The sequence below is a fragment of the Streptomyces melanogenes genome, assembly GCF_014649795.1.
In the GTDB taxonomy this organism is placed as follows: domain Bacteria; phylum Actinomycetota; class Actinomycetes; order Streptomycetales; family Streptomycetaceae; genus Streptomyces; species Streptomyces noboritoensis.
In genome coordinates, this window is sequence record NZ_BMTS01000040.1 from 1 (window position 1) to 44,556 (window position 44,556).

Genomic DNA, 44,556 nt, shown 5'->3' on the forward strand with positions numbered 1-44,556 from the left:
GAAGGGCTGGCGCCTCCTGCGGAAGCTCCGCTGCAGCACCAACCGCATCACCGCGATCGTCCAGGCAGTTCTGGTCCTTCATCACGCGTCAGCGTGAGGTTGGATAAGGCTCACTGCGAGGTGGCAGCCGTCGTGACCGAACCGGCGGGTTCTCCCTCACCGTGAGCGGCCGCCGTGCCCAGAGGCAACAGCGCAACCGCCGTGGACAGGATGAGTACCCTGCGTAACTTCATCCGCACCTCCAAAGGATGTCGGGAGCCTAACTGTGCCCCGGCCGAGGTGCGGCAGACACCCCAAGCGCGCAAAACAGCCGAAACCCTGCCGCGAGCAACCGTCGGCACGAACCGCGCCGACGGCTATCGAACCAACACCCCCCACACCGGCAACACCCAGCTGTCCAGCATCTCGACAAGATCCACGTCTGTCCGACAACCACTCGCGGAGCTGACCATGTTGCGCGTGGCACGCCAGGGATATGAGCCAACTGGAGTGGACTCACGCGTGAGTGCCCGACTTGGCCCGCCAGCCGACCTGTCTAAAAGGTGAAGGTCGGGTGGCCGGAGGGGGCCTCGGCCACCCGACCACTGGACTCGCCTCCCTCAAGGGCGCGCGGGACCGAGGTCGCACCAGGCGTCCCGGTTCCCCACTGGTAGAGCTTGGCCAAGCTACTACGAGAGCCTCGGGAGTGCTCTGTGGAGGAATGGCTCGGGAGTTCGCAGGTCACGGGAGTCTGGAGAGGGTACAGGTCGGCATAACCGGAATCCGGCGTATGCCGGCAAGGGGGGCGGTGTGGCCTGCTCGGGCCGGCCATCGGCGCGTGCGGCCCCGGTGTCCGGCGGACCGCACGCTGCTGCGCCCGCCCGTGCGCGCGTAGCCGGGGGAGGGGGGCCGGAGCGGAACGTCGAGGTGGTCGGCATAAGGTGTGACTCCTCCTGCGCGCGCGTGTCGGCAGGAGTTGTTCCTTGAGGGGGGAACCTTTTTATGCGTATCTCGCTGCGTGCCGCCCTGGTGTCGACGGCCGCCGCCCTGGGGCTTGCCGCGACCTCGGTGGTCCCGGCCCAGGCCGCGTCCGGCTTCGACCGCTGCCCCCAGGGCCGGTTCTGCGTCTTCGACGGCGCCGAAGGCCAGGGCGCGATGGTCTCCTACACGACGCCGCAGTCCAACCTCGGCTCCTGGCGGTCCAGGGCGTCCTCGGTGATCAACCGCACCGGCTACGGGGAGGCCTGCCTCTACAGCCGGACCAACTATGAAGTCCTCGACTCCGTCCATGATGTCCTGCTGAGCTACTCCGGGAACGTGGGAGTCAACCTGTCCTCCTACACGGACAACAACAGCCACCTGGACAACAACCTCGGCTCGGTGCGCTGGGCTCACACCCTGCGGGAGTGCGAAGGCCGCGCCGAACCCGTGGACTGGTCCTACACCGAGGTCCCGGACAACGGCCCGGCCCAGGCGTTCGGTGACCTGAACCGTGACGGTCGCCCGGACCTGCTCCACCGCAGTTACGTGGGCCGTCTGTGGTTCCTTCCCGGCGGCTCCACCGGGAAGCTGATCGGTGGTGGCTGGAAGTCCATGACGGCTCTGACCCGCCACGGCGACCTCAACGGCGACGGCACCGAGGATCTGCTGGCCCGGGACACCACTGGCAAGCTCTGGATGTACCCGGGCAACGGCCGCGGTTCGTTCGGGGAGCGCCGGCTCATCGGGGGCGGCTGGAACAGCATGAGCCGCCTCCAGTCCGCTGGCGACCTCACCGGGGACGGCAAGGGCGACCTGCTCGCCCGGGACACCAGCGGCAGGCTGTGGCTGTATCCCGGCAACGGCCGCGGCTCACTGGGGGACCGGCGGCTTGTTGGCGGGGGCTGGAACGCGATGGACGCCTTCGCAGCGCCGGGCGACCTGAACGGTGACGGCAGGAACGACCTCGTCGTCAGCGACACCTCCGGCAGGCTGTGGCTCTACCCGGGCAACGGCCGCGGCAACTTCAACAACCGCACGATGATCGGCACGGGCGGCTGGCGCAGCTTCACCACACTGATCGGCATCGGTGACCTGGACCGCGACGGCCACCCCGACCTCCTGGCCACCAAGAACGGCGACTACACCGACGTACGGGTCTACCACGGCCTCAAGGGCGGACGCCTCACCCCGGGCACGCTTGTCGGGTACGTGGAAGATTCTGACGCACTGTTCTGATCCACGGACTGCGCACAAACGCCTCGGGCCCTGGCCGTGATCACGGTTAGGGCCCGAGGGCCATGAGGGCCGGGGCTCCGTACCCGGCGGGGGCGGAGCGGTACTAGCCCGCAGTCGGGTCGGTGTGCAGGTTCCAATTCGGGTCGGCCACCTGGTGACCTCGCGTGGAGTCGGTAGGGCACGTACCCCAGTTCGTCTCGGAGCGGATCGCCACCGTGATCTGCCGTCCGTCGTGTGCCACTCCGGGCGCCTCCCGACGGTACCGAGGCAATGATCACCTTGTCACCCGGCATCATGCGCCGGCCCTTGGTCGCGCGTGGCTCTTGTCCGGCCGTTGTCGGCCTCTCACAGGCGCGCCCCCGCCGATGCCTGTGGTGGCGCGGCATCGTGGCCTGGTGAGCGCGCCGCGGCCGTTGCCCGTTCCGGCCGCCCCCTCGACCGCGACTTCCCCGAACTCACAGAGCCCATGACCGAAGCCGTGCACCGGGCACCATGCTCGACGGCGAGTTCTGCGTTCCCCGCCAGTAGCGCCTGCGGTGGCGTCACGGCATGAACAAGTTGAGCACGCCCTGCGGTGATGGCGGCATACGGTCGGGAGATGGACAAAGTCAGCGGCGTTGTCAGCATCGAGTACTCGCACTTCTACATCAGTGAGCACCTCGGGAGTGAGTGGGCGGGTGTTGACCAGTTACCCGACTTCTGCACCGACGAGCCTGTGATCATCACCCCGGGGCAGCTCACTGTTGTCAGCTGCGTTCAGTCCCACGACGCCTGGGTGACGCTCATGCTGGCCGAGACCGAGCCCGTCCAGCAGGCGCAGGACTGGCAGTTGCTCGGCATTTGGCCCTATCGGCCGCTGGACAGCGGCCAGATGAGCCTCTGGGGGCCCACCACCGGCCCGGCAGTACCGGCTGCGGGCTGGCTGACCGGAGGCCAGGGGCACGCCCCAGCCCTGCAACTCAATCCGGCCTCGATCTACGCCGTGCACGTGTACGCCAAAGGCCGCCAGGACTCCTGGGCCCGGCAGGATGCCGCGATGCGCCGCAAGGAATGGGTCCACGAGGGACTTGAGAGCTACGTAGCCGCGTTTATCCCCGCCGGACCCGCACCCGGAGGGACTCAGCGATAGACACAGCCCGCGGGATGCCGGAAGGTAACGCGCCTGCGGAGCCCTGTGCCTCGTGGCGGGCCCAGTGGGCGGGCCGCCGGTGCGCCTTCACCTTGCACGCCCTCCGCCAGTCGCCGGTCGACCGCCCCGTGGTCCCCGGCGTCGGCTACCACCCACGGCACGCGCAGCGATCCTGGCGCGACGTCGTCGAACTGCTCTCCGAGTGCCTCCCCGTGACGAAGGATCTGGTCAGTCCGATCTCGGCTGCCCGCGTCCTGCCCACGGGTGTCCGTTTCCGCAACGCTGCGTCATGTCTGGAAATAGTTGCCCTGTTGAAGTGAGGAGTGAGCTTTCTCACGAGATGGTGGGGTGCGGCCGAGTCTTCTGTTCAGTTTTTCATGGTTGAAGCTGTTTGGGTGCGGCTCTTCCTGAGTGACTGGGTGGGGGCTGGCTGAGCTGGGCTTTCGTCCTGGTGGTCTGGTGGCGGGGCCGGGGTGCTTCTACCGTTTCGGGCAGGAGACGAGGGGGTGGTCCGGTTGGCCTCGTTGATCGAGGAACTGGAGCAACGCGAGGCCGCGGCGCGGGAGCGGGTGTCCGAACTGCGGGCTCAGATAGCTGACTTGACTGAGCAGCTGGAGACGGCCGAGGAGCGTCTGGTGCAGTTGGAGGGGCCCGCGTCACGGCGCGCGAGGTTCTTGACGAGGTGGCCGACTACGAGCAGGCCGCGGAAGTCCGTGCCGGGAGACGCACGACGTGGCGCAACGGCCACCGAGACCGCCCTGACCGATGCGGCGGTACGAGCGACCGGATGACGCGGCAGAGAGGCCGGCTCCTCTGGGAAGAGGCCGGTTCTCCCTCACACCAGAGGCGGCAGGCCCATCAGCGCCGCTCCGCTCGCGGCCAGCGCCGCCGTGACGGCGGCGGGCCAGTTGTGGGTCTGGGCGAACGTCAGCAGCCCTGCGACGAGCCCTGCCACGATCGCGGCCAACAGGATGAGCGCCCAGCGCAGTGACAACCGCTCGGGTGCGGCCGGGTCCGGCGGGGCTGAGGGCGGGGGCAGGGGCGGAGGTGAAGTCGGTTCGGGCATGGAGCCCTCCTGTGGTCGCGTGAGAGACGAGATGGGTTCCGGCGGCCCCTGACCGGCCGCCGCGCGCTGCTTCCGGTGCGGTGACGAATACCTTTTCACCCTGGTCGATGCATCAGCTGTCTTTGGAGCAACCAGTAATGTGTGAATAAGCTAGGCCTCTGACCTGTACCAGAGAAGCTTCTTGATGTGCCATAAGAGAGGTGGAGGGGTGTAAAAGGGCGGAGACTACGCCTCGTACGCCCCTCAGTGCGCCGGTACGGCCCCCACTGCTCCCTCTGGCTCGACTCAGAGAGCTGACCAGATCGGTGCTGTGATTTAGCGTTGCTGGCATGACTGGTCCCACAGAAGACCTGCCCGAAGGCTCCGAGGACGCGTCGCGGGGGTCCACCGCCAAGGTGGTCAAACTTTTGGGCTGCCAGATCGTCGAAGGCGGTAAACCCCGCGATAAGCACCTGACCGTCGACACCGTCGTCCAGGAGTTCGGCACCACCCGGCCCATGGCCCGCGAGGCCCTGCAGGCGCTGCATCAGAAGGGCCTGGTCAATCTGCAGCCGCGGATCGGCGCCACCGTGCAGCCGCTGGGACGTTGGGACCTGCTCGATCGTGACGTAATCGAGTGGCGCCTGGAGGTGGCGCCCGACAGCCAGATGCGGTCGCTCACCGAGTTGCGGGAGGTGCTCGAACCCCGGGCGGCTCGGCTGGCCGCGCTGAGCCGGTCTGCAGGTACCTGCCACGACCTCACCAGCCGCGCCCGCACCCTCTTCGCTCTCAGCGAGCACCCCGACTTCGGGCGGACGGTGGAGGGCGTACCGATCCGGCGGCGTTTCCGGGACGTGGACGCCGCGTTCCACCGGACCCTGCTGGCAGGCTCGCGCAACGAACTCTTCGTACACCTCTCCGACCCGGTCGTCATGGCGATGAACCACAGGATCGATAGGGACTGGGCGGGAGCGCACGAGGAAACCGTCGTCATGCCCCGGCCGGCCGTCGTCGGCGCCGGGACCGTCCAGAAATACCCCACCCGGCCCGAGCCGATCGCCATGTGGCTGCACATGGCCCTGGCATACGCCGTCGACCAGGGACTGCCGACGGCCGCGGAGGCCTTCGCGGAGGCACTCCTCGCCGAGATCCGCAGCGGACAGCTGCTTCATCCCGGTATCCGCACACGGCTGCGGGCGGCGCTGGAGGAGTTCAACACGAACGGCCTGCCCAGCGCCTACCGAGACGGGTTCCGGAACGCCATGGCCCCGTTCTTTCAGGCCCGGCGGGCTCCCGTCGTCGTCATGGGGGTCTGCGGGTCCGGCAAGTCCACCGTCGGCCGGTACCTGGCGGAATCGCTCCGGGCGCCTTTCGAGGAGGGGGACGACTTCCACCCCGCGCGCAACGTGGAGTCCCTCAGACGCGGCGAACGGCTCGACGACCGCAGCCGCAGCCCGTGGCTGTCCGCCATCGGGGACCGCCTGCGGCAGACGGATCCGGAGGAGGGACTGGTGGTCGCCTGCTCCTCCCTGAAACGCATCTACCGCGCACTGCTGCGCATGGCGCAGCCCGACACCTTCTTCGTGCATCTGGTACTCGACGAGGACACGGCGACGGCCCGCGTCACGGCCAGAGAGGAGCACTACATGCCCGCCTCCTTGGTGGCGTCACAGTTCGAGGACCTAGAACCGCTGGAGAAGGACGAGGCGGGCATGCCGATCGACGCGACCCTGCAGGTCGAACGCATCGTCGCCGAGATCCAGACCAGACTGGCCGGCCGGGCCCGCACACGCTGACCCGGGCCCCGGCCCCACCACCCACACCCGGCGGCCCACCGGCAGGCCACGCCAAGCCCCGAGCGGGACGGGCACCCGTCCATCACTACATCCCGTCCACCACCACGACCGCATCCGGCGCGAACCGCACCGCACACCGCATCCGCACCGCCCCGCCGAAAACCGAACGCACCGGAAAGAGCCGCAGAGAGCCGCAGAGAGCCGCACACAAAGGGGGACCCCTCATGCGTATCAAGTCCGCCGAAGTCAACGTGACCAGTCCCGGACGGAACTTCGTCACCCTGCGCATCACCACCGAGGACGGTGTCACCGGTCTCGGCGACGCCACGCTCAACGGCCGCGAACTGGCCGTACGCGCCTACCTCGACGAGCACGTCGTACCACTCCTCCTGGGGGAGGACGCCGCCCGCGTCGAGGACACCTGGCAGTACCTCTACCGCGGTGCGTACTGGCGGCGCGGCCCCGTGACCATGGCGGCGATCGCGGCCGTCGACACCGCGCTGTGGGACATCAAGGCCCAGTACGCCGGAATGCCCCTGTACCAGCTCCTCGGCGGCGCGTGTCGTACCGGCGCCCTGGCCTACGGACACGCCTCCGGCCGCGACGTACCGGAACTGCTCGACTCGGTACGCGCCCACCTGGCCCTGGGCTACCGCGCCATCCGCATCCAGACCGGGGTCCCCGGCCTGGACTCGGTGTACGGCGTCGCCGCGTCGAGCGCGGGCGGTGGAGAGCGCTACGACTACGAGCCGGCGCGCCGTGTCGTCGGTGGCGGGCGGCTGCGGCCCATCGTGGAGACCTGGGACACCCGCGCTTACATGCGGCACCTGCCCGCCGTCTTCGAGGCCGTACGGTCGGAGTTCGGCCCGGAGCTGCCGCTCCTCCACGACGGCCACCACCGGATGACACCCATTCAGGCCGCCCGGCTGGGCCGTGACCTGGAGCCGTACGACCTGTTCTGGCTGGAGGACGCCACCCCGGCAGAGGACCAGAAGGCCCTGCGCCTGATTCGGCACCACACGACGACCCCACTGGCCATCGGCGAGGTCTTCAACTCCGTCCACGACTACACCACGCTGCTCAGCGAACGGCTCATCGACTACGTGCGTTCCGCGGCCACCCACACCGGCGGGGTCACCGCGATGAAGAAGCTACTCGACCTCGCGGCCGTCTACGGTATCCGCTCCGGCATGCACGGTCCCACCGACATCTCCCCGGTCGGCATGGCCGCCGCGCTCCATCTGGACCTCGCCGTGCACAATTTCGGCATCCAGGAGTACATGCGGCACTCCCCGCAGACCCTGGATGTCTTCCGCACCTCCTACCGGTTCGAGGACGGACTGCTGCATCCGTCCGACACCCCCGGCCTCGGCGTCGACCTCGACACAGAGGCGGCCGCCCACTTCCCGTACCAACCGGCGTACCTCCCGGTGAACAGGCTGAGTGACGGGACCGTCCACGACTGGTGATCCGGGCGCCGGGACGCGACCGGCCCCCGCGCATCGCTCCGCCGTGCTGCTCGCGTAGCCCGTGAGTGCCGCCGTACCAGTCCGGCCTGCGGGCACCTCCGACACTGTCCCCACCGTGCGCCGGTATCGCCATCAGGACAGCCGACGGCATGGCAGGGGCGGGTCGGGGCAGTACAGGCGAGGCGTCGAACTGTCCCTCCCCTCGTAGTGTGGAGATGTGCCGGCGGCGCCTCGCCGGGCCGGTAACCAGCGGCCAGTTCCGCCAGGACAGGGTCTATAGCACGCTCGCGCGGGCCCATCGTCCGCTTCCGTCCGTCCCTTCACTTCAGTAACGGACCGTGTTTGGATTAGAACGGTCCGTGTTCTATGGTTTGAGTGACAGGTAGCAGACGACGAACTGGCATACAGCTCAAGGCATCTGACTGACTATCGGGTTGCATGCACCGGATTGATGCCATGCCGATGGGAAGGTCGCTGCCCACCTGCTAGCCAGATGGAGAGGAAGCACCGTGGCCGATCAAGATCCGCAGTTCGCGAAGCGGCGGCTCAGTCGTAGGCTCCGCGCGATCCGCGAGGCCGCCGGGAAGACCCAGAAGGATGTGGTGGACGCACTCGTCTGGTCCATCTCCAAGGTCATCCGTATGGAGGCCGGGGATGTCGGGATCTCGGTCACCGACCTCCGGGCTCTCCTGCAGTTGTACGAGGTCACCGATCAGGAGCAGGTCAACGAGCTGACCGGGATGGTTCTGGCGTCACGGAAGCAGCCCTGGTGGGGGCGCTATAGCAGGACGATGACATCGGGTTTCTCCTCCTATCTCGGCTACGAGACCTCCGCCTCCATCATGCGGAACTTCGAGTCGAACCTGATCCCGGGGCTGCTGCAGACGCGGGACTATGCTCTAGCGCTTATCGACAACTCCGACGGACTGCAGGACCAGTGGGTCAACCTGCGGATGGAACGTCAAAAGCGTGCTCACGGCAACGACAAGACCCAGCTGTTCTTCATCCTGGACGAGACTGCGATGCGCAGGGTCGTAGGCAGCGAGGCTCTCATGAGGCCGCAGCTGGAGCGTCTGCTGGAGCTCAACGCGCTGCCCCATGTGCACATCATGGTGGTGCCCTTTGCCCGTGGCACCTACCCGAGCTTTCGATCCTCCTACATGATCTTCGAGTTCTCCGACGCAAACGATGACATCGTCGCCTACCTGGAGAACCCGGATGGCAACTTCATCCTTAGCGAGAAGGCCCCCATGGCTGACCGGAGGAAACCCTCCGACTACCTGCAGGACTTCTGGATCGTTGAGGGGGAATATGCGGAAGAGATCTCCCCGGAATTCGTCAGGAAGGTGACCGCTGCATACGGGTGACCTGCAAAAGGCGATAGGGAGCCGTCTCGTCCCAGCCGGCAAGCATCGTCGAGGGCTCCCTATCGCAAACCACTCCGACCGTCGCATACAACTCAGACAGGAGGGCTCATCGTGCAGTTTAGCGCCCAGGGAGCGCGCGGTCCCACGTCTCTGCCTACCCGCGCCCGAACGGATCCGTCCCTGACGCAGTCACCCGCAGCCAGGGTCACACTCAGGACTGGGGTGACGGTCGCACTGGCCGTAGGGCTGGTCATCGGCGCTGCCGCCGGCAGCGCGGCCGCCACCGACGGCGCCGAGGCCCAGACGACCAGCACGCTGCCGTGGTACATCACCGTTGTCTCAAGCCTGGTGGCCGCAGGCATCAGCGCGGGGGTCACCCTGCGCGCCACTCACAGAACGCTCACCCAGGGCCAACGCGACCGACGGCAGGACCGTGCCGCCGCCGAAGCCAGGCAGGCAGCCCTGCGCGCCGAGAACGAGCTCCGCGACAAAAAGATCGCCAACCGAACCGCGTGGACGCCGCACTACCGGCGGATCGACGATCTCCTGGTGTCCGTTGGCAGGATCGAATACGAGATACGCAGGCGCAGGCTCCACGCCGATGATCCCGAGACGGCAGAACTCCTCCATGCCAGGAAGGCTGCCGAGCAGTACGCCGCCTACGCGCCGGGCCGACTGCAGGCCGCACTGTCCAGCCTGGCCGACAGCCTCGACAGCGTGCACACCCACCTCCTCCCCGCGGCGGCTGTGCTCGACAGCGCAGAAGGAGCAGGCCCGCCAGCCCGGTGGCAGGCGCTGTTCGCCTGCGCCGCAGAACAAGCCCGCGCCGCGGACAACCTCACACGCACCCTCACGGACACGCAAGCGGCACTGCGGCACGAATGGGGAATGGACTGAAGAGTACGTGGAGCAGACCACCCGTCTGCCCCAGCCTCGCAAGCGCTACACGCAACACGCAGGCCTCAGCCTTACCACACACCTGTCCCGCCCGCCGGGACCCGTACAGGGCAAGGAGCGATCACTTTCGGTCAAAAGACAGACACGCCCACCCCAACGGGTAGCTATAGGGCGATAAATCATAGTTCTCTCCTCTCCTCGGCCGGTTCCCGGCATCTGGCTGACCCGCACCTCGCCGCAGATACTGAAATGACTTCATCCTTCCGCTCATTGAGATCGCCCTCCGGGTTACGGAAGACGGTCTTCCTTGGCCGGCAAGTCTGGCCGGCAAGTCTGACAGGAGGTGCCGGGTGGAGGCTCCTGGCCGGGACGGACCGACGTGGCGGAAAAGTACATACACCAACCAAGGGGCTGGCAACTGCGTTGAAGTCAAACGGTCCGCAACGGAGATCCTCATTCGCGACTCGAATATGATAAGTATCGGACCCGCACATCTTTGCCTTTCAGCCTGGATCAGCTTCATCCACGGCCTCAAGGAAGACTGGTACTACAGCCTCAGATCTTGTGACTGGTGATCGGTGTTGGGAGCGTGGTCGTGAACCGTGCTGTAGCTCGATGACCTGCGGGTTTCGGGTAACTTCGGTGTGGGGGTGGCCAACCGTGGGCAGCCAGCGGGTGGTTGGTCCTGCCTCTTCAGGGTGCCGCGGTAGCGGAGTCTGCGGTTTCCGCGGGTGGCGAGCCAGGCGATGCCGCGCTCGACCATGGGGCGCCAGCGGCGGTATTCGTCCTGCCAGAGGCGGTCGATGGCGGCCTGGTAGCGGGCTGCGGCCTGTGCTTCATGACCGTGCGGGACGCGGACCTGGCGTCCGCGTCTGGCGTGGGTGCACCAGTGCCGCAGCGGGCAGGCCGGGCAGACGGTGGTGAACGTGGCGACCCGGCTGCCGTCGCTCTGGATGCCGCTCAACTGTGCGGTGTGACCGTTGGGGCAGGTCGCCGTGGAGGCTGCGGTGTCGATGAGGAAGTCATCCAGGGTGAATCCACCGGGTATCGCGGATGGGTGTGGCTGCTCTCCAGTGAGCCTTTCTGATCTGGGTCGTTGCTGATCGGGTTGGTTTGCCGGATCGTCGTGTCCAGGGTTGGGGCCTTGGGGGTGGCGATGGTTTCGTGGCTGGAGGAGCTGGATCGACGCGAGGCTCGTGCACGTCAGCAGATCTCGGAGCTCCGCGGGCAGATCGGGGAGTTGATGGAGCGGCTGGCCGAGCAGGAGTCCGTGGTGTCCCGGCTGGAGATCACGCGGGAGACGATGACGGAGATCCTTTCCGGGCACGGTGCGGTGACCGGGCCGGACGGCACGGCGGGGCCGGAGGCATCGGACGGGGCAGCCGCCGCGGTGGAGGCGGAGGCGTTCGAGGTCGGTTCGCCGGTGGGGGTGCGGCTGGTGCCGCCGTGGTCGGCTGAGCTCGGGGTGGAGGCACTGCCGCAGGCATACGCGGACATCGTGGAAGTGCTCGCCGATGCGGTGCATCCGCTGCGGGCCCATCAGCTGTGTTCCGTGCTGGGGCTGTCGACGGACAAGTCCAAGGTGGAGGGCTTTCGTTCGAAGCTGAAGCGGCTCAGGGAGCGGGGCTGGATCGCGGAGGTCTCGCCGGGGCTGTTCGCGTCGCGGGACGCCGAGCCACCGGTGGGGCGTGCGCCGGGGCGCGGCCGCGACTCCGCGGCCGCGTCGCGCGCCGATGAGCAGGAGGGCTCCCGCTCCTAGCGTCGAGGGTGACGAAACCATCCGACACTCAGGATCGAGAGCCCGAATGGAAGACCACGATGGGAGTCCAAGCGCGTCCGGATTACCTCCGAAGAAGTCGAAGCCCTGAACGCCATCTACGCGAAGTTCGTGGACGACACCAACAGCGACCTCGGCTTCGGCTGGCACGTCCTCCAGGAATCCCACCAGGAGGGCGACACCGCATGAGCAAGGAGCCCACCACGACGTTCCACGAGGCGGACCCGCTCGATCGGCTGCGCCCCGCCGACTACAACCCGCGCCGCCTCAGCAAGACGGCCTTCGCCCGCCTCCAGGCAGGGTCTGTACAGCCTGCGGTGTAACTGGGTTTGGTGTGGCTAGAGTTGGCCTGCGGTGAGGCGGCCGTCGAAGGCCAGGTCGAAGGCGTTCATGGTGCCCTTCGTGCGCCGTGAGGCGCTGTTGATTCGAGCGGGGGTGAAAGACCACTGCCGCCGGGCCGTCGCAGCGGTCCGGTAGGAGCTGAGGACAGCCCGCCCCAGGAGACGCCGGGGCCGGGTGGGAGCAGTCCTGACAAAGCCGGGGTGCGCCAGAACCACCAGATGGTGTGGGTCCGGTGAGCGGGTCGGAGAGGAGTACGCGAGGAACCGATGTCGTAACGCCCCTCAACGCTTTACCGGCTCGAACCTGGTGGATCTGGGCCGGGAGCGGCGCGCACCCGCCATGGTGGCGGGGAACTCTCCGGGAGTCGTGAAGCCGGTGACCGGGAGGCTGCGGGGAAGGTCTGCGGCGTACTCGCAGCGAGGCCGCTGGGGCAGAGTCGGGCTCCTCCTTCGACGAGCGAATCACAGTGAACACGGGAACCGCCTCCGGTCTGCCCGGCACCGTGCGTCCAGCACGGCGGGCCGGGCTGGGTCCGTCGTCGGCCGACCGGCCGGAACGCGGGGCGGAGCCGCCGTAGTACTCCGAGCCGGGGAGAGCCCGGTGCATGGGGAAGGGCGGCAGCGGGATCGAGGAGATGAAGATGCTGCAAGACCGAAAGACGCACCGGTGAACGCCGGTGCACCGCTGGAGCTGCCCGCCGGGCCGCGCCAGCGGGTATCGGAGATGCAGGCCAAGCTTCACCGTTGGGCGGCGGCCGACCCTGGCCGCCGGTTCGATGACCTGTTCAACTTCGTGCACGACCCGGCGACGCTGATCGTGGCGTTCGACCGGGTCGCGGGTAACCACGGTGCGAACACCCCTGGCGTGGACGGCCTGACGGCCGCCGAGGTAGAGGAACGCATCGGAGTGCCCGGGTTCCTGAAGGATCTGCGGACAGCGCTCAAGACAGGGACTTTCCGTCCGCTGCCGGTGCGCGAGCGTATGATCCCCAAGCCCGGCGGGTCGGGGAAACTCAGGAAACTGGGCATTCCCACGATCGCGGACCGGGTCGTCCAGGCTGCATTGAAACTGGCCCTGGAGCCCGTTTTCGAGGCCGACTTCCTGTCCGTCTCCTATGGGTTCCGGCCGATGCGGCGCGCTCACGATGCGATCGCCGAGATCCACCACTTCGGCACCGCCGGGTACCGGTGGGTGCTGGATGCGGACATCGAGGCGTGCTTTGACTCCATCGATCACACGGCCCTGCTGGACCGGGTCCGGTTGCGAGTCAAGGACAAGCGCGTGCTGCTGCTGGTCAAAGCGTTCTTGAAGGCCGGAATCCTTGCGGAGGACGGCGCGTTGAAGGAATCCGACACCGGCACGCCGCAAGGCGGCATTCTGTCTCCACTGCTGGCCAACATCGCCTTGCATGTGCTCGATGAGCATGTCATGGCGCCATGGCGGCCGGGTGGGGTGATGTCGAGGACCGGACGGCGGAACTACCGCCGCTTCAAGGGCCTGCCGACTTGGCGCATCGTCCGCTACGCGGACGATTTCGTCGTGCTCGTGCACGGCTGCGAGGCCGACGTAGTTGCCCTGCGCGAAGAACTCGCCGGTGTACTGGCCCGGTTGGGCTTGCGGCTCTCGCAGGCCAAGACACGGGTGGTGCATATGCGGGAAGGGTTCGACTTCCTGGGGTTCCACATCCGGTGGCGCCGCAAGCGAGGTACGGACCAGTGGTACGTCTACACCTTTATCGCCGAACGTCCCATCAAAGCGATCAAGGCGAAGATTCGTGCCCTGACACACAGGGTGTCGCAGGCAGACCCCGCGGCTGTGCTGACTCGGATCAACCAGATGATGCGCGGCTGGGTGAACTACTTCCGCCATGCGGTATGCAGCCACACCCTCAATCATCTGCGGCATTTCGCCAATTGGCGAGTGATCCGGTGGCTGAGGAAGCTGCACCGCTGGCATTGGGGAGAGTTCCGTCGGCATTTCACCACTGCTTCCGGGCGGTGGCTGCCAATGTCGATGAACGGGATCGAACTGTTCAACCCGGCATCTGTGACGGTCACCCGTTACCGATACCGGGGAACGAAGATCCCAACCCCATGGGGATGCCCCGACCACGCCTGACGGCAGAGACCGTGGAGAGCCCGGTGCGTCGAGAGGCGCACGCCGGGTTCGGCGAGCGGCCCGGGGAAACGGACCGGCAGCAATGCCGACACCGCGCTCCGGGCCGACTCAACCATCGCTGTGACCAGCGTTTGCGTCCCTGCCCGGTCGGGTCGAGGGACATGATGGCCATGTACACGCATTTGAGAGCGGCCTGCTCCGTCGGGAAGTGCCCGCGGGCGCGGACGGCCTTGCGGATGCGTGCGTTGACGCTCTCGATGCTGTTGGTTGTACACACAATCCAGCGTATTTCCGCATCGAATTGGAGGAAGGGCGTGAACTCGGCCCAACTGGACTCCCAGAGCCGGACGATCGCCGGGTACTTCTTCCCCCAGACCTCGGCGAACTCCAGGAACCGAGTGGTGGCCGCGTCCTCGGTCGGCGCGGTGTAGACCGGCTTCAACGCCTTCGCGATCTTGTCCCAGTCCTGGCGGGCCGCGTAACGGGACGACGCCCTCAGGAGATGAACGACGCACGTTTGCACAACGGTACGAGGCCAGACCTCACCGACCGCGTCCGGCAGCCCCTTCAGCCCGTCACAGACCAGCATCAGGACATCGTCAACGCCCCTGTTCTTGAGCTCCGACAGGACGCGGAGCCAGTGTTTCGCGCCCTCTCCGCCGTCTCCGGCCCACAGTCCGAGGATGTCGCGGTGCCCTTCAGCGGTGACCGCCAACGCCACATAGATGGGCCTGTTCGCTACTTGGCCATCGCGAATCTTGACATTGATGGCGTCAATGAAGACGACCGGATAGACGCGATCCAGCGGCCGGTTGGACCATTCCGCCATGCCGCCCGTCACGCTGTCCGTGATCGTGCTGATGGTCGTCTTGGACACGTTCGCGCCATAGACCTCGGCCAGGTGCGACGAGATCTCGCCGTGCGTGAGGCCCTTCGCCGAGAGCGAGAGCACCATCTCGTCGACGCCAGTCAGTCGTCGCTGCCGCTTCTTGACGATGGCCGGCTCGAAGGAGCCGTCCCGGTCACGGGGCACGTCGATCTCGACCGGTCCGACGTCGGTCAACACCGTCTTGGACCGCTTCCCGTTGCGGGAGTTGCCGCCGTCCTTGCCCGCCGGGTCGTGCTTGTCATAGCCGAGATGGTCGGTGATCTCGCCCTCCAGGGCGGACTCCAGAACCGTCTTGGTCAGCTGCTGTAGCAGCCCGCCCTCGCCGGTCAGCTGCAGCCCCTTGCTCCGGGCCTGCTCGACGAGCTGGTCGATGAGCTTCCGCTCGACCGCCGCGCTCTCCAGCAACGGTTCCGCCTCGTCACCGGCGGCAACGAACTCGGTCACGGTGTCAGTCACTTGATGTCTCTTCCATGATCATCAATTACACCGGTGAGCGTACAGACCCCGCTCTGACCAGCTGATCAGCACCTCCCGCACGCCGGGGGAACCTCAGAGCGCTCTTGTCGTCCCGTCCGGTCCGTACGCCCCGCCCGGGACGCGAGACGGCCCGTACCGACGCGTCGTGCACGCAGATCCGGCAGCACGGCGGGCCGGTGCGGGCCAGGAGTCGAAGCGTCGAGACGGCAGACCGTACGACCGACTCCGGTGGACGGCCCGGTCGGCGCATCGTCCGATCGTCGCGCTTTCTTGGGCCAACCGGACCAAGCGAACGCGCCCGGAGCGCCTCGCCGTCGCAGTGGTGGTGAAGATATGAAGAAGGCGCGGTCCTCCGGGTGCCCCGCCCCAAGTCCTCATCCAGGCGGTGCATCCCGCCGAGCCGGGCCCGGGCACCAGAAAGGGTTCTCCATGTCCAGACCTCTTCGAGGCGGAACCAGGAAACGGACCGCGGCCCTGGCCGGCGTCGCGGCGCTGGGCTTCATGCTGGCGCCCGCGCAGAGCGCATGGGCCAACCCGCCCCAGCCCTGGCCGCAGACCGACTTCTTCGTCCGCCAGGACCAGGCCGCCGTGATCCCGCCGAGCGGCGGGACCCTCATCGTGCAGACCGGTGCCTACAACATCAACGCCGGAAGCACCGACTACACCCTGCAGATCACCGCGCCCGAGGGGATGGACATCACCTCCGTCGACCCGGGCCCGGACGCGGACTACCCCGCCTTCCACTACACCTCGTGCTCCTTCACCCAGACCACGGCCACCTGCGTCCTCAAGCTGCACGCACCGGTCACCCGCCCGGTGAACATCGGCCTGAGGCCCAACGGCATGGCCCCCAACCCGCCCGTGACCACGGACGGCGTTCGCGACTACCCGGGCGGCTGCGCCCAGGTCTTCTCGGTCTGGGGTGACCTGCGTGCGGACAACAACCAGGTCGAACTCAAAGTCGGCGTCCGCGTCTGAGCCGTGAGGGCGGCGACGGGCTGACGCCCTGGTCGCCTGGCTGCCCCCGCAGCCCCGCCGTGCACCGGTGCACACTCGGCCCCCGCCCGGGAGCCGACCGCGCGGCCGCGGTGTATTCCTTCGCATATGGCCCCCTCTCGCCCCGGCAGGCGCTTCGTCTACCACGTGCTCACGCTCGTGGTGATTCTGTGCGCCACCGCTCTCGGGCTGGTGCTCTACTTCGACGAGCGCGACACGCGGCAGCAGGAGCACTCCGTCGGCGACACCGCGGCGGCCGACGGAGTGCTCGTCGAGACGAGTGTGCAGAAGGTCGACCCGGTGGCACGGGAGCTGACCCTGCGGGTGCTGGTCCTGCCCGGCGCAGGGCTGCGCCGGCACGGGGACCCGTACACGCCCGCCGCCGACCTGGTGGTGGAGACGTCGTCGCTCATCCGGGGAAGCCTGGAGTACCGGGCCGGCCGGCAGATTTCGTACCAGGACCTGAAGGTCAGCCTGGACGGTGCTTCCGTGTCCGACTACCCGTTCGACAGCTACCGCACGGAAATCGGCTTCGCCGCCACGGCCGGCGGCCGGGAGGTCCCCGTCGCCGTCTCGATGCGCGACGTCGACGCCTTCTTCAAACCGGCTGTCGTGGGCAAGGCGGAGGGAGGCGGCTACGCCGTCTTCGACGTACGCGTCAGCCGCTCCCGGGCCACGTTCATCATGGCCTGGTTCATGATGCTCGTCATGTGGGGGCTCGCCCTGGCGGTGCTCGGGGCCAGCTGGGTGATCATCGATCAGCGGCGGGGTCTGGTGTGGCCCGCGATGGGGTGGATGGCCGCCACCCTGTTCGCCCTGGCCGGTTTCCGCAACGCCGCCCCGGGCGGGCCGCCCATCGGCTGCCTCCTCGACTACGCGGCGTTCCTGTGGGCCGAGGCGATCATCTCGGCCTCCCTGGTCGCGGTCGCCGTGACCGGAATCCTCGCGGAGCGGGGGACGACGACGCAGGAGGCGCCCGAGGTCCACCCCGACCACCACACCGACGGCCACGGCGCCGGTGCGGACGGCCCGGCCGAGCACTGAGCGGGGGCCGCGAACCAGGAACGGGGAGCGCAGACCGAGCCACGCGTGCCCGCGATCCCCGCCCACCTCTGCGGACTGGAGCGCCGCGGCTCGCCCCAGTAGCGGCCCGCCTGACCTGTCGGCCGTGAGCGCCTGGCGGAACGCCCCGGGCGCCAGTCCGGACCCGGGTGAAGAACTTGCTGAAGTTGGTCGCCTCGGAGAAGCCCAGCCGCCGCCCGATCGCTGCCACGGGTCACGCGGTGTGCGCGAGCATCCGCTTCGCCTCCAGGGCGATCCGGGCGTCGATGTGCCCCTGCCTACGCCCTCGGCGGCGGCGGTCTCGGTCTGCCGTTGTTGGCACGGCAGGTCGACGATGTCGCGCTGACGGCTGGTAGGGCAACCGGCCAGGACACCCCGGCGAGGACAACCGCGTAGCACACCGTTGCCGCCGCGCCCGGGACGGCATCCGTCGCCGGCTCGCAGGATCACTGCCGATCAGGTAAAAGCACGACAGGAATCCTTCTGCCGGTCAGGTGAACGCGGGACGGGCCGTGCGTGTCGGCCGGACCCGCGACGGGAATCCCGAGCTTCTTGTCGTATGAGCTTCCACCGTCGCATGCTGCGTCTCGGTCCGGTCGCGGTCTGCACGGCCGCACTCGTTCTGCCGCTGGTCGGTACGGGACCGGCCGCCGCCGCGCACCCGCACCCGCCCGGTCCCGGCGCCGAGGAGGTCCTGCGCGAGCGCGCCGTCCGGCTGGACCTGTCCGAGTACCAGTGGCTGTGCCACCGACCCGCCGTCACGGAGCCTTCGTTCCACCCCGCGCGCCAGCATTTCTTCGACCTGTTCCGCGATGTGCGCCCCGGCGTCGTCGAAGACGGACGGGAATACGACGGAGCCTCGCTGACTCGGACCGGCCATCTGCGCACCAGACCCGAACAGAAGGTGACGCTGTCGGCAACGGGCCTGTGCGCTGAGCACCCGGACGCGAGGAAGGTCGGTATCGACGCGGAGTTCGACCTCGGCGAGCGCGCATACCGCGTCACGGTCCTGCGCGACCGGCCCGGCTGGCTGAGGGTGACCGAGGAGGACCCGGCGCGGCGCCCCGCGCCCACGGGCGACGACGCCGACTTCGAACAGCCCGTCCCCGCCGCCGCGGAGTCCGTGCGGCAGACAGTGCGCCGGCTCGGCGCCGTGTCCTCCAAGGGCCCGGTCGTGATCGACATGATCGTCGGTTACACCCCGGCCGTGGCCCAGCGCGTCGGCGGTGAACAGGCCATGGTGTCGCGCATCGGGCTCGCCGAGTCGTACATCAACCGGGCGTTCGCGGACAGCGACGTGCAGGCGAGTGTGGACGTGATCGGTTGGTACAACACCGGCTACTACGGCGACCAGACCGCCACGACCATGCTGTCGCGGCTGGAGGACCGCTACGACACCCAGCTGGGCGCGCGGGCCGCAGAGCTGCGCGAGCAGTAAGGAGTGGGCCTGCTCTCCGTCATCAACGACGTGACCAACGGCTCTTCCGGGCACGCGAACCTCCCGATGCCGATCAGCTCGCGCAGCGACGACCAGGCCTTCTCGGTGGTCGATGTGCAGTCGATCGTCAACTGGTACAACTTCGGCCACGAGGTGGGCCACAACCTGGGCCTCTTCCACGACCGTGCCACGTTGACCCAGCAGCTGAACGGCCAGGACTACCGCCCCTACCTGACGACTCCGTACAGCACCGGCTACATCACTCCCAACCGCCGCTTCCACACCCTTATGGCGTACTCCAGTGCCTGCGGGCAACCCTGCGCGGCGGTGAACCAGTACTCCAACACCGAGAACACCTGGGCCGGTCAGCCGCTAGGCGACCAGGACAACAACAACGCCGCGGTCGCCCGGCTGACCACACCCATCGTCGCCGGATACCGGGCACTGAGGACCGACCGCCAGCGCTACGCCCTCACGCTCGGGGCTTCCCCCGGCGGGACGGTGCGCCCCTCCACGTACGGTCCCTACCGCCCGGGAACCGTCGTCAGCCTCAACGCCCGTCCCGACTGCGGCTACCGGCTGGTGGGGTGGGAGGCCGATGGTGTCCGGTACGACCTCACCGTCACTCAGACCACGGTCACCATAAACAGCGCCCACACGGTCAGAGCCCTCTTCGCGCGCCTGTGACGTCTGCGAAGGATCTGTGTGCCGGGGCGCCCGGCCGCCCCGGCACAGCCTCCGCCAGCGCGCTCCGGCACGCTCAGATGAGGTTGTAGATGTTGTAGCCCCAGCCGATCTTGGTCCGGTTGTCGAACGGGTCCGAACAGTTGCCGTTGCCGGAGTAGCGGTACAGGTCGCCGTTGTCGGCCCGGGCCACGAGGTCGCTGCGGCCGTCGCCGTCGAGATCGCCGACGGAGAGGATGCGGTTGTAGGCGTTCCAGCCGCCGCCGATCCTGGTGCGCTGGGCGAAGGGCGCCTTCTGGTCACCGGTGCCCTTGTAAAGCCACAGGACGCCTGCCCTGTCACGGGCGACGATGTCGGACCTGCCGTCGCCGGTCAGGTCGCCCTGCCCGGCGATCTGGGTGTACTGGTCCCAGCCGCCGCCGACCTTGGAGCGGGCGGTGAGGGTTCCGTCCGCGTAACCGAGGTAGCGCCACATCACACCGGCCCTGTCGACGGCGACCAGGTCGGCCTCTTCGGCGCCGCCGATGTCGCCGGGGGAGAGGACCTTGCCGTAGTGCTGCCAGCCCCGGCCGATGGACTGGGTGTAGGAGTCATCGCCCTGAGTCCACGTGTAGGTCAGCAGGCCGCTCTTCTCGAACGTCCATGTGCCGTCGAACTCCCCGTCCTTGTCGTTGTCGACGTCCGCGACGGCGGCCGCGTGGCGGAAGTCGACTCCGACGTCGTAGCGGGGTGCGAAGCCGCCCATGCCGTCCGGGTGGTACAGGTAGAGGTTCCCGCTCTTCTTGTCCACCGCCGTCATGCTGAAGGTGGGTGTTTCGACCTCGTAGCGCGTGGCTGCCCGGTTGAAGGTGTGGTGCTGGGCCTCGGCCTGAGCGCGTCGCCCGGCGGCGTCGCTCAGTGGATTCCCTGTCGCGAACGCATTGTTGGCGGTCATGGTCAGCGCGGCGGCGATCGTGGTGGCGACGAGCGTGCTCGTGATGGCGTGTCCTCGCTGGGCAAGGCTCATGGAAGTGCCCTTCTTTTTGTTTGAATTGCGACAGATTTCGCCTGGGAAGCGTCGCGGATCTGTCTCTCGGCGACAACTTTCCCCACCCGCGGTGGGACTTACTCCAGTCCACCTCTTCGCGAGTGTATGCATGTTCGCGTGTGCGAATGCGTGGGAGACTCTGCTCGTCCGCGCCAAACCCGGGTGGGCGATGTGGCAGCGGCGGTCCAGGAGGCCGACGGCGCGGCTGCGCGGGCACGCTCGCCCGCGGGCGAGGGAGAGGGGCGCCCGGGCATCCTTCATGACCTGCGCTGGATCGGATACGTTCTGCCATGGCCCTTGGGTCAGCAGCGGGCACTTCCCTGCGATGCTGACCGGAGGCACCCGGACCCATGTCCCGGCGACGCGACGGTGTTGCCGAACGGAGTCCTCCCGGCCGTCTCCCGGGGGGGGTGCCCCTATCTCTTTGGTCAAGGGAAATGGGGCTGCGTTGGGTCGGGGAGCCGGGCAGCATGGCGGTGTGGCTGATCTGTTGTGGGACGACGTGAGCTGTTTCTTCGATCCGGATCTGATGGGGTCGTTGCCGGATGTGCGTGTCCCGGATGCTTCGGTGGAGGACTGGCAGTCCGTTCTCGATCTTGTCGTTGAGCGGGGCTGGGAGTGCCGGTACTCCGAAGGTGCGACGGTGCTTCCGGTGCCTCGGGCGGAGGTGGTGCTGGCCCGCTCTGCGGATGCGGAGTGCGCGGACCTGCGGGTTTGGCCGACTGCTGATGTGCTGGCGATCTTCCGTTTCCATGCCGATGACGAGATCGACTTCGACGTCAATCTGCGGGAGTTGCAGGGTCAGGAGCGACTGGATGTGTTCTGTGGCTTCCTCGGTGAGATCGGGCGGCGCTTGGGCAAGCCGGTGCTGATGGATCCGGAGGGCGACTCTGGCCATCCGGTACTTGGGTTCGATGTCGAGGCTGATCAGGTAGTCCTCCTCGCGGAGCCGCTGGTCAGGTGACCGCGGTTGTCACCCGGGGTTGGTAGAAGGTGCCGTCGCGGAGCATCGCGAAGAGGACGTCGGCTCGACGTCTGGCGAGGCAGAGCAGTGCCTGGGTGTGGTGCTTGCCCTGGCTGATCTTCTTGTCGTAGTAGGCCTGCGATGCAGGGTCGCCGAGGGCGGCGAACGCGGAGAGGAAGAAGGCCCGCTTCAGCTGCTTGTTTCCTCTGCGGGAGGGCTGTTCACCGCGGATGGAGGTGCCCGAGCTGCGGGTTGCCGGAGCTAGACCGGCGTAGGCGGCGAGGTGGGCGGCGGAGGGGAAACGGGTGCCATCACCGACGTCGATGAGGAGGCGGGCCGCGGTCCTGACGCCGACGCCTGGCATCGACATCAGGACCTGCGAAAGAGGGTGGGCTCCCAGCAGTTGCCCGATCCGTTTCTCCAGCAGCCGGCGCTGTTCCAGCACTGCGGCGAGCGATCGGGCGAGGCTGGGAACGATCAATGCGGCCGCATCCGTGCCGGGAACGACGACAGTCTGCTCATCGAGCGCGGTGAAGATCTCCTCCTCAGACGGGCCGCCATCCTGGGAGCCTTCGGGGCTATCAAGGTGGTGACCCGTAGCCGTCCGGCCGCGTGGATCTCTGCCGGGGATCCGAATCGTTGGAGCAGGGTCAGGATGGCCGGGTGTTGCATGCGCGGGCCGAGCACCCGCTCCAGGTGCGGGTGGACCTGCGTGAACAGCCCCCGAAGCCGGTTGGAGAGGCGGTTCGCCTCGCCGACGAGGTCGTCGTCGAACCCGACGATCATCTCCAGTTCGGCAATGGTCTCGTCGTCGAGGTCGACCGAGCGCAGAGTGTGCGGCATCGCGCGGGCGGCATCCGCGATGACGAATGCGTCGCGGGCGTCGGTCTTGGCCTCGCCGGGGTAGAGGTCGGCGATCCGGCGCATGGTCAGTGCGGGGAGATAGGCGACCGGGCAGCCCATGTTCTGGGCGACCGCTAGGGGCAGGGCGCCGATGGAGGCCGGCTGGTCCACGACCACCAGGACGGTGCCGTGCTTGGCCTGCAGTTTGGCGAAGACCTTGCGGAGCTTGGGCTCGCTGTTGGGCAGCCTGCGGTCGAAGGCTTTCTTCCCGGCCGGTGTCACGGCGGTGGCGTGGTGTTCGCTCTTGCCGACGTCCAGGCCGAGGAAGACGTCGATGTCGCTGATGTCGATCACGTGGTGGTTCCTTCGGTGCTGTTTCACCCGGCCTCGCCACGGCACTGATCGCCACATCCACATTACGAAGAGCCTCCCGACCTGCGAAGAAGCCGGTGGTCATGCCCCTGATCAGCGGTCTGTCAGTGCCTTCGGAGCTGGTGACACCACCCCCCGGGCCATGCACTCGACAGGGGAAGGTAGTCATGCCAACTCCGAAGGCCGGTCGTCCCGTTGCGGGACTACGAAGAAGGTAATGGGGGGCGGATCTCCCGCCCGCCCTCGGCCATCGGGCCGGGTCCGAAGGGGCGGCGCGGAGGGGAACCGCGCCGCCCCGCACACCCGGTGGCGCCGGTGCCGCTGGTAGCGGGACCGTTCGGCCCCCGGTGTCGCGAACGGTCGCGCGGCTGCCGCCGGGCGGGCACGGTGACGGTCGGTCAGGAGCAGCCGGAGGAGGCGGCTTCCACGGCTGTTTTACCGACCACGAGTGGCCGCCGACCGGGCACGCCGCGCGGGGCGGTGCCACCGACGCCGCCCCGCGTACGTACCAGCATGTCCGAACGAGACAGTCCTGGCGGTCCGACGCGCCGGTGACCGGAACGGAGCGCACATGACGTGATGAGACCGTTCCAGATAACGCACGTGGGTGTGGGGATGTGGGGAGTTGGCGCGCCGAGCGTTCGGGGCGCGGCGCGCTGCGCCATCATGAGCGCGGTGCCGTGGGGCCGTCGACTGCGGTGCGTACGTACATCCGAACGGTCGCATACGTGAGGGAGACGGCGTGGGAGGGATCCCGAGGTCGCGGGGACGTCTGGACGCCGATGCCTTCCCCGGCGGCGTGGCGAACACCCGTGAGGCCGCCGTGGCCGGGCTGCTACCGGTGCAGGCAGGCTTCCGTCCGGACGATCTGCGGCACGTACGGATCGCGGCACGCCGTGCGGGCCACCCGTTCTTCCAGCACGTCCTGGTCGACGAGACGTATGGCCGCACCCTGTTCGCCGGGCGGGGGCTGCTGTTCGTGGCCCACCGGATGGTGCCGCGCCCGTCGTGGCGGGTGTACCTGGCCTTCTTCTCCCCGCTCGCCGAGGAGAACGCGTGGTTCACGCTCCTGCCTCACCCGCAGGGACACGCCAGCGCGGGGGCTGCCCGCAAGCGGGCAGAGGAACTGGTGGCGCGGATGCACACGGGCACGTGGCAGCAGGCGTTGGGCCGGGTCGCGGCCCGTGAGGAGAGGATGTCGGCCGACGGGGCCTGATCAGGCAGGACCCGCCCCCGATTCCTGCGGCACCTCCTGCTGGCAGCCGCCTGTTGCGGCGCCGGAACGGGCGCGGTCACGTTCCGGCGGGCGGGCGGGCGTCCAGGCCGTGCGCGGGAACACGTGCCGGCCACCCGCGGGGGCATGCGCCACTGGGATGTCCCGGTCGGCTCGTGCCGTTGCCGCGCCGTGCCTGTCGCACGGTGAGGCAGGACGAACGGATCCCGCGCGCCGTGCGGCCAGGTTCAAGGTGAGGTCGAGGTCGAGGTCGAGGGTGAGGGTGAGGGTGAGGCGCACGGGTACTCCGGCCGAACTCGCCCGTCTGGCCACGACCGACCGCCTTCACATCGCCCGGACAACCATCTACTCGCTGGCCGACATGGACCGGGCCCGCACCGCCGCCACCACGGGCCACGTCCGGGGGAAGATCGCCATCACCATGGACGGGACGGCGGGGTCCCCCAGTCTGCCGTAGGGCCATGGGCCCTCGCCAGTCGTTCCCGGTTCAGGCGAGTTCAGGCCAGGGGATCGCTCAGGCTGTCCATCGTCAGATACCTTCCGCTGGAACCGTCGTACGCGCCGCGGGCCAGCGCCAGCACCGCCCCGGCCGCCACGGGCACGGGTACCGTGCGGCCGTCCCGGATCTGCCGTGTGAACCAGGCGGCGTGCAGCCTGTGCCAGCGGTCGCCACCCGGTTGCCGCAGAACCGCCTCGGTGAGGCCGGTCCGCAGGATTCCGGGGTGGAAGGCGAAGACTTTCACGGGTTCGCGCGCAAGCTCGCGTGCCAGGTCCCGGCAGAGGCTGATGCCCGCGGCCTTGGCGGCGGCGTAGGCGGAGGCGTGCGGCCAGCCCTCCACTCCGGCCGCGCTGCTGATGTGGACCAGACGCCCGCCGCCCGAGGCGATCAAAACCGGGACGGCGGCGGCCAGGGTGGTCACCGTGGTGCGGACATTGTTGCCGAACCCGTCCCACCACTGGTCCGTCGGCGTGCTCCACAACGGGCCGGCGCAGCCCCCTACACCGGCGTTGTCCACGACGACGTCCACTCCGCCCCAGAAGGCGACGATGCGGTCGAGCGCACCGCGTACGGTTGCCTCGTCGCCCGCGTCCCCCGGCAGCTCCAGCACCTGACCGCCCAGGTCGCGCAGCCGGGCGGAGACCCTGGACAGCGTCTCGGGGTTTCTGCCGTTGAGGGCCACACGCATGCCTGCGTGGACGAAGCATTCGGCCATGGCCCTACCGAACCCCCCGCCCGCACCGGTGATCAGGGCCCGGCTCGGTGGGGGAAGCGTGCGTGCGGGGTCAGCCATGAGGTGTCCCGGAGGCCTCGGGGTGGAGATAGCGCCGGACGAAGGAGGACGTGGCCGCCGGCACGTCGAGCAACGTGCCCGGGATGCCGAACGCGTCGGTCAGCAACGGGAGTCGGGGGGCAAGCGAGCCGTAGTCGGCCTCCAGCCGGGAAGCGAGCCCGGCGAGTTCCTCTTGGGGCAGCAGCCCGTCCATGAGCGTGCCGGCCGCGTCCTGCCAGAGGTCGCGCACCGCGCACACCTGCGCCATCCGGCTCAGCAGATGACGTGCTTCGGCGTCGGTGCTCTCCTGTTCGGCCGTCAGGAAGCCCTCCAGCACCAGACGGTGGCCGTGACGCTCGGCGAACCGCGCGGCGGTGGCGGCGCAGGAGTTCCAGACGTCCAGGAACTGGCGGTGTTCGCGGCGAGCGGCTGCCAGCTGCCGGCGGCAGCGCGCATGGGCGTGGTGTTCCCGTGCGCGGGCCAGTGCGAGCCAGCCGGTGGTGTCACCCCCGAGGGGGAGCGCCGGGAGTGCGCGAGGCGGCGCGGCGGGCGGGTCGTAGCCCCGTCCGAGGACCATCTCCTTGACTGCCGCCGTGGTGATGACGGTGTTCTCGCCCTCGGCCGTCATACAGCCGCGGTTGGTGGCGAGATACTGCGGAATACGGTTGACACTGAACATCCCGTGCGCGCCGCAGAGCCGCTGCGCCGTGAGGAGCACCTCGTGGCAGGTGGTGGTGACCACGGATTTGGTGAAGGTGAACCGTTGGCTGTCGGCCACCGACGGCACGATGACCCCTTCCGCGGCGAGCTGTGCGGCCAGCCGCATGCCGGCGTCCGCGAGGAGGGAGGCCGCGTAGGTGTCGGTCACCGCGTCCACCAGGGCCGCGTGGTGCACCCGGTGGGCGATCACGGGTACCCGGGCGGCGCCGCCACCGGAGGAGTGTCGATGGCGGGCAAACCGTACGGCGATGGTGACAGCGGCACGGGCCATGGCGGCGCTCGTGGCGCTGAGCCCGACCCTTCCGGTGCCGACCCGTGCGACGGCACGGGCGAAGGCGGCGCGGCGGTCGATGGGCGGCCCCGCACCCGGTGTGAGGGCCCGTCGCTGGTGGCCGTCACCGTCGAGGAGGGCTCCCCTGGGGACCCGGGCTCCCCGGAACTCGGTCAGTGCGTTGTCCGTGGGCAGACCGGGTTTCTCGGGCAGCGTGGTGATACGTACTCCGGGGGCGGGTGCGCCGTACCGGCCCAGCGGACACAGGAACGGGTAGACGCCTCTGTCCTCGGCACCGACCACGAGCCGTGCGAGTACCACCGCGATCTTCGGCAGCGGGCGGAGCGCGTTGTTGGGCATGAACTTCACGGCGCCGTCGTCCGGCGTGGTGAGGACGAACTCGTCGTGCTCGGCCTCGTACCGGGCCTGGGTCCGCAGCCGCGCCAGGTCGCTGCCGTACACGGCCTCGGTGGCGAGGAAGGCGCCCGTCGCGCGGCCCGACTCCAGCTCGGCCAGTGCGTGGGAGGCCTCCGGGGAGTCGCCGAGCCGGTCCAGGGTGCCCAGGCAGAGGTTGAGGTGTGCGGCGAGCAGCGCGGCCAGACACGGATCCACCGCCGCCGCCCACTCAGTGAGGGCGAAGTACCGCTGCGGTTGCCGCACACACGCCCGGTCCACACCGAAGGTGCGGCTGACATGGGCGAGCCAGGCATACGCGAGGTGTGCCGGGTCGCCGTCCCGCTGAGCGGGGGTGTGGGTGAACAGCGTGTCGCAGAAGGCGGCTTCGAGCGGTCCGTGCAGGCTGAGGCGGTCACCGTGCACCGCGGTGTGCAGAGCGGCGCGGGTCGCGGGCGGCGCGCTCATCGTGGGCTCGCCGGTGCGGGCCGGAAGGCGAGGGCCACGTTGTGGCCGCCGAATCCGAAGGAGTTGCTCAGGGCGAGTTCCACGCGCCGGTGTCGGGGTGCGCCGCTGACGATGTCCACGTCGATGCCGGGAGAGGGGGCGGCGAAGTTGGCGCAGGGCGGGATCGTCCCGCTCTCCACGGTAAGGGCGGTGAAGATCGCCTCCACCGCCCCCGCCGCGCCCAGCAGATGTCCGGTGACGCCTTTGGTCGAGGTCACCGCGGGGCGTGGGCCGAGGACCGCGCCGATGGTCCTGCTCTCCAGCGCGTCGTTGAGGACCGTGCTGGTTCCATGGGCGTTGACGTGGTCCACGTCCTGGGCGGCGGCGTCCGCGTCGGCGAGGGCCGCGCGGATCGCCGCGGCGGCTCCGATGCCGTCGGGGTGGGGGGCCAGCGGGTGGTGGGCGTCGGTGGCGCACCCGTGTCCGGCCAGGACCGCATGCCCGTGTCGGCCCCGGGCCGCGGCATGGGTCGAGCGCTCCAGTACGAGCATTCCGGCTCCCTCTCCCATGACGAAGCCGTCGCGTTCCCGGTCGAAGGGGCGGGCTGCCGCCTGCGGTTGCGCCACGCGCCGGGAGAGGGTTCCCAGCCGGGTGAAAGCGCTGGTGATCAGCGGAGTGACGGCGGCCTCCGTGCCGCCGGCGAGCGCGATGTCGCAGTGGCCCGCTCGGAGCAGGTCGGCGGCGACACCGAGTGCGGAAGCCCCGGAGGCGCAGGCCGTGCTGGTCTGCAGAGCCGGGCCCCGGGCTTGGAAGAGGATCGCCAGCTGCCCCGCGACCATGTTGGGCATGTAGCGGGGCAGCAGCGCCGCGGAGAGGCGCCGCGGTCCCGACTCCAGGAAGCGGGCGTGTTGCTCCTCGAGGGTGGACGTACCTCCCAGGGAGGTGCCGACGACGATGGCGACGCGCTCGGCGGGCCAGGCGTGCGCGTCGAGGCCCGCGTCGGCGATCGCCTCCGCTGTCGCGGCGATGGCGAACCTGCAGAACGGGTCGAGTCTCGTCGGTGCCGGTAGCTCGACGGCGGGGGCCGCCGAGGGCAGGTCGAAGGGCGGCACCCGGCAGGAGAAGTCGACGGGCAGTCCGCGCAGTTCCGGGTCCGTGCGCGCGGTTGACCGGCCCGCGCACACCGACTCCCAGGAGGCCTTCACCCCCACTCCCGCGGGCGTGACCATGCCCATGCCGGTGATCACGACGGGGTCGGCCGGGCGGCCCGGCGCAGTCATGCCGCGCACTGCCCGGCGAGTTCCGCGAGTTGGGCGAGGGTCAGCGTGCCGGCGACGTCGGCGTCGTCGAGACCGTCGGCGCCCGCCTCCCGCAGGGCCTCGGTGAACTCCAGCACGGCCAGGGAGTCCAGGTCCAGGTCCCCCAGCAGGGTCTGCGGGTGCAGCCGATCCCCTGGCACGTTAAACGTTTCTGCGAGAATGCGGGCAATGGTTGCGTACATGTCACTCACCCTGGATGGGCCGCCGTGGATGGAGTCCGCACGGTGGACGGGGTCGGTGTGGGGTGGGCGCCCTGCGGCTCTTTCGGGAGCCTTCACGGGCGGAAGTGGCGGGTCTGTGCCCAGGTTGTGTACCGATCAATAATCAAGTACACCGTGGCAACCAATTAACCCTGCTCGTTTCAGCCGTTCAAGGGCGCGTGGGCGTGCGTGATGGCGCACGCGGTGGTACGCGGGGGCTTGTGCGGTCTACGGACTACCGCCAGCTTTTCGGTGGTGGTGGGGCTGCCCGGCCGGGCTGACGTGATGCCGCGCCGACAGGACGGTTGGTCCGCGAAAGGATCGGTCGAATATGCGATGGCACACGGTAAGGACTTCGTCGAGCCCGGCCCGTGTCGATGGAAAGGTGGCACAGGGGTCCCCGCCCCGTGGAGGACGGGGACGCCCCGGCGGCTGTGGCCGTGCGTCAGAGCGCAGTCATCCGGTGCATCTCCCGCACATCACTGCCCTCCGTAGATGGCCAGCCACGTCGTGGCCTGCTCGCCCTGCTCGGGCTTGCGGGTCCTCCCGGTGTACGACTCGGTCGGAGCGATCTTGACCTGTGTGCAGCGGCTCACCCGTATACGGCGGGTCGCTCCTTCCATGTCGCCGTGGGTACGTGGACCGGTCCTCGTCGGCCGACGGAGGGAAGGACCTGTCGTCACCGCGAACGCCGTCCTTGGGACAGCCGCATTCCGACCGGACGTGGCTGCTCCGCGCAAGGCGGGCGGTCAGCCGTGGCCGACCGCGAGGAGCAGGGCCCTGGCGGTGGCGAGGGCAGGGAGGGAGAACACCACTGCGACGAGCAGAACGAAGACCAGTACCAGGGGCAGCAGGGTCGCGAGCCGAACGGTGGTGGCCGCACGGGCGCGCAGCATGCCCCAGGGGCCGGACGGCCGGTGTCCGGGTGCCCGGTGCCTTTTCCGGTGTGCCCTGGTCTCCAGGTGAGTTGTCACACCGGTGTCAACGACGCGGGGGCCGCCGCAGCTACGGAACGCCCCTGACGAGTGCGCCGCGGTGCCCGGCGGGGCCGGACGGTCCTTCGCGCTCGACTACGGCGCCGAGGGCGGGGGTGTCGACTTCGCCCCGTGCGACGCCTTTGTGTCCGCTGAGGAGATTACCGACTGGCTACGCCGGTGGACCGGGAGCGATGAGCTGGGCGGTGATGCCTACCGGGTGTTCGGGCAGGACGGCTCCGGTGGCCTCGCGGCCTTGTGGTGCGCACGGCCGGGCCGCCCGCTCGCCGCGCAGCCGGTGGTGTTCCTGGGCTCGGAGGGCGAGGTCGGCGTCGTGGCGGGGAACCTTTCGGACTTCCTCTGGTGCCGGCCCGGCGGCTTCGGCCCCCGGGAGGCCGCCCTCCACCCGGATCGCGAGGCGCGCCCGGACGCGGCTCTGGGCGTGCTTGCCGAGCAGTACGCGACCACTCCTCGCAGGCCCGCTCGGGAGGTCGTCAACGAGGCCCAGGCGGAGTTCAGGACATTCGCCTAGGCCCTCGACGAGCTGTGCCGTTGATGCCGCGCGAGCCCGCCGAGGTGAGGGCAGGTGTCCGTGCACCGGGTGTGTCGTTGAGCCGGGCGGGAGGGGTTCTGTGACAACGTGAAGATGATCACTAAACGCGCCGGTGCGGAGGTCTGGATGGGATCGGACGAGCCCGACGAACCGTGTGGTCCGGGGCTCGGTGGGGTCTGGAGGGCGGACGGGGTAGTGCCCTCGTCGTCCACGGCCGAGGACTGGCGTGCCGCGGTGCTGGGCGGAGACAAGATCGTGCTGCACATGGACGAGACTGGTCGGCCGCTGTTCAACGGGCACCGTGTCACCCGGCTGATGTGCGAGGCGATCCGGTTCGAACGGCCGGATCACGCGCAGGACTTCGTGTACGAGAACATCGTGGCGATGGCCCGCCGGATGAGGCCGCCGGAAGTTCTGGAGCCGGGTACCACACGGCCCTGACAGTAGGGCCTGTGGTGCGCTGGGCACGGTCAGGTCTGCCACGGTGTCGCGGCAGCCCGTCTCCGCAGCGGTCGGCTCCACCTGACCCGCCGGAGCTGGTACCGTAAACGCGTCTGTGGCTAGAAGCGACTGCTTCAGCCGTGCACTGCGACGCTGTCAGTCTTCGCCCGGTCGGCTGTTGCGCCAGTCGGGGGTGGCCGACGGGTTCAGGCCGTCGCCGGTGTTGTCGTGTGCGACAACGACCGAGTAGAGGTTCAGCACCGATGGTTGCTGCAGCTGGTCGGCGAGGTCGGTCGGCGGGGAGTGCAAGGTGCGTCGCCGCACGGTCAGAGGGCCGTATCGGTCTTCGCTGTCCTGGGGGAGCAGGCTGAGGATCGCGGACTGCGCGTCGGCGCCGGCTCGGCGGCGCACCTCCCGGTATGTCCGGATGATCGAGTGACCGCCGTTGTGGAAGAAGAAGAGGCTGATGTTGCCGCGCAGCGGACATCCTTCGGCCCACACCTGCTGGATGAGCACGGGGACGATGTCCGGCACGAGGGCGGCGGCTCCGTCACCGATGAAGCCGAGCAGATGGCCGGGGCGGGTCAGGGCGAGTGCCGGAACGGCCATCAGGGCGTCGCCCATGAGCGCCCTGCCGTACCAGCCGGAGAATCCCGGTCCGGTACGTGGCAGGTTGCGCACGGCGGAGAAGCCCGCACGCCCGACGTCGAACACCCCGGTGTAGCGGTATCCCCGCCCGGTGATGAGCTGCTCCAGCAGAGATCCCAGTCGCCCGTAGAAGTCGGCGAGGTGGAGCAGTTGGGGAACCCGTTCGGGCGCGGACACGGTCTGTCGTGCGCGCTCGATCTCCTGCCGACGCCAGGTGAGGAGTTCGTGCGGCACATCGGCGTGTGCCGCGAGATGGCGCAGCAGCCCGGTGAGGTCCGCCCGCACCGGATGGTCGACGAACGGGGCCCGATGCTCGGCCTCGTGGTTGACCTGGATGATCCGTAGGCGGCGGGCGAGGGTGTGCTCGGTGAACGGGGTGGCCAGTTCCGGGATCCGGGTCTTGAAGAAGAACAGCGCCTGCTCCTCGCGGTCGCGTAGACGGCCGTCCTGGTGGAGATAGCGGTGGACGGGCGCCGATGTGCCGTACAGCGCCAGGGTGCCCAGGTACTCGGGGACCCGCTGCCCCGCCCGGTGTCTGGTCACCGCGCCGGGGTGGCCGAGTGAGTCGCACAGGGCCGCCCCGCACCGGGCGGCCAACTGGTGGAGCAGCTCGGATTCTGAGGCGGTGAGTACGCCGGGCTGCCAGAGCAGCCTGGTCCGTTCGGTGCTGAGGATGCGGAGGACCGGTGCCGTCTCGTCCTCCCGTACCTCGGCCCGCCGAGGGCCGGGAAGGGTGGACAGTGGCGCGGGTAGGGGTGCCCGGGTGCTCTCCAGGACCGAGGGGCTGGCGATGATGACGACGGGCCCGCGGCCGGCTTCGTATGCGGCGTAAGCCCGGGCGAGCCCCTCGGCCAGGTGCTCCGGCCTCTCCAGATGGATCACCGGCAGGCGCCGTGCGTGCACCACGGCCCTGGAGTCCTCACCGGCGTGGACGGTGCCCTGAAAGGGGAACCAGCGACTGCCGGAGGCGTCCGCGCAGAGGATGAAGCCTTGCGCCCGGGCCTGTTGGAGGTTGGCGAGTGTCCCCTTGAACTCGTCGATCATGCCGCTGGTGACGATGATGAGGAACGGGGCGCCATCCAGTTGCCAGCGCGCGAGTGCGCCGCAGGCAAGACCGTGCTCGGACGGGGCCCGCAGGACCGGGTTGCCGCTCTGCCGGGCCAGCTCCTCCATCGAGCTGATCAGAGCCGAGACCACCGAGCCGGTATAGCTGTGCAGACCCCAGCGCGAGCCGGCCCGGGAGGCGAGGAAACCCTGCAAGGCGATCGCCAGGGCCGGGCGGGAGGTGTCCGGCCCCTCCTGCCCCATGGGAGCACCGGCGAGCCGGGCTTGTACGTAGTCCGCCAGTGCCGCGGCGATGTCGCAGGTGAAGTCGCCGGGTTCCGCGGGCGGTTCACGGCGCGCGAAAGCGTTGCCGTAGCGGACCCTCGTCGCGGAGCGGGGCACATAGGCCACGGTCCCGTACACCGACACCTCGGCCCGCGCCTGCGTCGGCATCCGCGCCACCGCGGTGCGCAACGCGTACTGGAGATCCGGGCAGGGCTCGGGAACGGGGTCGGGGTGGTCGGTGACGATCAGTACGTGTGGTGCTTCGGGTGCGATCAGGTCGCTCCCGGTGGCGTTCACATGCTGGGCCACCCGCTCGGGCAGTGCCTCCAGGGTGTCGGCCAGGACGAGGGAGATCTCCGCGTCGGGCAGGGCGTGTTCCAGGTACGTACGGATCACGGTGAGCCGTCGGTCCGGGGGAGTCGGTGGTGCGTCGGGGACCCGGCCGAGGAGGACGCGGTCCGAATTCTGGGTCAGCGCGTGCAGGGCCGCCGTCACGGCCTGACGAAAGACGGGACGGTCACCGGCGGCGGCCACGACGAGCCGGACAGGCCCTGGACGCGGTGGGACGGTCATGTGGACACCGTTGTGGCCGGAGGCCAGGGAACACCGGCGACGCCGCTGACGTGCAGGAGGACTCGGTCGCCGTGGACCGCCCAGCCGTCGCCGGTCCAGGCCGGGCTGTTGACGCGGGCGGTCACGGTCGGCCGGAGGGCTGCGAGCGAGGAGTCGTTGCCGGGTTCGAGGAAGACGATACCTGCGATGGAGGTAAGGACGGACAGAGCGTTCGCGCGTACGGCGAGGGCGGCGGTGCGCAGCACGGCGTCGAGCAGAAGCGCGGGTGTGCGGTAGCCCGCCAGCGCGGCCGACGGCGCGAGCGTGACGCGAGCGCTCGCGGCGCCTGGCGTGATGTGGAGGTCCCGCAGGCAGTCCAGCGGGCCGGTCAGCCGCACAGGGGAGTCGGGGGCGCAGTACGGATCGTCCCCGGGCGGGCCGGATGCCTCGACGGGCCGTGGCGGTGTCGCGGACCGCGGCGTGTGGTCGAGCAGTACGCGCAGCTCGACCAGCGGGACGCCGCGGCTGAGCTGGACGGCCACGGTGCGGCTGTTCCGGCGGTCCTGCCACGTGGCACAGACGTCGAGAGTGCCCGCGCCGTCCTCGTGGACGTGGATGAAACGGCGGAACCGTATCCGTTCGATTCCGGTCACCTGCCGCCCAGGTGCCAGCGCCATGGCGGCCTGTACGGCGATCTCGACGCAGTGCACGGCCGCGAGCGTGGGGCGCCCGGACACCTGGTGGTCGGTCGGCGCGAACGCGGGCTCGCTCAGGCTGACGCGGGCATGCAGTGTCCCGGAAGACGTACGCCGTGTCGCGTCCAGCAGCCCCGGGCCGGCGGGGGCGGGCCGCGGCGAGGTGGTGGTGGGGCGGTGTGGTCGCACGCTGCCACTGGAGCCGGGCAGCCGCTGTTCGGTCAGCGCGACGGTTTCCGCGTTGAGGTGGATGATGTACGGGTCGGGTGCGGGGGCACGGAGTTCGGAGAGGAAGAGCGCGGCGCCGTCGGCGTCGGGCATACCGGGCAGGCTCAGGACATGACCGGGCAGACGGTTCCTGGCGGGCCCCGATGCCATGCCGCTCTCGCCCCACCGGTTCCATCCGATGGTCCACTCGTGTGTCGCGCCGCTTGTCCGGTGGGCGGCGGACCAGGCGAGATAGGCGTTGGCGCCCGCGTAGGCGGCGTCGCTGTCCTGGCCGGTGAAGCCGAGTACCGACCCGAAGTTGCACCACCGGGCCGGCGGCCGTTGGACGAACGCCTCGGACAGATGCGCGTGTCCCAGGACCTTGACCGCCCGTACCGCGCGGAAGCCGTCCAGGCTCTGCCGGGCGGTGAGCGTCGGCCGCATGAGACCTGCAGTGAACAGGACGAGGTCGATGCCGCCGGACTCGGTGAGGGCCGTACCCACCGCCTCGCGCACGGCGTCGGAATCGGTGAGATCGCAGCGCCGGTAGCGCACGCGCCCGGGATCGCACAGATGTTCGAGATGGGTCAGCGTGGCCCGGGTGGCGCGCGCGTGCACCATGCGGTCGAAGGCCTGCGAGAGCTCGCGTGGTGTGCCCGTGTGTCCGGACTTGAGCTGGGCACGCATCCAGGAAGGGCGCAGCGCCGCGAAGGAGGCGTCCGTGCCGGCGTGGACCCAGGGCGGGTGGGCGTCCGGGTCATTGGAGCCGAGCACCCAGACAGCGGGGGCACAGCGTTCGGCCAGGGCCGACAGGACGGCACCGGTGGCCCCCCGTGCCCCGCCGGCCACCAGCACGCTCCGCGGCCACGGCGTCGGGACGCCCGGCGCCGACGGGGCCGGGATCGCGGTCTCCGTGAACCGGCGGCCGCCCTCCACGTAGACGGTGCGCAGCGGGTGCCGCAGCGACGCCTCTTCAGCCAGCAACCGCAGTCCCGTGCCGAGGTCGTCGCAGGCGGCGGCGAGGGCCAGCGTGGCCAGCCCGGGCCGCTCCATGGCGAGGCTCTTGACCAGCGTGGTGAACAGGCCGGTGCCCGGACGCGGGGCGCCCGTGTGCACCGCGTCCAGCAGCAGGGCGGCGTACGAGGCCGGGTCCGGCTGCCTGGTGAGGAGTTCCCGCGCGGCCAGGAAGGCGAGGTCGTGCAGGGACAACAGGTCCCGAAGCTCCTCACGGCTTTCGCGTGCGCCGACGCGAGCGAGGACCCGGACGTGGTGCGGTCGCGTCACGGCGTCCCGTACGGCGTCGGCCACCGCGCCCTCACGGACGCCGTGGGCGGTCTCCGGGGACGCTGTGGTCAGGACCTGGCGGCCTGCGGCGAGGTCGGCCGGCAGCGGAAGGTTGGTCACGACCAGGCAGTCGTCAGGCAGGGCAGTGAGCTCCTGGCGGGCCGGTTCCGGGGCGAGCTCGGCGAGGGCCACGACATGGCGTACGAGCGCGGGCGCGGTAGGCGGCGCGACGGTCTGGGCCGTCGCATCCGGGGTGCCGGGCGGACCGGCCGCGGTCGGCCGGACGGCGAGCGTACCGCGCCTACCGGCCATGGGGTCGCGAGTGGTCAGCAGGACGGGTTTGCCTCGCTGCACGGCGCAGAGCACGGCGAAGACACTGTCACCGGCCAGATAGGTGCGGTCGGCCGGGGCCAGCGCCCGTAGCGGGACGCGTCGTGCCGGCGCTGTCTCCTCGTCCAGTACGGCAAGTACGGGAAGTTGCTCGGCGCACGCCCGGGAGTGTCGCATCAGGGCCAGGGCGAAGGCTCCCTCCGCGAGGTCGCGCTGGTCGCCCGCCACACACTGGGCCACATGCTGCCAGGGTGGCTGTGTCTTGGCGTCCGCGGTCACCACCATCGCCATGTCGGCCGCCCCGGTGGCCAGGTAGTCGCTCGCCGCCCGGACGGCGCCACAGGCCGAGTCGGGCCCGGTGTCCACCGTGACGTTGGGGCCGTGCAGGTCCAGGACGTTGGCGGGGCGGCCGGAGGCCAGACTCGGCAGTTGAGCGCAGTAGGTGTCCCGGGAGGACGGGGGGACGTTGGCCCGTACGGCCTCGGTGAACCGGCGCAGTTCCGGGGTCTCGGCTGCCCCGTCCGCTTCCAGCAGGCCCAGGGAGCAGCGCAGCGTGTGGTCGATGCCTGTCCGGGTGGGCCCCACATGGGCCGCGATCAGAGCTGTTCGGGGCCGCAGACGGTCCCACAGCCCGGAGCTGAAGTGCTCGCGCAGCCGATGGGCGGCCCGCACGGCCAGCAGTTGTGCGGGATCGACGGTCTCGGCTGCCTTCGGGGCCAGGCGCAGCTCCCCGGCCTCGGGGCGCAGGTCCGCGGCCGTGAACCGCGTCGGCGGGGGCGACGCGCCCTCGCGCAGCCACCTGGCGATCCGTTGCGCCGTCGGGTCCGAGGGCAGGCAGGCGCTCCAGCCGACGAGAACGACCGGGTCGTGTTCGACGTGGCCGCGCGGCCGTTCGGGCAGACGCGGGTGGTCGTCCGAGACGACCACATGGGCGGTCGCACCGCCGAAGCCGAACGCCGAGACCCCCACGGTGCGCGGTCGGTCAGGGCGGGCGGGGAACGGCACCGGGGCGGTGGGGATGTGGAGCGCCACGTCGTCGTCGAGCACCTCGGTCGGTGTGCTGAACCCGGCCTGTGCCGGGACGGTGCCGTGGCGCAGCACCAGCAGCGCGTGGATCAGCGACACCAGGCCCGCGGCCCAAGCGGTGTGGCCCAGCACCGACTTGTTCGAGACGGCCGGCACCTTGCGTTCCGATCCGGCGAGGAGACGGCCCAGCACGGCAAGCTCGACCCGGTCTCCCTTGGCCGTGCCGGTGCCGTGTGCGACGACGAGGTCCAGCCCGGACGGGCCGATGTCCGCGGCGGCCAGCGCCCGGTCGAGTGTGCGGCGTTGGCCTTCGGGGTTGGGGGCGTGGACCGCCCGGCCGCGCCCGTCGGAGGCCACCCCCGCGCCGCGCAGCACCCCCAGGATCTCATCACCCTCCGCCCTGTCCCTGCCGAGGTCCTTGAGCACGACCGCGACGGCCGCCTCGGAGAACAGGGTGCCGTCCGCCGCACGGTCGAACACGCGCACCCGCCCACTCCTGGTGAAGGCGCCGAGCTTCGCGAACAGGACGCTGTCCCGCCAGGTAACCGTACTCAGACCGGCGTATACGACGAGGTCGCAGCGTCCACGCCCCAGCCGTCGCATCCCGAGGTCCACCGCGTACAGGCCGGAGCTGCACGCCGCGTCGATGTTGAGCATCTCCGTGCCGGGGGGAAGCAGGCCGGTCATCGCCCGCGCGACGACGGAGTGGGGCAGGTGTTCGGCCGCTCGGCCTTCCCCCGCGTACCTCAAGGCGCCCCGGACCGCCGCGACTGGTTCCGGTCCGGCGGCAGCGGCATGCTCCAGGACCAGGCACTCGTGGAGGTGCTGGCTGCCTTCGGAGGTGCAGCCGGTGACGAGGACGCAGCGGTCGGCGTTCGATTGCCGGACCGGACCCAGGGCTTGGGCGAGTGCGTGACGCAGCCGAAGGGTGGCGAGGTCCACGTCGCGAGGGGGCTCACCGGGGTCGTCGGACGTGATGAACCCCGACCGTGGAGCGTACGAGCGGTCATCCGCCGTGGGGTCCGGATCGTAGTGCCCGGTCAGCGGCCAGCGGCGGCCCGGAGCGCGGAAGACCGGGGTACCGTCGATGAGCCGTGTCCACAGCTCCCCGGGGTTTCGGGCACCCGGCGTGACCAGGCCCATGCCGACGACCGCGGCGGGCGGCAGCTCAGTCACGCCGGCCTCCCTGTCCGATCACCAGCTCGGCCAGGTCTCCGAAGGTGGGGTAGTCCCTGCCCGCCTGCTGTGTCGGGATGCGGAAGCGGTCCAGCACGACGGCGAGCAGTTCGGTCTGCCTGATGGAGTCCACGCCGAGATCCGCCTCGAACTCGTCGTCCTCGGTGAAGACTTCGCCCGGGTAGCCCAAGGCCGTGGAGTAGAGCTCGCGCAGTTCGGCCAGCACCCGCTCGCGTTCCGCAGGCTGTTCCTGCCCCGGGCTGGCCGCCGCAGCCGCTCTTGAGATGGACGGCGGGGCCTGGAACTCCATGGGTTCGGGGGCAGGTGGGAGGCTCTCCAGGTGGTGGGGGCCCCTTAGCGCGGCCAGGGTCTGTGCGAAGTCCTCGGACGCGGACTCCGCTGTGCGCGCGAGCGTGTGTGTGCCGACCGCGGCCGGGAGGTTCTGGGCCACGAGCCGTGTGAGCGTGTCACCGCCCCCGCACTCCACGAAGCGCTCACCGCCCTTGCCGTGCAGCCGGCGCACGGCTCCGGCGAAGCCGACAGGCCTGACGAGGTGCAGCGCGAGGAGCGGCACGAGGTCCTCGTCCATCCCGTACGGCCGCTGTTCGATCGCGGAGTACACCGGCAACCCCAGTGGCCGGCGGTGCAGAAGGGCGAGAGCCTTCTGGAGGGGGGCACGGCCAGAGCCAGCAGCGGGCTGTGCCAGGACAGCTCCACCGGAAGCGGCAACGCGGAGAATCCCGCTGCCGACGCGGTGGCGCTCGCCCGGTCCAGGGCGTCCCGCGGGCCCGAAAGCACACACTGGCGTGGCGAGTTGTCGCAGGCCAGGTTGAGCCGGGGGTCACCGATCAGCTGCGTGAGAGCCCGCCCTCGGGCGGCGGGCAGGCCGAGGGCCACCATGCCGCTGTCCTTCGGCCGAACGTCGCGCAGCAGCCGGTTGCGGGTGAGCAACAGCCGCGCGCCGTCTGCCACGGAATAGGCGCCGGCGCAGACCAGCGCGGTGATCTCCCGGTGAACTGCACGCACACGGTGTCGATGCCCACGCTCGTCATCAGTGCGAAGTTCTGTTCGTACTGGGCCTGGGTCCAGTCCACGGTGGGGAAGTTCGGGTAGCCCGTGCTGGTGAGGGGCTGGATGAAGGTGGCCCGAAGGGCCGGAGGTACGCATACGGTGCCCCGAGGGCCCGCCTGCCCCGCTGGCCGCCCTGCCGGAACCGACGTACGCACCTGTGCGGGCGGCAGGTTGATGTTATCGAACCTGGCCGTGGAGGTGGACGGCTCGGCCGCCCAGTTGCCGGCGGCGACCTCGACTCTCAGCGCGGTGACCGCGAAGGGATTCGCGATGTGGTGGAAGGACTTCCAGGTGGAGCCGTCCGCAGAGGTTTCCCAGTGCGTCGTACCGGCCGCCTCACGGATCCGCAGCCACCGGTGGTCCGTCGTGCTGTATGGGGTGCTCTTGCTGTCGGTCGTCTCGCCGTCCACCACGCTCCTGGCCACCGGCCTGATCGCGGCGCCCAACGCCTCGGCCGCCACCAGTTGCCTGGGCGCCACCCGCGACGACCACTGATGGCCGGATCGGCACAGCGCTGCCGGACCCTCGACGCCGGTCCTCGCTGTCGGCCGCGCTGAGCCTGACCACCTCCCGCCGTAGTAGGTGATGTTGCCGACCTCGACGGGCCTCGCGTCGTGGGCACAGGTGGTGCTGCTGAGGTCCAGACCGTTGCCACTCCTGCCGTAGCAGTTGGTCGCGGTGCGTGCGGGCGCCGGGGTCACGATCACGCCGCCCAGGAGGGCCGTCTGGGTCACAAGGGTGCCAACACTTCGCTTTATGGTTTCTTCCTCTCCGCCGTGATCCGACGGTCCGAAGGGTAGGAGCCGCCACTCCCTCGGGACGGCCACCCGGGGATGGAACTCCTCACCGCTGCTATGGCGGGGAGTGCCCCTCCGCTCGGCCGGACCACCGCCCACCGCGGGCCGCTAGCCTGTCGGTATGTCAGAGCGTGTCGTGCCCGGCCTCATGGACGGCCTGATCACCCTGGGCGCCTCAGGCGCCCTGTGGGGTGAGCTGACGGCCGGTAGCGCCGTGCCGACGACCTTTGGGGCATGCACCCGTGCTCCAGCCCATGCCGAGGCGGGATACGTCCTGCTCGGCGCTGAGGTCGTGGCGACGGTGCGGGCGGGTGGTGGGTGGAGTGTGGCCGAGGCAGATGTGCGCCGGGCGGCCGAGGAGTTGAACGCCGTCGCGATGGACCGGCAGGACGTGGTCCGCGTCGGCCCGTTCCACTGGGCCCAGGGGCAGGGGTCCCCCGAGGAGACGCCGCTGCGCTGGCGGCGGCGCATCGCGGAGGAGCTGGGGGAGCCGGCCGGACCCGGGCGGGCGGCGCGGCGTAGAGGCGGCCCGCCGCACCATCTGGCGGGGATCGACTGGCGACAGCTCCTCGTGGAGCAGGGTGGGGGCGGGGCGCGGCGGACGTGGTGGCTGCCGCGCGCCGCGGTCAGGCTGCTGGACGCGGCCGAGCACGCCGAAGCACGGTGGCTGCACAGTGCGGGCAGGGCCCGGCCGGTGAGCACGCACCTCACCGTCCCGCCTCCGCACCCCCGGCAGGCCTCGGAGGCCGACGGTCGGCACATGACCGCGCCGCAGAGCCGGGACGCCGAACCACGCCCGTACAAGGGGGAGTTGGAGGACCAGCTGTACGCGGTGCTCAGCCGCAGGCCCGGCACCTCCCGCCAGGTGGCCGGGTGGATGTGCGCGGTCTGCCGCACCGCGCCCGCCACCGTCCTCGACCACTGCCACGAGCACGGCTACGTCCGCGCCCCCCTCTGTACCTCCTGCAACACGCAGGAACGCCCGGACCACCTGTACGGCAACGACATTCGCGTGGCAGGCCGCTACGAGCGGCTCTTCGCCACCGGCACCGACGACTGGTTCCGCCACTGGCACCGCTGCACCGGCTGCCGCGCACGCGTCACGCTGCCGCTGCCCCACCTCGCTGCGTGGACCGCCCGCATAGCCTGCCGGTCACTGCGCCCGACCCATCGTGCCTCCGGCGGGCGCGCGCCCTGCGGCTCGCTGCGGGTGTCCTGGACGGGCAGCCAGAACGCCCCGCGCTCCTGCCTGCTCACGGTCGCCGTCGACTTCTGCCCGTCCGGCGAACACCGGCTCCTGGCCCAAGTCCCCTACCGCGAGGCCGTTGAGCGGTTCCGGACCTGGCTGGTCGAGACCGCCCCCGCCGTGGCCGCCGCAGCTGGCCCCGACCGCTTGGACGGCCTCCCCGCCCGGCCCCGTCCTGTCATCGAGGACACCAGCGGTGAGGGCTTGGCGCTGTTCTGAGCGGGCACCGGGAGAGCGGGGAGTGCCTGTCACTGGGCGGATCATTCGGGGCATTTCAGGTAGGGGGTGGGGCGGCACGGTGGGGGACCGCTGCCGCCGCAACACCGAGTCCGAACACCCCTCGCTCCTCTGTCGGCCGTTCCCTTTCCGGGGAGCGGCCGACAGCCATGTGCCGGGTGACAGGGCCAGGAGGAACCAGAGACCGGATCACTCGTGACCGCTTCCCTTCCCGGCGACCGGGACGACACCGGCGGTGGCCGCGACGCCGCGTTCCCTGGCTCGCCCGGAGCGTGCCGGTGCCCGTCAGTCAACCCCTACTGACCGTCAGCAGGGGCCACCGTGGACAAAGTTCAAGAGGCTGTATACCAGGTTGAGCACGGGGTCGAGGGGGCCGAAGCCGTAGACGCCGCAGGTCTGTCCGTCGGCGGCGCGCAGACCTGCGTGCTGTGCCACCACGCCGGACGGGGCACTCGTGGTCGCCGCCTGGGCGGGGGCGGCTGAGGTGACGGCGCTGAGGGCGAGGAGAGTGCTTGCCGCGGCAGTGGCCATGAGATGGCGTGGCTTCATACGACGACTCCTTACTGCGAGGTTGCGATTGCCGGGAAGGCAGCGGACGACGTCCCCCCATCGGAGCTCCCACGGGGACGATATGTCGCGGACGCCGTTTCCGCACGGCGGCGGGCCGTGTGGTCTGCCGTACGAGGACGTCGGTGGCCAGGGGGCCGCAGCCGCCGTATACCGCGCCGGTGGCGGTGAAGGTCAGCGTCGCCGCGTCAGGCGCGGGGGTAAAGGCGCAGGTCTGGTCGGGGGTGGGGTCACCGTCACCGGAACACCGGGCCGACGGTGAGCACGGTGCTGACTCCGCCGCCGACATACGGTGCCACCGCGTTCAGGCCGGACGTGGGGGAGACCCGGGTGACGACGCCGCTGCTGTTTGTCCATGAGGGCCAACGTCGCTGGCCCAAGTCGTTGGTGTGCAGGCCGTCCGGCAGGTCGGTGCCCGGGTCGACGGCGTCCGCCATTCGGGCCGCCCGTGGTCGGCATCGGCCCGCTGCGCAGGCCGCAGCATAGGAATCCCGCAAAACCCTTGTCCGAGAAACGCAGGGCGCCTCACTACGAGGCGCCCCACGGCGTGCAGACGGCGACAAACTTCTTGCTCGCGCGGCGAGTTGCCGTGCTTTCCTTATGGGTCAGATGGGGCACTCCGACTCTGCACTCCGACCTTGTACGCCGTTCCGCAGATGACCTTGTACCCCGACAGCCGGTTGCTGGGAGATGCTTCCTAGCGGATTGACATGGGCTTCCCGTCCGGGATGCGTGTGTACTCGGTGTTGCCCTTGAAGTCCAGCCAGCCGTCGAAGTACTCCTGGCCGAGCTTGTTGAGGGTGGCGTCGTGGATCGGGAACGCCCGCTTGGGTCTCACTGCCCGTACGAAGTCCAGTGCTTCGGAGAGTTTGAGCCAGGGTGCGGCGGCTGGCACGAGCAGCGTCTCCACCGGCGACGGCGGGACGAACAGCGCATCGCCCGGGTGGTAGACCGTGCCGTCGACGATGAAACCGACGTTGGCGCAGCCGGGCAGGCCGTCGTAGATCTCGGCGTGTGCCCCGCCCACGACGTCGACGGCGAACCCGGCCGCCGTGAATCGCTGCCCCGCCTCGACGGCGACCGCCGTGCCGCCCAGCTCGGGGGCCGACTCGATCGCTGCCGACGGCAGGTACACCCGGAACGCGGAGTTGCGCTGGCCGGCTGCCACGAGCTTGGCGATGTCGAGGTGGTCGGGGTGCTCGTGCGTCACCAGCACCTCGTCGACCCCGTCGAGCGCTTCGGCCTGCGAGAATATCCCCGGGTCGATCACCAGCACCCGGTCGTCCGTCTCCAGGCGCACACAGGCATGGCCATATTTGATCAATTGCATGCGCCCACTATGGCAAGGCTGTGCCGGAGATCAAGCCGTTCGACAGCGCGACAACCAGCTGAGCGGCCCGTCCCCAGCACGCGCATCGGGATCATCCTGCAGGAATGATCACACGACACACGCGGGTTGCCCACCTCCTGGTCCTCTCGCCCGGCCCCGCGCTCCCGGCGGACGCGGGCCGCTTCTACTGCATCCCCCGTCACCAGACACCCGTTCTGCGCTATGTCTCCCCGCTCCCGCCAGCCGAAGCCCGCCCGCCCGCCGCACTCAGGCCCGCCTCGCGCACGGCCCGCCCCGACGCGAAGCGATGACACCCCTGCCGACCGTGCCGGCCCCGGCCGGGACCCCGGGGATCGCTCGCCTGCTCATCGGCGTGCTGCCGGCATCCCGCGCGGTCCTGATAGGGTCCGGCCCATGATGCAGACCCGAAAGGCCCATGGCGCGTAGGTCGCCCGGCTCGCTCCGCGCTCAGCGGCGGCCAGCCCGTAGGAGGGACCAGCCCGCGCGGCAGATCCCCGGAGTGCCCCGGCGTACGCGTGCGGCCATCGTCCGGGTCGAAGCCCAGCTGCTGGGGTACGGCTCGGTGGCGCAAGCCCTTGACCAGTACCGGCGCTTTCTCCGCCGCCCCGGCCGCTACCTGTACCTGCCCTGGGACCCGTGCCCCTGCTGCGATCCGGCCGAGGCCCGGGACACCCTCGAAGAAGCCCTGCGCCACATGCCGCCCGCGGCCCGGGCAGGGCTCCGCAAAATCGTCGCGCCGCTGGACGAGGAATTCCACCGCCGCACCCTGCCCAACCCCTGGTCTCCTTCGGTAGACGCCCGGCACGCGGCTGCGTGGTGGCGTCACCGGATCAGGGAGATATGACATCCACCAACGTCGGGGACCCCCTGAACCCACGGTTACCGGGCCGACGTCATCCGCGCCAGTGGCCGACTCGAGGAAGACGCGCGAGCTGCTGCGAACGGTCCGGTCGATGACCGACCTGGCCGTGAAGCAGGCGGTGATCGCGCCGTCCATGCTGAGCATGTTCTACCCCCCTCTGGGCATCAGGGGATACTCCCGGCAGGCATTCCACGACGACCTGGTCGACGAGGCGGAGGCCGACATCCGGGGCTGCCTCGACGGCGGCGCCCACAAGGTGCAGATGGACTTCACCGAGGGCCGGGTCTCGCTGAAGCTCGACCCGGACGGGGGGCTGCTGCGGGACTGGGTCTCCCTGAACAACGAGGTGCTGGACCGGTTCTCCCCCCGAGGAGCGGCAGCGTATCGGGGTCCACACCTGCCCCGGCGGGGACTGGGACTCCACGCACAGCGCGGACGTCGACTACCAGAGGTTCCTGCCCAGGTTC

At 69.8% G+C, this 44,556-nt stretch carries 38 protein-coding genes and 7 pseudogenes; 26 read left to right on the forward strand and 19 right to left on the reverse strand.

The window, feature by feature from the left end; translation table 11 throughout:
- The 4 genes and pseudogenes from IE252_RS39780 to IE252_RS43715 all read left to right on the forward strand — a co-directional run.
- Positions 1 to 97 (forward strand): annotated as a pseudogene (locus IE252_RS39780) (IS5/IS1182 family transposase); the annotation flags it as partial.
- An 884-nt stretch (positions 98 to 981) separates the two neighbouring features.
- Positions 982 to 2,196: an FG-GAP-like repeat-containing protein gene (locus IE252_RS39785; RefSeq protein ID WP_190094388.1), complete on the forward strand. Its 1,215-nt coding sequence runs from the start codon at positions 982 to 984 to the stop codon at positions 2,194 to 2,196.
- A gap of 598 nt (positions 2,197 to 2,794) precedes the next feature.
- Positions 2,795 to 3,325, forward strand: coding sequence for a hypothetical protein (locus IE252_RS39790; RefSeq protein WP_190094389.1), 531 nt, complete (start codon positions 2,795 to 2,797; stop codon positions 3,323 to 3,325).
- A gap of 92 nt (positions 3,326 to 3,417) precedes the next feature.
- Positions 3,418 to 3,645, forward strand: a pseudogene (locus IE252_RS43715) (hypothetical protein); the annotation flags it as partial.
- A 515-nt stretch (positions 3,646 to 4,160) separates the two neighbouring features.
- Here IE252_RS43715 and IE252_RS39795 read toward each other — a convergent pair.
- Complete coding sequence (locus IE252_RS39795) at positions 4,161 to 4,391, reverse strand: hypothetical protein (protein ID WP_190094390.1); 231 nt, start codon at positions 4,389 to 4,391, stop codon at positions 4,161 to 4,163.
- Between the two features lie 329 nt (positions 4,392 to 4,720).
- Between IE252_RS39795 and IE252_RS39800 the strand changes: the two genes are divergently transcribed.
- The 5 genes from IE252_RS39800 to IE252_RS39820 all read left to right on the forward strand — a co-directional run bounded on the left by IE252_RS39800 (position 4,721) and on the right by IE252_RS39820 (position 10,474).
- Positions 4,721 to 6,166 carry a gluconokinase, GntK/IdnK-type gene (locus tag IE252_RS39800; protein WP_190094391.1) on the forward strand — a complete coding sequence of 482 codons (1,446 nt, stop codon included), beginning with the start codon at positions 4,721 to 4,723 and terminating at the stop codon, positions 6,164 to 6,166.
- Between the two features lie 224 nt (positions 6,167 to 6,390).
- Positions 6,391 to 7,635 (forward strand): D-mannonate dehydratase ManD, encoded by a 1,245-nt coding sequence (manD, locus tag IE252_RS39805; RefSeq protein ID WP_190094392.1) that lies wholly within the window; start codon positions 6,391 to 6,393, stop codon positions 7,633 to 7,635.
- A 509-nt stretch (positions 7,636 to 8,144) separates the two neighbouring features.
- Complete coding sequence (locus IE252_RS39810; protein WP_190094393.1) at positions 8,145 to 9,002, forward strand: helix-turn-helix domain-containing protein; 858 nt, start codon at positions 8,145 to 8,147, stop codon at positions 9,000 to 9,002.
- A 222-nt stretch (positions 9,003 to 9,224) separates the two neighbouring features.
- Positions 9,225 to 9,899, forward strand: a complete 675-nt coding sequence (locus IE252_RS39815; RefSeq protein WP_190094394.1) for a hypothetical protein — start codon at positions 9,225 to 9,227, stop codon at positions 9,897 to 9,899.
- 350 nt (positions 9,900 to 10,249) lie between these two features.
- The gene (locus tag IE252_RS39820) at positions 10,250 to 10,474 is read left to right on the forward strand and encodes a DUF397 domain-containing protein (RefSeq protein ID WP_190094395.1); all 225 of its coding nucleotides are present in this window, start codon (positions 10,250 to 10,252) and stop codon (positions 10,472 to 10,474) included.
- Here the strand turns inward: IE252_RS39820 and IE252_RS44070 are convergent.
- On the reverse strand, positions 10,447 to 11,163 hold the full coding sequence (locus IE252_RS44070; protein WP_268248469.1) for a transposase: 717 nt from the start codon (positions 11,161 to 11,163) through the stop codon (positions 10,447 to 10,449). The two genes, IE252_RS39820 and IE252_RS44070, sit on opposite strands and share 28 nt — an antisense overlap.
- Here IE252_RS44070 and IE252_RS39830 point away from each other — a divergent pair.
- From IE252_RS39830 to ltrA, 3 genes are all read left to right on the forward strand, one after another.
- The gene (locus tag IE252_RS39830) at positions 11,056 to 11,658 is read left to right on the forward strand and encodes a hypothetical protein (RefSeq protein WP_190094397.1); all 603 of its coding nucleotides are present in this window, start codon (positions 11,056 to 11,058) and stop codon (positions 11,656 to 11,658) included. The two genes, IE252_RS44070 and IE252_RS39830, sit on opposite strands and share 108 nt — an antisense overlap.
- Before the next feature lie 203 nt (positions 11,659 to 11,861).
- Complete coding sequence (locus IE252_RS39835; protein WP_190094398.1) at positions 11,862 to 11,999, forward strand: hypothetical protein; 138 nt, start codon at positions 11,862 to 11,864, stop codon at positions 11,997 to 11,999.
- Between the two features lie 685 nt (positions 12,000 to 12,684).
- Complete coding sequence (gene ltrA / locus IE252_RS39840) at positions 12,685 to 14,136, forward strand: group II intron reverse transcriptase/maturase (protein WP_229849113.1); 1,452 nt, start codon at positions 12,685 to 12,687, stop codon at positions 14,134 to 14,136.
- A 112-nt stretch (positions 14,137 to 14,248) separates the two neighbouring features.
- On the opposite strand, the pseudogene IE252_RS39845 reads toward ltrA, so the two are convergent.
- A pseudogene (locus tag IE252_RS39845) lies at positions 14,249 to 15,430 on the reverse strand (IS256 family transposase); the annotation flags it as partial.
- A gap of 501 nt (positions 15,431 to 15,931) precedes the next feature.
- On the opposite strand from IE252_RS39845, the gene IE252_RS39850 reads away from it, so the two are divergent.
- Positions 15,932 to 16,480, forward strand: coding sequence for a hypothetical protein (locus IE252_RS39850; protein ID WP_190094399.1), 549 nt, complete (start codon positions 15,932 to 15,934; stop codon positions 16,478 to 16,480).
- 126 nt (positions 16,481 to 16,606) lie between these two features.
- The gene (locus tag IE252_RS39855; protein WP_190094400.1) at positions 16,607 to 17,542 is read left to right on the forward strand and encodes a DUF4436 family protein; all 936 of its coding nucleotides are present in this window, start codon (positions 16,607 to 16,609) and stop codon (positions 17,540 to 17,542) included.
- A 132-nt stretch (positions 17,543 to 17,674) separates the two neighbouring features.
- Here IE252_RS39855 and IE252_RS44450 read toward each other — a convergent pair.
- Positions 17,675 to 17,828, reverse strand: a pseudogene (locus IE252_RS44450) (helix-turn-helix domain-containing protein); the annotation flags it as partial.
- Positions 17,829 to 18,119: 291 nt separating this feature from the next.
- Between IE252_RS44450 and IE252_RS39860 the strand changes: the two are divergent.
- Positions 18,120 to 18,998, forward strand: a complete 879-nt coding sequence (locus tag IE252_RS39860; protein WP_190094401.1) for a hypothetical protein — start codon at positions 18,120 to 18,122, stop codon at positions 18,996 to 18,998.
- Between the two features lie 3 nt (positions 18,999 to 19,001).
- Positions 19,002 to 19,685 (forward strand): InlB B-repeat-containing protein, encoded by a 684-nt coding sequence (locus IE252_RS39865; protein WP_190094402.1) that lies wholly within the window; start codon positions 19,002 to 19,004, stop codon positions 19,683 to 19,685.
- A gap of 73 nt (positions 19,686 to 19,758) precedes the next feature.
- Here the strand turns inward: IE252_RS39865 and IE252_RS39870 are convergent, their stop codons facing one another.
- Positions 19,759 to 20,688, reverse strand: coding sequence for an FG-GAP repeat domain-containing protein (locus tag IE252_RS39870; protein ID WP_190094403.1), 930 nt, complete (start codon positions 20,686 to 20,688; stop codon positions 19,759 to 19,761).
- A 499-nt stretch (positions 20,689 to 21,187) separates the two neighbouring features.
- Between IE252_RS39870 and IE252_RS39875 the strand changes: the two genes are divergently transcribed.
- The gene (locus IE252_RS39875) at positions 21,188 to 21,673 is read left to right on the forward strand and encodes a hypothetical protein (RefSeq protein WP_190094404.1); all 486 of its coding nucleotides are present in this window, start codon (positions 21,188 to 21,190) and stop codon (positions 21,671 to 21,673) included.
- On the opposite strand, the pseudogene IE252_RS39880 reads toward IE252_RS39875, so the two are convergent.
- Positions 21,666 to 22,870, reverse strand: a pseudogene (locus IE252_RS39880) (IS110 family RNA-guided transposase). The gene IE252_RS39875 and the pseudogene IE252_RS39880 sit on opposite strands and share 8 nt — an antisense overlap.
- A gap of 760 nt (positions 22,871 to 23,630) precedes the next feature.
- On the opposite strand from IE252_RS39880, the gene IE252_RS39885 reads away from it, so the two are divergent.
- Positions 23,631 to 24,104, forward strand: a complete 474-nt coding sequence (locus tag IE252_RS39885) for a hypothetical protein (protein WP_190094405.1) — start codon at positions 23,631 to 23,633, stop codon at positions 24,102 to 24,104.
- A gap of 286 nt (positions 24,105 to 24,390) precedes the next feature.
- Positions 24,391 to 24,579 carry a hypothetical protein gene (locus tag IE252_RS39890; protein WP_190094406.1) on the forward strand — a complete coding sequence of 63 codons (189 nt, stop codon included), beginning with the start codon at positions 24,391 to 24,393 and terminating at the stop codon, positions 24,577 to 24,579.
- A 40-nt stretch (positions 24,580 to 24,619) separates the two neighbouring features.
- On the opposite strand, the gene IE252_RS39895 is transcribed toward IE252_RS39890, so the two are convergent.
- From IE252_RS39895 to IE252_RS39920, 6 genes are all read right to left on the reverse strand, one after another.
- Positions 24,620 to 25,414 (reverse strand): SDR family NAD(P)-dependent oxidoreductase, encoded by a 795-nt coding sequence (locus IE252_RS39895; protein ID WP_268248466.1) that lies wholly within the window; start codon positions 25,412 to 25,414, stop codon positions 24,620 to 24,622.
- The gene (locus IE252_RS39900; RefSeq protein ID WP_190094408.1) at positions 25,407 to 27,245 is read right to left on the reverse strand and encodes an acyl-CoA dehydrogenase family protein; all 1,839 of its coding nucleotides are present in this window, start codon (positions 27,243 to 27,245) and stop codon (positions 25,407 to 25,409) included. The genes IE252_RS39895 and IE252_RS39900 overlap by 8 nt, the downstream gene beginning before the upstream one ends.
- Positions 27,242 to 28,504 carry a beta-ketoacyl-[acyl-carrier-protein] synthase family protein gene (locus IE252_RS39905; RefSeq protein ID WP_190094409.1) on the reverse strand — a complete coding sequence of 421 codons (1,263 nt, stop codon included), beginning with the start codon at positions 28,502 to 28,504 and terminating at the stop codon, positions 27,242 to 27,244. Before IE252_RS39905 ends, IE252_RS39900 begins: the two co-directional genes overlap by 4 nt.
- On the reverse strand, positions 28,501 to 28,683 hold the full coding sequence (locus IE252_RS39910) for a phosphopantetheine-binding protein (RefSeq protein WP_190094410.1): 183 nt from the start codon (positions 28,681 to 28,683) through the stop codon (positions 28,501 to 28,503). The genes IE252_RS39905 and IE252_RS39910 overlap by 4 nt, the downstream gene beginning before the upstream one ends.
- 539 nt (positions 28,684 to 29,222) lie before the next feature.
- Entirely contained in the window at positions 29,223 to 29,366 is a 144-nt protein-coding gene (locus tag IE252_RS39915) for a hypothetical protein (RefSeq protein ID WP_190094411.1), read from the reverse strand.
- A 126-nt stretch (positions 29,367 to 29,492) separates the two neighbouring features.
- Complete coding sequence (locus tag IE252_RS39920) at positions 29,493 to 29,639, reverse strand: hypothetical protein (protein WP_190094412.1); 147 nt, start codon at positions 29,637 to 29,639, stop codon at positions 29,493 to 29,495.
- 139 nt (positions 29,640 to 29,778) lie between these two features.
- Here IE252_RS39920 and IE252_RS39925 point away from each other — a divergent pair, with 139 nt between their 5' ends.
- Together IE252_RS39925 and IE252_RS39930 are read left to right on the forward strand one after the other, a co-directional pair.
- Positions 29,779 to 30,249 (forward strand): SMI1/KNR4 family protein, encoded by a 471-nt coding sequence (locus IE252_RS39925; RefSeq protein WP_190094426.1) that lies wholly within the window; start codon positions 29,779 to 29,781, stop codon positions 30,247 to 30,249.
- Positions 30,250 to 30,465: 216 nt separating this feature from the next.
- Positions 30,466 to 30,711, forward strand: a complete 246-nt coding sequence (locus IE252_RS39930; protein ID WP_190094413.1) for a hypothetical protein — start codon at positions 30,466 to 30,468, stop codon at positions 30,709 to 30,711.
- Positions 30,712 to 30,867: 156 nt separating this feature from the next.
- On the opposite strand, the gene IE252_RS39935 is transcribed toward IE252_RS39930, so the two are convergent.
- From IE252_RS39935 to IE252_RS44455, 4 genes and pseudogenes are all read right to left on the reverse strand, one after another.
- Complete coding sequence (locus tag IE252_RS39935) at positions 30,868 to 33,261, reverse strand: hypothetical protein (RefSeq protein WP_190094414.1); 2,394 nt, start codon at positions 33,259 to 33,261, stop codon at positions 30,868 to 30,870.
- Entirely contained in the window at positions 33,258 to 37,958 is a 4,701-nt protein-coding gene (locus IE252_RS39940; protein ID WP_190094415.1) for an SDR family NAD(P)-dependent oxidoreductase, read from the reverse strand. The genes IE252_RS39935 and IE252_RS39940 overlap by 4 nt, the downstream gene beginning before the upstream one ends.
- Complete coding sequence (locus tag IE252_RS43725; RefSeq protein WP_229849114.1) at positions 37,951 to 38,580, reverse strand: acyl carrier protein; 630 nt, start codon at positions 38,578 to 38,580, stop codon at positions 37,951 to 37,953. Before IE252_RS43725 ends, IE252_RS39940 begins: the two co-directional genes overlap by 8 nt.
- A 68-nt stretch (positions 38,581 to 38,648) precedes the next feature.
- Positions 38,649 to 39,125, reverse strand: a pseudogene (locus IE252_RS44455) (acyltransferase domain-containing protein); the annotation flags it as partial.
- A gap of 78 nt (positions 39,126 to 39,203) precedes the next feature.
- Between IE252_RS44455 and IE252_RS39955 the strand changes: the two are divergent.
- Both IE252_RS39955 and IE252_RS39960 read left to right on the forward strand, forming a co-directional pair.
- Positions 39,204 to 39,524 (forward strand): hypothetical protein, encoded by a 321-nt coding sequence (locus IE252_RS39955; RefSeq protein ID WP_190094418.1) that lies wholly within the window; start codon positions 39,204 to 39,206, stop codon positions 39,522 to 39,524.
- A gap of 423 nt (positions 39,525 to 39,947) precedes the next feature.
- Positions 39,948 to 41,291 (forward strand): endonuclease domain-containing protein, encoded by a 1,344-nt coding sequence (locus tag IE252_RS39960; protein ID WP_190094419.1) that lies wholly within the window; start codon positions 39,948 to 39,950, stop codon positions 41,289 to 41,291.
- A 324-nt stretch (positions 41,292 to 41,615) separates the two neighbouring features.
- Here IE252_RS39960 and IE252_RS39965 read toward each other — a convergent pair whose 3' ends face one another.
- From IE252_RS39965 to IE252_RS39975, 3 genes are all read right to left on the reverse strand, one after another.
- Positions 41,616 to 41,858 (reverse strand): hypothetical protein, encoded by a 243-nt coding sequence (locus IE252_RS39965; RefSeq protein WP_190094420.1) that lies wholly within the window; start codon positions 41,856 to 41,858, stop codon positions 41,616 to 41,618.
- Between the two features lie 254 nt (positions 41,859 to 42,112).
- Positions 42,113 to 42,313, reverse strand: a complete 201-nt coding sequence (locus IE252_RS39970) for a hypothetical protein (protein ID WP_190094421.1) — start codon at positions 42,311 to 42,313, stop codon at positions 42,113 to 42,115.
- Positions 42,314 to 42,573: 260 nt separating this feature from the next.
- Positions 42,574 to 43,206, reverse strand: coding sequence for an MBL fold metallo-hydrolase (locus tag IE252_RS39975; protein ID WP_190094422.1), 633 nt, complete (start codon positions 43,204 to 43,206; stop codon positions 42,574 to 42,576).
- 104 nt (positions 43,207 to 43,310) lie between these two features.
- Here IE252_RS39975 and IE252_RS39980 point away from each other — a divergent pair, with 104 nt between their 5' ends.
- The 3 genes and pseudogenes from IE252_RS39980 to IE252_RS39990 all read left to right on the forward strand — a co-directional run.
- Entirely contained in the window at positions 43,311 to 43,517 is a 207-nt protein-coding gene (locus IE252_RS39980) for a hypothetical protein (protein ID WP_190094423.1), read from the forward strand.
- Positions 43,518 to 43,726: 209 nt separating this feature from the next.
- Positions 43,727 to 44,071, forward strand: a complete 345-nt coding sequence (locus tag IE252_RS39985; RefSeq protein ID WP_190094424.1) for a hypothetical protein — start codon at positions 43,727 to 43,729, stop codon at positions 44,069 to 44,071.
- Positions 44,072 to 44,180: 109 nt separating this feature from the next.
- Positions 44,181 to 44,556, forward strand: a pseudogene (locus IE252_RS39990) (hypothetical protein); the annotation flags it as partial.

Coding starts and splice junctions, on each gene's coding strand:
- IE252_RS39920 (WP_190094412.1), bottom strand. CDS start 29,639: ATGCTGCGCGCCCGTGCGGCCACCACCGTTCGGCTCGCGACCCTGCTG.
- IE252_RS39970 (WP_190094421.1), bottom strand. CDS start 42,313: ATGGCGGACGCCGTCGACCCGGGCACCGACCTGCCGGACGGCCTGCAC.
- IE252_RS39980 (WP_190094423.1), top strand. CDS start 43,311: ATGATCACACGACACACGCGGGTTGCCCACCTCCTGGTCCTCTCGCCC.
- IE252_RS39955 (WP_190094418.1), top strand. CDS start 39,204: ATGTTATCGAACCTGGCCGTGGAGGTGGACGGCTCGGCCGCCCAGTTG.
- IE252_RS39900 (WP_190094408.1), bottom strand. CDS start 27,245: ATGAGCGCGCCGCCCGCGACCCGCGCCGCTCTGCACACCGCGGTGCAC.
- IE252_RS39785 (WP_190094388.1), top strand. CDS start 982: ATGCGTATCTCGCTGCGTGCCGCCCTGGTGTCGACGGCCGCCGCCCTG.
- IE252_RS39935 (WP_190094414.1), bottom strand. CDS start 33,261: ATGACCGTCCCACCGCGTCCAGGGCCTGTCCGGCTCGTCGTGGCCGCC.
- IE252_RS39895 (WP_268248466.1), bottom strand. CDS start 25,414: ATGGCTGACCCCGCACGCACGCTTCCCCCACCGAGCCGGGCCCTGATC.
- IE252_RS39905 (WP_190094409.1), bottom strand. CDS start 28,504: ATGACTGCGCCGGGCCGCCCGGCCGACCCCGTCGTGATCACCGGCATG.
- IE252_RS39795 (WP_190094390.1), bottom strand. CDS start 4,391: ATGCCCGAACCGACTTCACCTCCGCCCCTGCCCCCGCCCTCAGCCCCG.
- IE252_RS39790 (WP_190094389.1), top strand. CDS start 2,795: ATGGACAAAGTCAGCGGCGTTGTCAGCATCGAGTACTCGCACTTCTAC.
- IE252_RS39915 (WP_190094411.1), bottom strand. CDS start 29,366: ATGGAAGGAGCGACCCGCCGTATACGGGTGAGCCGCTGCACACAGGTC.
- IE252_RS39860 (WP_190094401.1), top strand. CDS start 18,120: ATGAGCTTCCACCGTCGCATGCTGCGTCTCGGTCCGGTCGCGGTCTGC.
- IE252_RS39870 (WP_190094403.1), bottom strand. CDS start 20,688: ATGAGCCTTGCCCAGCGAGGACACGCCATCACGAGCACGCTCGTCGCC.
- IE252_RS39855 (WP_190094400.1), top strand. CDS start 16,607: ATGGCCCCCTCTCGCCCCGGCAGGCGCTTCGTCTACCACGTGCTCACG.
- manD (WP_190094392.1), top strand. CDS start 6,391: ATGCGTATCAAGTCCGCCGAAGTCAACGTGACCAGTCCCGGACGGAAC.
- IE252_RS39830 (WP_190094397.1), top strand. CDS start 11,056: ATGGTTTCGTGGCTGGAGGAGCTGGATCGACGCGAGGCTCGTGCACGT.
- IE252_RS39960 (WP_190094419.1), top strand. CDS start 39,948: ATGTCAGAGCGTGTCGTGCCCGGCCTCATGGACGGCCTGATCACCCTG.
- IE252_RS39835 (WP_190094398.1), top strand. CDS start 11,862: ATGAGCAAGGAGCCCACCACGACGTTCCACGAGGCGGACCCGCTCGAT.
- IE252_RS39965 (WP_190094420.1), bottom strand. CDS start 41,858: ATGAAGCCACGCCATCTCATGGCCACTGCCGCGGCAAGCACTCTCCTC.
- IE252_RS39850 (WP_190094399.1), top strand. CDS start 15,932: ATGTCCAGACCTCTTCGAGGCGGAACCAGGAAACGGACCGCGGCCCTG.
- IE252_RS39975 (WP_190094422.1), bottom strand. CDS start 43,206: ATGCAATTGATCAAATATGGCCATGCCTGTGTGCGCCTGGAGACGGAC.
- IE252_RS39800 (WP_190094391.1), top strand. CDS start 4,721: ATGACTGGTCCCACAGAAGACCTGCCCGAAGGCTCCGAGGACGCGTCG.